Raw genomic sequence first — 56046 nt, forward strand, 5'->3', positions numbered from 1 at the left:
CGTCGCAATTTGCGATATCAATGAAGAACGCGCAAAAGAAATGGCTAAAAAATTCGGTGCTGCGCAAACGTTTACAGACTATAAGGACCTTGTGAAGCAGGACCTTGATGCAGTCAGCGTCTGCACGCCGAACTACCTTCATGCACCAGTATCAATTGCTGCACTTGAAGCCGGCAAACACGTATTATGCGAAAAGCCGATGGCAACAAGCGAGCAGGAAGCAGATGATATGATCGCGGCTGCCAAAAAAGCTGGCAAGCTTCTGATGATCGGTCATAACCAGCGTTTCGTTGCATCCCACCAGAAGGCACAAGAGTGGATTGCTTCAGGTGAACTTGGTAAAGTCTACAGCTTCCGCACTGCATTTGGACATCCTGGCCCTGAAGGCTGGAGTGCTGACGGAAAAGACAGCTGGTTCTTTAACAAGGATGAAGCATTTATCGGCGCAATGGGTGACCTTGGCGTACACAAAACTGACTTAATCCGCTACATACTAGGCGAAGAAATGACAGAAGTAGCGGCGATGGTCGAAACGAGTGCAAAAGAAAACACTGATGTGGATGACAACGCCGTACTCGTATTGAAAACAGAAAGTGGTATTATCGGCACGCTTGCTGCAAGCTGGTCTTATGTTGCAGAAGATAATGCAACGGTCATTTATGCAGAAAAAGGTGTCCTTCGCCTTGAAGACGATCCTGAATATTCAGTTGTCCTTCAAAAAGCGGACGGCACTAAAGAAGAACTTTCACTTGGAAAGATTCAGTCAAATGATGAAGGCGGTCAGGTTTCTACTGGTGTGATCGATCATTTCGTAGACTCAATTCTTTCAAACAAGCAGCCATTGATCGATGGCGAAGAAGGTAAACGTTCTCTGAAAGTCATCTTAGGAGCACTTGAATCTAACAAATCCAAACAGATTGTAAAGCTGTAGGTGATCAATATGGATAAATTAAGAATTGGCATCATTGGAGTCGGAGGCATCGCGGTATCGCGGCACCTCCCCTCCTTTCTTGCGTTAGGAAACGATGTAGATGTAACGGCAGTGTGTGATGTAAATGCTGAGCGCGCGAAAACCGTGGCGAGAGATTACCAGATTCCTTATCATACTGATGACTATCATAAAATCTTTGATAAGGTGGATGCAGTAACAATCTGTACGCCAAATAAATTTCATGCTGAGATTGCAATTGCTGCACTTGAAGCAGGTAAACATGTGCTATGCGAAAAGCCTATGGCGATGACAACTGCAGAATGTAAGGCAATGATTGAAGCATCTGAAAAAGCAGATAAAGTACTGATGATCGCTTATCATTACCGTCATACAAAAGAAGCTGTGGCAGCTAAACGCTTTATTAACGCTGGTGAAATTGGCCGTCCGCTTGTGTCACGCGCACAGGCAATCAGACGACGTAAGGTACCTGGCTGGGGCGTATTTACAAACAAAGACCTGCAGGGTGGCGGAAGCCTGATTGACTTTGGCTGTCACTTCCTTGATCTTGCGCTTCATCTGATGGACTTCCCTGAAATTGCGGAAGTATCCGGCGCAACTTACAATGAGCTAAGCCGTCAGGATGATGTTGTAAACCAGTGGGGCAAATTTGACCCGACAACATTTGAAGTCGACGACCATGCAACTGCTTATATTAAATTCAAGGATGGCGCGACCCTGTTATTTGAAACGTCATGGGCAGCCAACCTGGCAGATGATCAGGAAACGGTCACTGTATCCGGTACAAAAGGCGGTCTGGATGTCTATCCGCTTAAGCTTTATCAGGCTAAATACGGTATGCTGCTTGATCAGGAAGCCTACTGGATTTCAGATGATGAAAACCCTGGACTCCCTCAAGCCTACAACTTCCTTGAAAGCTGCCGCGGCAACCAGCAGCCGCTTGTGAAGCCTGAAGAAGCAATGATCGTATCCAAGGTGATTGAAGCGATTTATGAAAGCAGCGAGACTGGGAAATCGATTAGGTTTTAATCTTTCTTAAATTGGCTGATGAGTTCCGCTTCAGGGGGACGCTTTCCGTGGCCGGGCGGTGAGCCAGCAGGCTGCGCCATGCTCTGTCTCACCTGTCCCTTCCTGCCACAGGAGTCGCCCCCTTTCGCTTCACTCATCAGCAGTGCAGGTACATGAATCGATATTCACAAATCAAAACTCTAAATATATTTGTATACGGAGGTAAATTAATATGAAGTTAGGTGTATTTGCAGTATTATTTGCACAAAAACCATTTGAAGAAATGCTTGATTATGTAAAAGACTCAGGTCTGGATTCAGTTGAAATCGGCACAGGCGGATACCCTGGGAATGACCACTGCCCGATCGATGAGCTGCTTGATGACGAAGGAAAGCGTGAAGAATACCTTGAAAAAGTAACATCACGCGGCCTGACAATCAGCGCATTCAGCTGCCACGGTAACCCTGTGAGCCCTGATGCAGCTTTCGCAAAAGAGAGTGACGAAGCACTTCGCAAAACGATCAAGCTTGCAAAACTGTGCGGCGTTCCTGTCGTGAACACATTCTCAGGTACACCAGGTGCCGACGCTGACGCGAAGCATCCAAACTGGCCCGTTGCACCATGGCCAAATGAATATGGTGATATTCTGAAATGGCAGTGGGAAGAAAAACTAATCCCATACTGGAAGGAAATCGCTGAAATCGCAAAAGAAGCTGACGTAAAAATCGGTCTTGAACTGCACGGCGGATTCTCAGTCCACACACCATACACAATGTTGAAACTACGCGCGGCAACAAACGAATATATCGGCGCAAACCTTGATCCGAGTCACTTATGGTGGCAGGGGATTGACCCGGTTGGTGCGATCAAAATTCTTGGAAAAGAAAATGCAATCCATCACTTCCATGCAAAAGACACGTATATCGATCAGGACAATGCAAACATGTATGGCCTAACTGACATGCAGACATATGACAACATTCAGACGCGTGCATGGAGCTTCCGTTCAGTTGGCATGGGTCACTCTGCAGACGAATGGGGCCGCATCATCAGCGCACTGCGCACATACGGCTACGACCACGTTGTCAGCATCGAGCACGAAGATCCAATCATGAGCATCGAAGAAGGCTTCCAGCGCGCAGTACAGACGCTGAAGTCAGTGAACATTAAAGAACAGCCGGCTGATATGTGGTGGCTGTAAGAAAAGCGGAAGCAGGCGTTTAGGTCCGACAAGCATAAGACGCAAAGTGAAAAAGGGCGAACTTTCCCTTTATCACTTTGTGGCTTATGACTCGAGGACCTGCCTGCTGGAGCTGGACACCAAGAAAAGCGGAAGGCGCTTGTTCAGCTCCGACAGGCATAAGACGCGGAGCGGAAAACGGGTGAACTTCCCGTTTACCGATGCGTGGCTTATGTCCCGAGGAGCTAGCGCCTGGAGCTGGACAATGTAGAAAAGCGGAGACGAGCGGTTAGACCCGACAAGCATAAGACGCACTGAGAGAAATGGGTGACTTTTCCCATTTTCTCAGTGTGGCTTATGACTCGAGGGGCTGCGAGTCGGAGCTGGATCTCGAAAAACCTTTCTCAGACATCGTCTGCAGGAAGGTTTTTTATAAAAACGATATAGGTCAAATTACACTAAGTGGCGAACATCATCCGTTAAGTGTCGAACATGCCTGGTTTAGTAGCGAACAGACCATGTTTAGTTTCGAATATCACCCTTCATGCAGCGAACAAGACAGGCTGAACACCGAACCACCCGAATCCCCTCCCCCCATATAGCCAAAAACCGCTCAATACAGTAAAATAAAATCAAAAAAAGGTGTGAAATGCTTTGCCTCATCTTATAAAGTTTGCAGAATACGTAAATAGTCATAAAACTGAGATGGCTGTAGAGATTGTGGATGCAGTCATTGAAAGAGCTGGCCTTAAGATTTCGGCTGACGAACGTGATAATGCGATAGGAATGTATAAAGACTTCCTGACCTTTTTGGGTGACATTGCTGAACAGCACAGAACAAGTGCGCCTGTTGCTTTGATTAACTGGAGCAAGGAAAATGCAGCAATGCAGGTAGCAGCAGGCGGTAAAATTTCTGAGATCATTGTCCGCTATCAGCCAACCCGTGAAGTGTTTATCGAGGTGGTCAATGAGATTGGAGAACAGTTAAAGCTTTGTATTAAAGAACAATCTGAAATCATTAAAAAGGTTGACCTTTTACTGGATACAAGTCTGAATGAAACAGTATTTGCTTATGAAGCCATGACAGAGCGGATGGAAGAGCGTTATCAGGAAGAGGCGGCCCGTCTTTCTGCGCCGATTGTACCGGTAAAAGAAGGTGTCGTTGTGCTGCCATTGATCGGTGAAATGACAGCTTTTCGCGCAAAGTATATTTTAGAGAATGTACTTCCTGAGCTCTCAGGATCAGACATTACGCATGCGATTATTGACTTTTCAGGTATTACTCCGGTAGAAATTGAAGTCGCACAATATTTAAATCAGATGAAGGGAATGCTGCAGCTGCTTGGCGTACAGGTGCTTGCGACAGGCTTCAGGCCTGACACGGTCAAGTCTATTGTAAATAGCGGGCTTGTAGATTTTAAGAGCATGAGAGCATTTACGACAGTAAAACAGGCGCTTGATAGTCTGGAAAAAGTAAGTGTATAAGAAAACAGAGCACCCATAACCGGGTGCTCTGTTTCTATTTTGAAGTGCCTGAAGAGATTTTACCAAGGAAAAATCCATCTACTTCATCAAGCTTTCCACGCCAGAGAATTTTCCCTTTTGATGGTGTGGCTTTGCTGTCACCATTATAGATTTTCGTATCCTTCAGATGAATAAAGTTAGCCTCTGATCCGGCATTGGACTCAGCATTTTCACCTGTTTCAGATAGCTGTTCTGCCAGCTTTTCAGCTACTTCATTGCCTTCAGCAAATTCTTCACTTAACGTTTTGAAGTATTCTCCCGCAGATATCATCGTTCCCGTTACGACAGCTCCATTTACATTCAGACTTACATCAAGTGTGAATTCATACTTATTTGCTGCCTGTACAAACGATTCCAGTACATTATCCTTCATCTTCACTGCCCCTCCCCGACTATGATTTCGTATCGTCGTTACTTGAAACGGTTGTACCGCCTGTTTTCTTTGTTGTACTCTTCTTTGCTGGTGCACGTTTCTTTCTTGGCTTACTTTTAGTGCTTGTGCTTTTAGCTGGTGTTTTCTTAGCTGTTGATTTTTTTGCTGGTGTTTTCTTTTTGTCGTCTTTTTTATCTTCTTTTTCGTCTTCGTTTTCTTCGTCTTTCTTATCTTTCTTTGTTTTCTTATCTTCTTTCTGGTCGTCTACTTCCTCGTCTTCACCGCTATCTTCTTTTTTGTCTTCGTCATCATCTTCACTTTCTTCTTCATCTTGCTCATCTTTCTTTGCTTTCTTATCTTCTTCCTCTTCTACTTCCTCATCTTCATCGCTGTCGTCCTTATCTTCTTCATCCTGCTCTTCGTCTTCTTCGTCTTCTTCGTCTTCTTCATCTTCTTCATCTTCATCGTCTTGATCGTCGTCATCGTTATCTTCAGTATCATCGCCATCGCCATCGCCATCGCCATCGTAATCTTCATCATCTTCAGCATCATCGTAGCTGTCTTCATCATCTGAAGTTTCTTTTTCATCCTTCTCGTCTTCGCTCACTTCGTTGTCATTCTCAAACTCATTGTCTTCTTCATCGTCCTCGTCTTCATCTTCGTCATCACTCTGACTTTCAGCGAGCTGAGCAATCATTTTCTCCAGGCTGTCGAGTCTCTTTTGTACATCATCATTTGCGTCTTTACCTTTTTTCTTTCTCTTTCTCTTTTTCTTTTCTTTTTTTACTTCTTTGTCATCCATGTTTTCAAGCTTGTCTTTATTTTTTTCTTTATCCTGATCCTCATCATCCTCGTCGTCTTCTACGTCTGGTTCGTCACCCTCAGCAATCTGAGAAATCATTTTTTCAAGTCGATCGAGTCTCTTATTTACATCGTCATTCGCGTCTTTACCTTTTTTCTTTCTCTTTCTCTTTTTCTTCTCTCTTTTTACTTCTTTGTCATCCATATTTTCAAGCTTGTCGTCATTATCATTGTCATCGTCTTCACCGTCAACATCTTCCTCATAATCATCGTCTTCATCTTTTTCTCTGCCAAATAGATTTTTCGCAGAATTTTTAATAGAATCAGTGGTTTTTTTAGATTTTTCTTTAGCTGCCTGAGTAATATCAGAGCTTTTTGATTTTAACTTGTCAGCATCCAGACCGCTGATGATTCTCTTGCCGTTTTGGGGTGTCGCAAGGTAACCAATTGAAGCACCAAGTAATCCGCCTGCGATTGAGCGGCCGATTGTACTTTTGCTCTTCCCTGAAGATGCTTCGTCATTGTTTTCCTGACCGTTTACTTTTGTCTCATCTGCCATATCCGTTTCCTCCTGTTATGCTAATGTTATTTAGCTTCTAATTTATTTTCGAGCGCCTGTAATCGTTCTCTCAATTCTTTATTTTCCTGTTCAATTGCTTTAGTGTTTTGATCAATTGCTTTAGAGCTTAAGTAAGGATCAGATTCCCACCAGTCAAGACCTATTTCCTTTGCCTTATCCACTGATGCAACGATGAGTCTGATTTTAATTGTGATCAGTTCAATATCAGCGATCCCAACTGTAATATCTCCAGCAATCACGACCCCTTTATCAAGCACTTTCTCAAGGACATCCACAATCGTACTTGATTGCATATTATGTTCAACTGCCATTAGGTAACCTCCTGTTTAAAGCAGACTTCCGAGCGGACCGAGATCGATATTCAGATCTTCCGCTTCTAACCCGAACACTTCTCTTAGCTCTTCCATTTTTTCTTCAAGATTCATGAGTGCTTCTCCAAGTCTCTCGATTTCTTCATCAGACAATGTACCGCCTTCCACACGACGGATCGCGTGGCGTTCTATGATTTGTCTGAGCAGCTCGACGACTGTGAGAACGAGCTGGGCAAGCCCGTGCTCTGCTTTATCCGGATCGAGATTAATCTTTCCGCTTGTAGGATTGACCTGTTGCATCTATAAGCGCCTCCTTTTGCATATCGAATTGCGCTGATGTAACTGTTTTACCTTCAGCCTGGGCCTGAACGAGTGATTCTACTGATGCAACGAGCAGTCTCAGATCAAGGTAAACAAGATCAATTCCTGCAATGGAAATAATGAGATCTGCTTTAATTGCTACACCTTTATCAAGAATGACATCGAGAATATCGATCAGTGCAATTTCTTTATTTTCTATATCATCTCTCAGTGACATTGTATGTCATCCTCACGTTTGGAAACTTGAAAAATGGTAAGCAGGCCATGGACCGGATGCTTCGAGCTGCCATCCTGCTTCCTTCATTTCCTGATCATAGGACTGCACTTCTTCAAGAAATCTTTCCACATCTTCTTTTGAAATTAAGTACACGCTGTTCCAGGTCATTTTTTTATCAGCACCGGTGACTTCACTGCTCCAGGTACGCTTCACATTCCCTTTTAGTACGAGCTTTTTCAATGCCTCATGTACTTGTTCGCTCACCCGGTTCTTTTCTTCTTCAAGCTCAGTTTCCACCAGCTTATCGAGTTTTTTCAGTTCAAAAAACTGCTTGCCTTTTGAAAGCTGGCTGATTTCCCCGCGCTTTTCCTCTATAACCGGATTACTTTTACTGACCTGTTCTTTTAGCGTTTGATCATCACAATAGATTTTAAGATTCCATTCTTCATTGCCTTCTAGCAGGTCAAAGATGTCATTCATTTTTGACTCATTTTCAATAAGTGTCTGCTTCAAGCTGTCCTCACTTTTATAGATTGTGCTGAATTTTAATGGAATGACTGTATACAGCTTTGAAAGCGCGAGCACCGTTTCATGATGGTGAAACGCTTTCTCCTGAAGCCATTGCATATCATTTTCAACTTTATCCTTCAGCACATCCTCGTTATAGCTCTCTGCATTGAGCGCGCAAATGACAGCAGTAATGGATCCCGCCTGAATCGTGTGCAGCTTCCCTTCACCGTCAAATCCTGTCAGGTCAGGCAGTGTATTCATTTCTTTCGATGGAACACACGCATATAAATAAAGCAATTCCCCCATAATCACCCTTCTTTCTTTTCAGTCATCCGCTCCCACTGTTCGATTTCACGCTGTTTTGCGATTTCGTAACGGATGAGGAGCTCTTCTTCTTTTTCCTGATAGACTTCTTCAGGAATTTCTTCAAGCTCATACATCATTTGAAGCTGGATCAGCTTTTGCTGAATTGTATTTAAATCATACAGTTCCTTATCTGCTTCTTCTTTTACTTTTTCACCGATTTTGATCACCATGTTAATCGGTGCCGATACCAGTTTATGAATCACGGTTATCAGCCGTCCTCCACTGTTAATTTGATGTTAACAAAGTTATAAGCCGCCCACGGCCCGCTGTAGCTGAAGTCAAGCCTGTCCTGCCACTTATCATGGATTTCATTAACCTTTTGATCAAATGCCTCTTCTTTGTCACGGTCGATTAAAAATGCTGCATTCAACAGCATCTTTTCACTGATCGGATCATTCTTTTTTGATGCAACTGCAATGTCATTCAGCGGCTCAAACATCTCTCTTTCTATTTCCTTTTGCAGAGATTTAAAGAGATTCTGAGCAGCACCGCCAAGCTTAATCCGGTCATAATACGCAGCAGCTTCAGACTTTCCTGCAGTTGATTTCTGCGCCTTACTGATTTCAGGATTTTCCCTCGCCTGCCGCTCAAGCCATTCCTGCTTGCCGATCGCTTTTAAACCGACTTCGATTTTTCCTTTAATCTCGGGGAAAAGCTTGGCAAATTGCGGATACAGGTTCTCAAGCAGTACAGCTACATCATCATCTGTTTTAAAAACGTTTCCAAAGCTGACCGGGATGACTGTATCATTTTGCTCCATCACCTGTGATACGACCTTCTGATGCATCATCAGGTTGTCTTTTTTCGGATGATAAATCTTCATTGGCGCTTTAGCAGCTACCATGGCTGCATCTTTATAATGAATTGTATATAATTCGCGTTTTTCACCCTCAAGCTCTATTGAAAGGCCTTCGATCGGCTTTTCTGACTGAATCCCGCAAAATATATAAGTACCTGTCTCACTCATGACCCCGGCTCCTTTTCACACATTACTGTTCGATATTTACAGCACTTCTGTAGCGGATCTCCCGCCTGACGAATGAAATGATTTCAGCGTTTTTATTCAGGTAAACATCATATACGCCAACCATCTCATCCTTTGCATAGCGCTTCATATATTCCTTTTCCTCAATGACTTCAACAATGAGCTTCCAGCCTTCATTTTCTGTCTGTTCAACTGCTGTAATCTTGTGAACAGGCGCTACATGCTCTTCGAAGAAGTCTGAAGTATTATTCATAATCTTTTTGATATCCATATCCATCTCCGCCTAACGTTCAAGAATTATAGACTGAATCCTGCTTCGTTCCGGTCCCTGCTGCCAGAAAGGAATCTGCCTTCCTCCTGCACATCGTCACGCAGTAATCCAACTGCTTCTGCATATCTTAACCACGTGTCCACACTCGCAATGACGATACGGGCTTCTACTGTCAGAATTTCAATCCCGACAACTGATACACGCACGAACGCGTCGATCACAATACCTTTATCCAAAATACGGTCAATTACCTCTGCTAAACTTGAACTGTCTGTACTTTTTTGAATGGCCATGTTAATATCCCCTTTCTAATCTTCATCTTCTTCAATATCTGAGTAGTGTTTAATATCATAAGAACTTTTAATGTCATTTGAGCTTTTTACATCACGATAGCTTTTCAGATTGCTGATCCCTTTAATGTCATTAATGCCTTTTACTTTTTTACGCTTTTTCTTACCTGATACTTTTTCCTGAAGCTCTTCGCCTTTACTGGCAGCGTCACCTAGCTTGTCTTTTACTGAGGTGAGTGCATTCTGTGCTTTTTCTTTAGCAGATTCAGCTTTGCTGTGTACTTTATCCGCATTTTCATTTTTCGCGTCACTCAGCTCTTCTGAAGCGTCTTCTGCTTTTTCCTGCATGTTTTCGACCATGTTGTCCTTCGCCTTCTCGACAACTTTACCTGCGATCTTGCTTTTAATAGACAAACCTTACACCTTCTTTCCTGTTAAAAAGGCGCATCAGCTCTTTTTCGAATTACTTGAGCTGCTCTTAGATTGTGTAGTAGTTTTCTTTTGAGTTGAGCTTTTTGATTCAGCTAACTGACCAAGCATTTCCTCGATCCGGTCAAGGCGATCATTTAATTGCTTGTTTTCACTTTTAATTTCTTCAATCTCATCACTCGACTCTTCTTTTGCTGAGCTGACTGATTCTGAAGTGCCTTTAGCTACATCTTTAAAGCTGCTTAATGCCTGTTCTCTTAATAAATCAGTTGCAGTCTTTTTAAATTCAGCACCTGCAAGTCTGATCATTTCTGATTCTCCAACACGCTTCATTAAGCGCTTGTTCGCTTCAGAATTAGACAGAAGTCCGATTCCTGCTCCGACAATCCCACCTAATACTGCAAGATTTACTGATGAATGCTCCGATGATTCCTTGCTTTCTTCCTCTGTTTTTTTCACTTCATTATCTTTATCCTTTTCAGCCATTGTTCTCACCTTTCTGTCCCTTGATTAGTAACTGTATTGAGTCTGACCATCTCTTGAAGTCAGTCCTGTTTCCTGAACATCATCACGCAACAGTCCTACCGCTTCTGCGTACCGCAGCCATGTATCAACACTTGCGATCACGATTCGTGCTTCAACGGTTAAAATTTCAATTCCGACGAGTGATACTCTGACAAATGCATCAATGACAATCCCCTTATCAAGAATCCGGTCAATTACTTCAGCCAGACTGGAACTGTCCGTACTTTTTTGAATCGCCATGCAAACCCTCCTTTTTTCTGTATCTGTCCCCAAGCTGGTCAACATAAATTTTTATGCATATTATTAGGTGTATACCCAGCACATTGTAAGGTTTAAAACTAAAAACCATAATATTTCAATTTAATTCAAAAATAATACATAACCGTATTGTGATCGAAACAAACTGTCACATAAATCTTCTTAAATATTTCTCCCGGAAGTGCTGGACCAGCTGAGTTGAAAGGGTTTTAATACTGAGGTACCATAAAGGATATAAATTACAGCAGAGGAGGATAAGAATGGAGGTATTAGCTTTTATTTTCAGCGCAGTCATATCTTTCACTGTTTTATACTTTGTAATCCGTGAAGCAGTCACTGAAGGAATTAACCGCTCATTGCTCGGGGAACGATTCGTCCGGGAAGAAACACCTTCATCCAAACAGGCACAGCAACACTTTTCAATGATGAAAGGCGGCAGGGTCATTACTTATCAAAAAGCGACAGAAGCTGCCTACACTGAGATTCTTACCTTACTCAAGCACTGTGCCGGGAAGTTAAAAAGTGACGGTATTCAGCAATGGGACTACCTGTTATCCGGCGGAGAAGATGCTGAGATTAAAGACGATTTATTAAAAGGAAATACATACGCTGTTTATGAAAACGATGAACTGATGGGAACGTTCACTTTGCGAAAAGGGCCCGATTCATGGGATGAGCATATATGGAGAGACCGTGTGGACCCTGATGCACGATACCTTCACAGGCTCGCTGTGGATCCCGGGGTAAGAAAAGAAGGCATTGGCAGTGCCTGTCTTTCATGGATTGAAGAACAGTTTGCGGGAGAAATACTCATGCTTGATTGTGTGGAACAAAATGAAAAGCTGAACCACTTTTATCGTTCGCGTGGATTCGAGTCTGCAGGGGTTTATGATGGGCATCACCGCTATTGGAAAAAGCTCAAATCATAACAAAGAGGATGGCCTGTTAAAATAACGGCCATCCTCTTTACATTTATAGTTTTTCAACACAAGCTTCAAGGAGCGCCTCTGCTGACATCAGCTTGTCACCGCCGCCCTGGGCAAAGTCCGGCTTGCCGCCGCCCCGTCCGTTGATCAGTGGTAAAACTGATTTGATCAGCTGATTCATATCGCTTTCTATCTGTGCACTTCGGCCGCAGATCAGCTGGAGCTTTTCATCCGTTTCATTTACAAAAAGAACGGTTTTTTCTGCATCACCGGCAATGATCATTTTAGCAAGCTTCTGCAGCTCGGCAACCGGCCGGTCAGTAAATACTTCTTTCACCAGACTGTCTTTAAGTCAAAGTTATTTTCAAAAGCCGCTGACAGGATATGCTGCCCTGCATGCTGCTGCATATGATCAAAGCGGCGGTTCCAGTTCACTTCACCATGGACGATTTCAAGGAGTGGATCAGTTCCTTCTATATAATGTCTGACTGCCCCGTCTACTTCTTCCACATCATAGACATGCGCCTGATTCAGGAGACCCGTGTCATGAGGCTGCCCTCCGCCTGTCGGGTAAAAAGCAGTCTGATCGAGTACAACGTAGCGCCGCCCCTGTTTGTCTGTTCCTTCTCCTGTTTTCTTCGCCTGAAAAGTTTGCAGGTTAACATCTTCGTAGAATAATTTCATGGTGTACTGTTTCCTTTCTCTTTGGTTTCCATGACGTCCCATGGCGTTATAATACCCAGGATCGGTTTATTGCTCGCTCCGTTTTCAGTAATGATGAGCGTGACCAGCTTCTCACCGCGTTCAGCTGCCTGTGAAAAGCGGTCCTGCGCTTCGTACATACTCGCATCTTTCCTGATAAAACGATAGCTCTTCTTCTTTTTATCGTAAGGCTGCAGGTCTTTCACCTGAACATTTTTAATCGACACGTGATCCTGATCCAGATGAGCAGCAAGCCAGTTGGCAATTCCACTGTCCGTTACGAGTGAAGTAACCAGATTATTTTTATCTACGAGCGGGAACTGTGAATACGCCTTTTCGTTCATATTGTGCAGCACCTGCTGCAGCGACGAATCCTCATGCAGCGTTACGACTTCTTTTACAAAACGCTCCACAGTCGGCGGCACAACCAGTTTGCTTCTGATTTCCTCAATCAGATTCACAATATAAGGCGTCGGCTCGGCCAGCACTTCATTCGTATATGTATGTACAATTGCATTCCTCAGCTCGGCAATCTCCTTCAGATCACTGATATACCGCTTCACAATCCGGTCATTCCGCTGCGCAGCCTTATCTAGCAGCGCATGAAAGCTCATATAATCACCTTTGTTATGCTTGGTCTTAAGGTAACTCTCAATTTCATTAAAATCACGCAGAAAAGCGCGGGAATTAGCAGAATCCATGGTCTGAGTCCCCTTTTTGATTTATGATACAGGTTTTGGTGTGGGAGGTCACTTAATTGGGGTAAGGTGGTGAGGCTGGTTCATGAAATTATGGGTGTGGTTCAGGAGATTGTGATAATAGACTTATCTCATTTTACGTCTTCTTCCCATACTCCTTACTATCCCACGCCCATTCGAAAAACCATACCAGCGGAATCGCAATCTGTTTTGACCATACAATTTCCTGATCGTTGACAATAGCAACCAACGTCATACCAGCGAAAATCGTAAGTCCAAAGCCAACCCAATATTTATACCCTTTTTTCTTACTGTTTGATTCCTTCAATCCATTACCCCGTCAAAAACGCGACGCCGATGAAAAAGAACCATGCGAGAATCGTAAACAGCTGTATGATCAGGCCGACGATACTGCAGATCATTCCTGAAATGGCGAGGCCTTTTCCACCTTCATCACTGATTGCAATCTGCTTCATCGAAATGTTTGCGGTAATAATCCCTGCGATCCCAAGAAAAATGCCGAGAAACGGGACCATCAGCGATAAGATTCCAAGCGTGAGTGAAACGATTGATTGTGTATTAGTCTGTTCCATACGATCAGCTCCTAACCATATTTACGATTGGGTCTGGAAAAAGATTCATCCTTCTCCTAAATTTCGTCAGCTTTGCGTAAGAACTGCATCCAATCTATGCTATGCTTTTAGATACGAAGATTGAAAGGGGCACCTTATGAAAGCTGTAAAATGGCAGGATCTATTTGATGAACATGACAAGCATTCCATCACCGGAGACGTCAGGATTGTAAAGGATATGAAGGTTCCTCAGCTGGAAACAACTAAAAGTATCTGGATTTACCTTCCCCCAGGCTATGAAAATAGCGACAGGCGCTACCCCGTCCTTTATATGCACGATGCACAAAACGTATTTGACCAGGCGACTTCCACCGGGGAGGAATGGGGCGTGGATGAATCACTCGAAACGCTGAGCGGTCAGCATGAGTCCTATGAGGCAATTGTCGTGGCGATTGATCATGGAGAAGATGAGCGCAGCAATGAATATAACGTTTATACAAATGCCAAACACCACTTCGGAGGAAAAGGTGAACAGTATATTGCCTTCTTAACAAACACGCTGAAGCCATGGATCGACAGTGAGTTCAGGACGCTTACCGGCCCTGAACATACGATGATTGGCGGAAGTTCATTTGGCGCTTACATCTCACTTTATGCAGGTGTTACATACCCTGAAGTTTTTGGCAAAGTGATGGCTTTTTCGCTAATGGTCTGGCAGGATCACGATTCACTAAGAAAATTGATTCAAAACGGTCATCATTTCCCGCTTCACAAAGTAATCATCAATATTGGAGATACTGAAGACAAAAGCCGTCGCGGGTCAAAGCTTTTATTAAAGGATGCACAAAAAATAGCTGATGCCTTTGCTGAAAGTGGATTCCCGGAAGAAAGGCTCCGGTTTGACATTGTAAAAGATGGCAGGCATCATGAGTCTACGTGGAGAAAAGAATTTCCTGACGCTTTTAAATGGCTGATTACGCCTTAAAAAGGAGGTCAACGATGTCTTTTTTACATCCTGAATTAAAAAGTATTTTATTTTTAATACTGACAGCAGCAATCACCGGGCTTGTCGTACTGATCGGACTGGCACCTGCTTCATTTTCCACACCGCTCGCTATTGCGGCAGCAGTGCTGTTTGCAGGTTCACTTATCATGGGATATTTCCAGCTGATTGTGTCACTCCGTCTCAATATTTATATGATTTTAGGATTGGTTTTTTCAATGATCAATATTGTTTCACTTGCATCATTTGTGATGCTGTTAAATGCTAAAACAGTTTAGGTAGGGGATTTGATGAAGACAGAGAATATAAAAGAATGTACGTCAAAGGAAGAATGCTTGGCAGCTTTTCCGGTGATGCGCCAGCTGCGAACACATTTAGATGAAACTGCCTATCTGGCGCTCATTGAAGAAGCGCGGCAAAAGGACAGCTACAGACTTTTTGCACTGTATGAGAACGATGAAATCGTCGCACTCGCAGGTTTTAAGCCGATGATCACATTATATTATGGACGATTTGTCTGGATATGTGACCTTGTAACAGATCAGGCAAAACGGTCCAATGGATACGGCGAAAAACTGCTTGAATTTGTGCATGACTGGGCGTCAAAAGAAGGATACGAACGTATTGCCTTATCTTCAGGGCTACAGCGTACTGATGCACATCGCTTTTACGAAGAAAAAATGGAATATGATAAAGTGAGTTATGTATTCAAAAAAGAGCTTTAAATGATAAAAGGTGAGAGGAGGCATCATCCGCCCGCTTTCACCTTTTTTCTAAGCCGTTCATTCTCATTGAAATCGTACAATCCCTGCAAGAAGGTTCATACATCCCTTTATAGAGATTATTCTCAGATGGACGCTCTGCTTTCAGATAAACATCCTCGTAAAGCTCCATCCATTTATTACACTTGCTGCATTTCAACCTTCTGGAAATACGACTCATCCTTTCGACTCTGCAATGTCCACTAATAACACACAATTTATATTTTCCCTAATGACACTCCTTTATAACACATTTGAATAGTTTTTTAAAAAACAGGAAAAATAATGACGAATGGAGGGATGACGATGGAGGAGATTTCTAAAAACGACTCTGTTGAACAACGTCTGAAAAAACAGCGCGGTCAGGATATCGAGCCACAGCGCGACCCTGAAAAGCCTGCTCATACGAAAAGCGCAAAAGATAACCGGTGACAGAAGAGAGCCTGAATAAGGGCTCTTTTTTACATCAAGCTATGTTAAAGATTATTTTTTGTTTCTGTACAGCTGAAGTGAAACCATCAGCTGACTTTAACAAAACATTACATAAAAAATCATTTCCTATATTAAATAGGTATTCACGGTGTCCAAACCTGTGCTTATTTGCTAAAATTAGACATTATTAGTGTGCATGCAACCTCAGCATGTCGAATTCGGGAAAGGAAGACCCTTCCATGGCATTCTTTTTATTAATGGCATTAGCAAGTATACCGCTGTTTTTAGCAATTTCTTTACTTTTATATTCAAGATCAACAAATACAAAAATATTTTCTTTGTTTCTTTTACTTATTTCATTTTGGCAAATGGGTATCGCATTTTTATATAGTCAGGATGTTTTTTCAATTGCAGTGATTGACTCGTTTTTCAGGATTTTCAGAGCAGGTCCTATTTTTCTGATGCCCGTTATGTATGCATTTGGAATTATAATGGTAAAACAAAGCCCTGAACTGACTCGTTTCAAAAAGATATTCAAAATAAGGGGACTGCTGACACTCACAGGGATTAGTGCGGCTATTTACCTCATTAATTTTACTCATGCAGGGATTACAGGATATATATTTGTTCAGGATGGCATGTTCTCACCTGAACACCTGATGCCGCAGTACGGAAATCTTAACTTTACCTTTATGATGAATACACTGTTGGTGATCTCGAATACAACATTGTTTGCCTTTGCTGCAAACCGTATTTTGAACCGCTCACTCAGATTTTTTTACATGCAGATCAGTATTGGTGCTATCTTTATATTTCTAAATGGCGTGGTAAGTGCATTCACCCCCCTTCCATTATATTTTTCAAGCTTTAACTCTATAGTCATTTCACTACTGCTGTTTTTAGGTTACGTTCGTATTCAGTCCATGATGCTGCTCCAGGCTAACGATCATCTGGCCAGACAACGCACACTGCTTGAAAAGATTATGGATATTAACCCGAACTACCTTGCTGTGATCGATCAGAACAACCAGATTATCCGACTGAACGATTCAATCTGCAGGCTGCTGTCCGTGTCAAAAGAAGAGCTGTCACAGCAGGATCTGTCAGCATTACTTGCAATACGAGAGCTGAACCCTGAACAGGACAGAATGCTGACCCGCTCCGGTGAAATCCGTTACGTGAAGTGGAGTTTCGAAACAATCGAACTGGACAGCCGCGAAGTGTACACCCTTTTTATCGGGGTAGACTTCACTGAGCAAAAGCAGAATGAACAGCTGCTGCTCGACTCTGAAAAATCTAAAGTAGTCGGCGAACTTGCAGCAAGTATTGCCCATGAAATCAGAAATCCGCTGACAACTGTAAGAGGGCTGATCCAGCTGTCAAAAGAAAAGACAGATAACCCGAAACTTGAGAATATCATTTTAGATGAAATCGATCGGATCGTAGAAGTCCTAAAAGAGCTTCTGTTGCTCGCACGTCCTGAGGCAAAAAATGAGGATGAAGGTCATAGCGAAATCATCAATGTGGCGGAGGAGCTTGAGAACATCCACTTCCTCTACCAGTCTGTCGCGATCAGAGAAAACAAGTTTATTTCGATTGAAAATCTATTAACATCGAACGGACTGCTCGATATCCAGAAGTCACATTTCAAACAGATTATGATCAATTTCCTGAAAAACAGCCTTGAAGCAACCGTACCTGAAAACAAAATCAAAATTAAAGTCGACAGTACAGATGGAAAAATCCGCATCCGCATCATCGATAACGGGAAAGGCATAGCCAAGTCCCGGCTCTCAAGAATCGGTGAACCGTATTATACGACTAAAGAAAAAGGCACCGGAATTGGTATGGCTGTATGCTTTAAATTAATAAAGGACCATCACGGTGACATTGAAGTAAACAGTAAGATTAACTGGGGAACAACCATTACCGTGACATTCCCTCAAGCTGCGGTGGGTAACCATATCACTGAAGCAATTTAAAAAGGGCGAGACATCAGTCTCCCCCTTTTTTGTTCCTAAAAAAAGTGCCCCCCAATGGACAATGGGGAGCCAAACTAGCATAAAGGTAATGTCGTCATGGTTCACAAACCGTTAGCTGGTTTTTCTATACCCGGATTTTTGTGTTGGGAAACTAATTTTTATGGGGTTTGAGCACACTGGGGACGGAGTTGAGTGAGTCGAAAATAGAATGATTCTAAAAATGAAACACACAACTCCGTCCCTAGCGAGTCATTTTTGTAATCACTATAAACTACTCCCCAAAAACCCTCACAAACTTCGTAAACCCATCAATAAATTTATCAATCTGCTTTTCTGTCGCTTCATCTGTCAGGCGGCCTGATTCCGAATCAATTTTGGTTTGGTAGCGGCTTGCGATGATTTTAGGGTTGGTCATGATGTTCGCGTTCATATTGGTGAGAATCTGACGAACCTGCATTTGTGAAAGTGCGGTTCCGACGTTCCCATTTGAAGCACCTGCGATGGCGACAGGCAGGTTTTTAATTGAAAATTCCTTCGGTGATCGTGATGCCCAGTCCAGTGCGTTTTTTAATCCACCCGGTATACCTGCGTTGTATTCAGGTGTGACGATCAAAACGCCATCTGCCTCATTCAGCTTTTTGCGGAAGGACCGTACAGATTCAGGGTCCCCTTCCGCTTCAATATCCTCATTAAACAGTGGCAGCTTCCCTATTTCCGCTTCCTTTACATGCCATTTACCTTCCGACTGCAGGATGATTTCATTCATCAGCTTGCGGTTCAGCGAATCTTTTCTCAGACTGCCGCATAAGGCGACAATGAGCGGAAATGATTGCATAAGCTCATCCCTTTCCAAAGACCTGTTTTCTTTATTGTAAAAGAGCGATCGTCATTTTACATGTTTGAATGTTATTCGTTATGTAGTTGAACGGGTTCTTCATCGGCAGATTTCCGGTTCATCAGATAATTAAGTCCTGTTAGTATGGCACCTGAGATACCCATGGCAATCGCAAGCCACAGCGATTCAATATAGAGATAACAGGCAAGACCAATACAACCGAAAACTGCGATCGGCAGGCTCTGCTCTTCTTCCTTTGTTAAAATATTTCCCCATAATGTAATCAAGCCGCCAAGTAGAAAGAGTTCCAAAATACTATGTAAACTAACCTCTATAAAGATACTGATAAACGGCACAACTGCACTGATAAAAATGGTACCAGCCCGCTGAATCCACTTCCCTGCTTTCTCCATATCGCTACCCCCTGTAAACCAAGTTCCCTGTACAGGTAAATCATACCATTATAAGGTGTTTTTTCAATAATCAGTTTCTATCTCCCCCAGATCGGGTAAATCTGAAAATAGACGTTCATTTAACAGAGCCACGGCCATTCTATTCTATCTGGAGGTTTTAATATGAAGGCAGTCACATTTCAAGGCACAAAAAAGATGAAGGTCAAAGAAGTTCCGGATGCGAAACTTCAGGAGCGGGATGATATTCTGGTACGGATTACTTCAACAGCCATTTGCGGATCTGATCTACATATTTACCAAGGGGCTCTTCCTGCTCATAAAGATTACGTCATCGGGCATGAGCCAATGGGGATTGTAGAAGAAGTCGGACCTGAAGTAACGAGTGTTAAAAAAGGCGACCGCGTTGTCATTCCATTTAACATTTCATGCGGCGAATGCTACTTCTGTCAAAATGACTTTGAAAGTCAGTGTGATAACTCCAATCCGAATCCATCACTTGATACAGGGGGCTACTTTGGATTTACTGAGCGCTACGGTAATCACCCGGGCGGACAGGCTGAATACCTGCGCGTGCCGTACGGAAACTTTATGCCGCTTAAGATTCCTGAATCTGTGGAGCTTGAGGATGAAGCCCTGCTCTTTATGTCAGATGTTCTGCCGACAGCGCTTTGGAGTGTTGAAAATGCCGGCGTTAAAAAAGGCAGTACAGTCGCTGTTCTCGGCTGCGGTCCGATTGGTCTGATGGCTCAGAAATTTGCCTGGATGAAAGGCGCAAGCCGCGTCATTGCAGTCGATAACCTCTCCTATCGTCTATTCAAAGCGCAGAAAATGAATCATGTTGAAGTTGTAAACTTCGATAACTTTGAAGACGCGGGGGAACATATCAGAGAAATGACCCAGGGTGGTGTGGATATCGTTATTGACTGTGTTGGTATGGATGGTAAAAAGTCAGCAGTCGAAGAAATCGGACAAAAGCTGAGTCTGACTGGCGGTACAATCAGTGCGATTGAAATCGGCATGAAAGCCATCCGCAAATTTGGAACGATGCAATTGACCGGCGTTTACGGTTCTATGTACCACGGCTTCCCGCTTGGCAACATGTTCGAACGCAACATCGAAATTAAAATGGGCCAGGCACCAGTCGTCCACTACATGCCGCGGCTATTCGATATGATTCAAAATGGCGAATTCGATCCAACCGAAATCGTCACGCACAGAATGAAAATGGATCAGGCTGAAGAAGCCTACCAGATCTTTAATGACCATGAAGATGAATGTATTAAGGTTGTGTTAAAGCCTTAAGGTTTTGAGCCTGTGTGGTTGCACAGGCTTTTTTGTGCAGTGGCACGGCGGGGACGGAGTTGAGTGAGTCGAAAATAGAATGATTCTAAAAGTGGCGCACTCAACTCCGTCCCGGGTGAGCCGCTTCTATACATAATATTCCATTCTGATACATAAACCTCCGTCCCCCCTGTATCAAACCATTTATTAGCCACAGCAACCTTTATTACACTCTCACAAAAAAGTTGCACTAAACAAACTTTTATCATATAGTATCAGTAGAATGATTTTAATCTAAAGGAGAATGCAGGATGGATGGAGCAGTATTATATGCGTTTTTGTTAACGCTGTTTGCCGGGTTGGCGACTGGCGTGGGCAGTATGTTTGCGTTTTTTGCGAAGCGGACGAATACGGCTTTTCTGTCGATTGCACTTGGCTTTTCAGCAGGTGTGATGATTTATGTTTCATTCATTGAGATTTTTCCGAAGGCATTGGATGAACTGACTGCGGGTCATGGTGAACAGACCGGTACGCTGTTTACGGTAATTGCGTTTTTTGCGGGGATGCTTTTTATTGGTCTGATTGATAAATTAATTCCTACTGTTGGAAACCCACATGAATCTAAGTTTGTTGAGTCCGCGCAGGATCCTGAAGGCGGAGAAACAGTTGCTGCGAAGGCAACAAAGAAGGCAACGCTTAATAAGGATGCTGCTATGCGCCTGAGAAAAATGGGTGTATTTATGGCGCTTGCGATTGCCATTCACAACTTTCCTGAAGGACTTGCGACGTTTATTTCGGCGCTGGATGATCCGGCTGTGGGTCTTGCCATTGCGATTGCGATCGCATTGCACAATATTCCTGAGGGGATTGCAGTTTCTGTCCCGATCTATTATGCAACTGGCTCGCGTCGAAAAGCGTTTAAGCTTTCTTTCTTGTCAGGACTTGCGGAGCCTGCCGGTGCATTGATCGGATTCCTGATCTTAATGCCGTTTTTAACGGATACAATGTTCGGGCTTGTGTTTGCAGGTGTCGGCGGGATCATGGTATTTATTTCGCTGGATGGCCTGCTTCCTGCAGCGCGTGAATACGGAAAAGCGCACCATGCGATGTATGGCATGGTAGCCGGTATGATTGTAATGGCTTCAAGTTTAATTTTACTTATGTAATAACAACCCCGGACTTCCGGGGTTTTTCTTTGATCCTGATTGTAAAAGAATGACTTCTTGACCTGTTTATTGAAAAGGTGTTGTGCTACACTGAATTTATCAGATTTTGCTAACTATATTCTTCGGAGGACCCATGATGGTTGTTTTAAAGGTTATCAGACTGGTACTTGCCGTGGCTGCAAGTGTGATTGCGCTATACACAGCTTTTACAGGTCATGTTTTATTTCCAATCTATTATTTAATTTTAGTGATCAGTTTGATCTTTATATTAACCGGTTTTGAAAGGCTGCGCTCTGAAGCGACCAAAGCCGGCGCTTATACTGACTTTACTTTGGCAGGCGCTTTTATTCTGGCAGTCGTATTTGTCGACTGGTGGTAATACATATCTTTGAACCGGTGCAGATAACCGGTTCTTTTTTATTGATCCTTTCCTACATATTTTGCAATTTCAAACATTAATATATGTTCATTTGTTTATTTATGAAAATGCGACTATTTATTAAAGGGATTGCCTCACATTTTGCGAAAGATAGTGTTGCCTGAGGGTAATCTATTTTAGAGGAGTGTCAGAATGAAAAAGGCAATTCTATTAATGGTCACGCTTGTATTGCTGATTGCAGTGCCGGTTGTGTCAGGTTCAACGTTGCTGTCTGTGGATGAAGCAATGAATGAACCAAACGGGGCAGATGTGACAGTCGGCGGTTATATTGTGGGGGTGCCGGTATCAACTTCGACTGTGCAGCAATCTGATTTCACGAGTGATTATGCGCTCGCACTGGCGGATGATCCGGGTGAAACCCAGATGTCAGAGATGATTTTTGTAAAGCTTGATGCGGGATACCGCAGTGAGTACGGTTTAATGAGCAACCCTTCAAATTTAGGGGACTACATCGTTGTAGACGGCACGCGTGACGATTATTTCGCTCATGAAGGGGTAGAGTCAGTTACATCGATCAGCCGTGAATCAGGCGGCGATCCAGGTACACCGGGAACAGGTTATTATGCTGATGCTGAAGGCTTAACTGGCGTGGCTTTAAAGCAGGCACTACATCATATTATTGATGATCATCAGGAGGTTTCCTACGCAAATGCATGGGAAGCGCTGCGCAATACAGATGAGGATCCGAACAATCCAAATAACGTACTGCTTTTATATACAGGGAAATCCATTTCAAAATATGATAATGGCGGCCTTGTGGATGAATGGAACCGTGAGCATGTCTGGCCTCAGTCTAAAGGAGACTTCGGAACAACAATGGGCACAGGCACTGATCTGCATGCACTCAGACCAACTGATGTAACAGTGAATTCATCAAGACAAAATCTGGACTTTGATAATGGCGGCAGCGTTCACCCTGAAGCACCCGACACTTTTTATGACAGCGATTCATGGGAGCCGCGAGATGATGTAAAAGGTGATATTGCACGTATGGTGTTCTATATGGCAGTACGCTATGAAGGCGACGCCGGTGAAGTGGACCTAGAAGTGCTCGATCAGGTTGACGTCTCAGGTCCTTATCTTGGTAAAGTCTCTACTTTAAAAGAATGGCATGAACAGGATCCGGTTGATGGATTTGAACGCAACCGGAATGAAGTCATTTTTGAATCGTATCAGGGAAATCGCAATCCGTTTATTGATAATCCTGAGTACGTTGAAGCAATTTGGTAATCACATGAAAAAAGCAGGCCCTTTTTAAAAAGAAGGCCTGCTTCTATCTTTGTTTTATTTCATATCCTCTATCCTTCATAATATGCTGAAGCGCACTGCGAAACGTTGAAAAAGAATGAATCCGCCCGTCCCTTACAACGCCTGACAGCACCATCTCTCTTGCAAACAGAGGCGAAAAACCGACAAAAATCGTACGTGCACCCATCAGCTTGACCGCCCCGATCAGATCTTTCATCCTCGCAGCCATAAGCTGATAATCAGATTTATCGACATCATTGATATTCGTCCCTGATAAATCAATTAGCACATTCTCCACTTCCCCATACTGCAGATGTTGAAGAACCGCCTCAAGAATATGTGTCAGCCTTTCCTCAGTGATCCCGCCCGTTAAAGGCACCAGAATCGTATGCGGCACAATCGATGGAATAATCGGTGCAGAAAGCTCTTTAATATATGATTCATAACGTTCCAGCTTTTGATTCAGCCTATTAATTTCCTGTTTTAAGCTCTCTATTGACTCAGTCATGGCTCTCCCTCTTTTCCCCAGCAGGATGCTTTTCATATACCCATGAAAATAGGATATGTAACCAGTAATACAGCGGGGACGGAGGTGAGTGTGTCGAAATTAGAATCATTCTCAAAACGAATCACTCAACTCCGTCCCCACTTACTTCCATATTCATTTGAAATGAAGATAAATGGCTGGAGCAATAACAGTTCATTTTTTGGTCAAAATTCTTCCTTTACACATGATCTTTTATAAAATACTGATTGGGATGATAAGTCTAGTTTAAGGAAATTTTCCAGAGGTATGGAGAAAGTATAGAAGTTAAAAAGGTGTTGTTCATACCTTCAGCATGCCTACAAGACGTAAATCTGGCTATAGTTTTTAATTGAATAGAAACTGGGCATTCACTCCTCTTTTTTACTCATTTACCAAATATAGTTTTATATTGTGTTAACCGGGAAAATGCTGAGTGTATGACAAAACTTTCAAGGAGGATTTTTATATGTTCAGACATCAAAAAGAACTCCAGTATGAAGTCAAGGTAGAAAAGTCAGATCCAATGCTGGCGAAACATATCCAGGAGGTCCTGGGTGGGCAGTTTGGTGAAATGACCGTTATGATGCAGTACTTATTTCAGGGATTTAATTGCAGAGGCGAGGAAAAATATAGAGATTTATTAATGGATATTGGCACTGAAGAAATCGGACATGTTGAGATGCTCTGCTCACTCATCAGTCAGCTACTTGATAACGCATCTCCTGAAGATCAGGAAAAAGCTGCACAGGATCCGGAAATGGCTGCGATTATGGGTGGCGTGAACCCTCAGCATCTGATTATGAGCGGTCTTGGTGCAGCGCCAACAAACTCTAACGGTGTTCCGTGGAACGGTGCTTATATTGTGGCAAGTGGCAATCTCCTTGCTGACATGCGTTCTAATCTGCACGCTGAAAGTCAGGGGCGCCTGCAGGTTTCAAGACTTTATCACATGACACAGGATGAAGGTGTACGCTCAGTCTTCCGAAATATGCTTGCCCGCGACCGCTATCATCAGTATCAATGGCTTGCAGCAATTGAAGAGCTCGAAACGCAAAACGGGATCATCGTGCCATCAAGCTTTCCGGGCGAAGATGAAAAAGAAGCACAATCAGAAGCCTATAAACTCTTTAACCTATCAGAAGGTGAAGAATCAAGTAAAGGTCCATGGGCTACGGGCACTGCACAGGATGGGTCAGGTGAATTCGAGTATATCTCAGACCCTGTTCCAAAAGGTCAGCAGCCTAAGCACAAGATACCGTCTCCAAAGCTTCATCATGACCTGCCAGTTTTGAAGTAATGAATCAGGAGGGATCATTATGAGCAAAGAAGAAAAGAAAAATGACTCAGTTGAGCAAAAGAAAAAGAAAAAAGAGGGTCAGGATATAGATCCTCAGCGTGACCCTGACAAACCCGCACACTCAAAAAATGAAAAATCCAATAAATAAGATCGGAGCGCGTTTCTGATCACATGAGTATTTCCCTCCTGTACGGATACACTATCTGTTCAGGAGGGTTTTCCATTATTTCCAGGCTGCTTTATTTGAAAGGAGGATAAATAATGAGTAAAAAAATACCCGTTACATCTATTAAATCCGGACACCTGACTGAGGCCGCACCAGGAATATATCAGTACACCAACCAGGTCGTAAATTTATTTTTTGTGTGTGCGAATGCCGAGAAGAAAAGCTGGGTATTGATTGATGCCGGTATGCCTGAATCTGCTGAACAGATCATTGAACAGGCAGAAAAACTATTTGGAAAAGGCGTTCGCCCGGAAGCGATTTACCTGACACACGGTCACTTTGACCATGTGGGCGGACTTGAAACACTTATTAAAGCATGGGACGTGCCTGTTTATGCTCATCCGGAGGAATTCCCTTACCTGACCGGACAGCTTAATTACCCTGAGCCTGATGCTAAAGCAGGCAGAGGACTTGTCGTAAAGCTGTCCCCCCTCCTGTTTCCTCATGAGGGAATTGACATCACCGGAGCGCTTCAGCACCTGAATAAGGATCATGAAGTCCCGCATCTGCCGGGCTGGTTCTGGATTCACACACCTGGTCATACCCCGGGTCATATTTCATTTTTTCACCATGCCAGTAAAACAATGATTGCAGGTGATGCTTTAATTACGGTCAAACAGGAATCACTATACAATGTTTTAATGCAGAAAAAGGAACTGGATAGTCCTCCTGATTATTTGACGCAGGATAAAGAGCTCGCCATGCAGTCTGTCAATATTATAAAAGATATGAAGCCGAAGCTTCTCTTAACAGGACATGGTATGCCAATGAAGGACTTTGAGTTCGATGATCAGCTCACTAACATGGTTTCTGATCATGACCGCTCCAGCTGAAACACTATGTAAAAACCGATCCTTTTAAGCGAAAGAGGATCGGTTTTATAAAAGACCAGCTGCTAGTTGTTCATACTGAGCTGATCAATTTTATTCGTTAGAGATCTTGCTGCTTCTTCAGGACAATGAAAAATTTCTGGATGATCGGCTCCGATCACTTCTACTACGTATTCATTCTTTTCCTGATCAACAACGATGATAAGCACTAGTTGGCCTTCATGAAAAATTCGATGGCTGATTGCGGTATTTTCGTACTGTTTGGAAGTTTCTAGCATGCTCTGAATCAATTTGTTCATCTGCATCCCCTTCCTCCACGTCTTAACGATCCCGTTTATTTATGTTCCTGAGCACTGGGGGTAACTATACATAACTACCTTTTTATCTGACTAAATTTAACTTTAACATTTTTCACCTGATATCACAAATTAAATTTAACAATTTAAGGGATTAATTGAAAAATAGTTCCATCTAATCATATTGGAACCAACTCGGGGACGGAGTTAACCGCTCCACTTTTATAATCATTTTAATTTCGACTCACTTAACTCCGTCCCCCCAGTGCCGCTTAAAACAAAACCATTGCCAACCATCACGTTACACTGTATACTTTTCTTAATTTGCATGATGAGAGGACGTTGAACATATTGGGAAGGCGCTAATACGAATTGGAACGGTTGCGAAGCGCAGCGGTCTTTCAACCCGGACGATTGATTACTATACCCAGATTGGACTTTTGCCTTTTGAGCGCTCTGCTTCGAATTACCGGTTATATCCGGAGTCTGTGCTGGAAACACTGAAGGAGATTCAGTTGTTAAAGGACCAGCGGATGACGCTGGATGAGATTAAGGTATTGATGGAAGTGAAGCCTGTGTCGAGTCCTGCGCTGCAGGAAGTAAACGAGGAAATCGCTCATTTGGAAGAGAAGATTTTATCGCTGAAAGAGGAGCTTTCGGAAGCAGCTCCTGAGGAAAGACATATGATTAAAGAAGAGATTCAGCTGAAAATGATTCCACTGATTCAGCTGATGACGACACTACTTAGTTAAAAAATTTCGGAGGTGAATCCCCTTTTTCAGGGGAATTTATTGGACAGTATATTGATTTTAAATCTTGGGCTTGTCGCTGTATTAATCGGTTTGACAGCCTTCTTCGTAGGATCTGAGTTTGCGGTTGTGAAGGTTAGGATGTCGCGTGTGGACCAGCTGATTGCTGAGGGGAATAAGACGGCACCGATTGTGAAAAAGCTTGTGACGGATCTGGACTATTATTTATCGGCGTGTCAGCTGGGAATTACAGTGACAGCCCTTGGCCTTGGGTGGCTTGGTGAGCCGACAGTTGAGAAGATTCTGCACCCTGTATTTGACGGCTTTGGTGTGCCTGCGGCGATTTCTACGATCGTTTCATTTGCTGTGGCGTTTGCGCTTGTGACTTTTTTACACGTTGTCATCGGAGAACTTGCACCGAAGACGCTTGCGATTCAGTTTGCTGAGAAAATGACGCTTATTCTTGCCCGTCCGCTATACTGGTTTGGTAAGATTATGTTTCCGGCAATCTGGACACTGAATGGTTCTGCACGTCTGTTACTTCGCGCGTTTGGCGTTCAGCCGGCCGGTCATGAGCAGGCGCACTCTGAAGAAGAGCTGAAAATCATTATGGCGCAGAGCTTTAAGAGCGGTGAGATCAATCAGACTGAACTTTCATTTATGGAAAATATCTTTGCCTTTGATGAAAGTGTTGCCAAGGATATCATGGTCCCCCGTGTACAGATGGAGACGCTTGATATCAGCATGACAACAGAAGAGATTCTCAGCATCATTGATGAACACCAGTATACGCGTTTCCCTGTGACAACAGACAATGATAAAGACCATATTATCGGCTTTATTAATGTAAAGGAAATGCTGACAAATATTGTACGTGACCGTTCGTATAAAATTGCAGATACGCTTCATGAAATCGTGCTGCTTCCTGAGCATACACCGCTTCAGGATGCGATGCTGAAAATGCAGCTTGAACGTGTGCACATGGCACTCATTATTGATGATCACGGCGGTACTTCAGGACTGCTGACGCTTGAGGATATTCTTGAGGAGATTGTCGGTGAGATCCGCGATGAGTTTGATGAAGACGAGCGTAATGACATTGAGGAAATCGACGAGCTTGTTTATTGTGTAAATGGACGTGTGCTGCTAGATGAACTTGAAGAGAGATTTGGCGCCCAGTTTGAAGGCGCTGAAGACGTTGATACGATTGCCGGCTGGGTGCTTCATAAGAAAAACGAAGTTGCTGAAGGCGACCGGATTCCAAGTGATGAAAAGCATATGTGGACAGTTGAAGAGATGGATAATCATCAAATTTTAAGGGTGCGTCTGGATATTCAGATGGCCCAGTCTTAATGTGAGACCATGACCCCATACGGCATGCTGTGCGGGGTTTTGTGTACATCTTTCTATTAATCTATATGTTAGATTTGATTAAAGAAATAGAATTGAAAGATTGATTATTATAATTATGGAGGAATCACTGTTGACGATTGCGCTCGTTACGTTAGGTGTATTGATTTTGATTAATGCTTTTTTTGCTGCCTCAGAGCTTGCTCTGGTGAATTTAAATGATAATAAAGTAAAGCGGGATGCAGATCATGGAGATGCGAAAGCGAAAAAAATATATGACCTGATATCCAAACCCAGCCTGTTTTTAAGTACGATTCAAATCGGAATTACGCTTGCCGGGTTCCTGTCCAGTGCTTTTGCTGCAGATTTCTTTGCAGGTCCGCTGGCTGATACGCTTGTTGCATGGGGCGCCCCATTGTCATTTGGTGTATTAAATACACTATCAGTCATTACAATTACCATTGTTTTATCTTACTTTACACTTGTATTTGGTGAACTTGTACCAAAACAACTGGCACTTCAAAAGGCTGATGCAATTTCAAGAGTAGCTGCTACACCTCTTACAGTTCTGGCGAAAATCAGTGCCCCGATTGTATTTATTCTGACTGTATCAACAAACGCAGTAGTCCGCCTGTTTGGTGTTGACCCAAATGCGCGTAATGAAGAAGCAACTGAGGAAGATATTAGAATGCTTGTGGATGTCGGGCGGGAACGCGGGACGATTAATCCAGAAGAAAAGGTTCTGATCAACAACATCTTTGAGTTTAACGATAAAATCGCAACAGATATCATCACGCACCGAAGAGATATCTCCGCACTGCCGATTAGTGCGTCTTTTGAAGACGTGTTATCACTGGTAAAAGAAAAACGTTTCACGCGATTTCCTGTTTATGAAGAGTCGATTGATAACATAATAGGAGTCTTGCATGCTAAGGACCTTTTCCAGTATATTGGTAACGACGAACCTTTTCATTTAAAAAATCTGATCAGAAGGCCGTTTTTCGTGCTTGAATCCCAGCCGATCGACGTGCTGTTCGCTTCTATGCAAAAGAGTAATACACATATTGCAATTGTGATTGATGAGTACGGCGGTACGGAGGGCATTATTACGATTGAAGACGTGATTGAGGAAATCGTCGGTGAGATCTCAAGTGAAAGTCTCGAGCAGGGTTCGTCTGATGAAGAGATGATTGAACAGGAACCAGGTGTTTATGTTACTGAGGGCACGTTCCGATTATGGGAGCTTGAGGAAGTCATAAAAGTCAGCCTTCCTTCAGAGGAGCTCGATACAATCAGCGGCTTTATTATTCATGAGCTCGGCTATATTCCACGGAAAAATGAGAGACCTTCAGTCCAATATAAAAACGTTGTGTTTGATGTACTCGAACTGTCTGAAAACCGGATCGAACGTGTGAAAATCACTGTAATGAGAGCTGATGATCCTGAACCTGGAGAAGAGGCATAACAGGGCTGCTGCTTGGGCAGCCTTTCTTATATATTGCTTAACCAATAATATTCAGAGGTGAATACATATGGCATTTGTCTGGTTTGTTCTGGCTGCAATCGTCACCGTATATGCAGCAATGAAGCTGTCAACTTACGCTGATGTGATCAGCACGAAAACGGCGATGGGCGGCCTGCTTGTCGGCACGCTCTTACTCGCAGGCGCTACCTCCCTTCCCGAGGTGACAACGAGTCTGTCAGCTGTGCTGATTGGAAATAATGATATTGCGATTGGAAACGTACTTGGATCAAACTTATTTAACGTATTTATCCTTGCCTGTTTTGACCTGTATTACAGAAAGAAAAAGCTCTTTTTACAGGCAAGTAATGACCACTTATACACAGCAGGGCTTGGCTTACTACTGACACTGCTTGTCATGGTTGCGTTAACCCTCCGGATTGACTATACAATCCTTGGAATGGGGATCGACTCCATCCTGATTGTCGTAATTTATATTGCCGGGATTTCTATTATCGGCAGATTATCGAAATCAGATCAGAGCTTACCACAAGCTGAAGAACACGTCACCGCCACCCCTGCAAAAGAGTCGTCAGAATTTACGATGTCAGTGAAGCATGCTGTCATCGGCTTTATCATTGCGGCGATCGTGATTATGGGTGCAGGAACAGTGCTGTCGATCATGGGTGACCAGATCGCAGTTATTACCGGCCTTGGTTCAAGCTTTGTGGGAAGCTTTCTCGTCGCTGCAACGACTTCACTGCCTGAAGCTGTTTCGGTCTTGGTCGCACTGCGGCTGAAAAATATTAACCTTGCGATGGGATCGATTCTTGGAAGTAACATTTTCAATATGCTGATCCTTGCAGGTTCGGACCTGATCTACCGTGAAGGTGCAATCATCACAAGCGTCTCAGATTCCCATTTAACCACTGCAATCGGTGTCACGATCCTGTCAGTGATTGCGATCTGGGCTGTATTGATGAAAAAGGCGACTTCTACTTTTAAATATGTGCTGCCTTCTCTGCTGGTTGTGATTGTTTATTTTGTATCGTCTTATCTGATTTTTGTTAATAGTTGATGAGCTGAACCCTGGTTTAAACACCAGGGTTTTTTGTATATTCCGGGGATATAACTTTTGTAAATGTGGGAAAGCTAGCAGATAGGATCTTAGTCTCCATAAGGAAGTGATGTCACATGGCGTTTGTCTGGTTTATACTCGCTGCAGTCGTTACCATTTATGCCGCGATGAAACTTTCTACATACGCAGACGTGATTAGTACAAAGACAGGATTGGGTGGACTGCTAGTCGGCACCCTTTTGCTCGCAGGTGCAACGTCTTTACCCGAAGTGACGACCAGTTTTTCAGCAGTATGGATCGGAAACAATGATATCGCAATCGGTAATCTGCTCGGCTCAAATTTATTTAACGTGTTTATTATTGCCTGCTTTGACCTTTACTTCAGAAAGAAACAGCTCTTTTTACAGGCCAGTAACGATCATTTATTCACTGCAGGAATCGGCATGATGCTGACATTGCTGATCATGCTGTCGCTCATTATACGTAACGACTATACAATTCTCGGATTAGGAATTGATTCACTGCTGATTGCAGCCATTTACTTAGCAAAAGTACTGATTCTCGGACGTTTATCAAAAAATAAACAGACGATTAAACAACCTGGGGATTCGCTACTGGCTAAAGTCGATTCATCAGATATGGCGATGTCTCTTAGATATGCCGTCGCTGGATTCATCATCGCAGCGATTGTCATTATGGGTGCAGGGACTATGTTATCCATTATGGGTGATCAGATCGCTGTGATTACAGGACTCGGTTCAAGCTTTATCGGAAGCTTTCTTGTGGCTGCTGCGACTTCCTTTCCTGAAGCAGTGTCTGTATTAGTGGCATTGCGTCTTAATAACGTTAACCTTGCAATCGGATCGATTCTTGGAAGCAACATTTTTAATATCTTTATCATTGCAGGTGCTGATGTGATTTATAGAGAGGGTTCGATCGTTACTTCCGTTTCAAGTTCTCACTTAACAACCGCGATCGGTATTTTTATTCTTTCAGGCATTTTGACGTATGCGATTTTGAGGAAAAAAGCAAACTCCGGCTTTAAGTACATGTTACCTTCTATGATGGCTGTAGTCGTCTATTTCGTTTCATCTTATCTCATTTTTATCAATAGCTGATTTGTGAACATGAAAAAAGCTCCTGCACACAGGAGCTTTTTCATGTTCATTATTTATTTGCGTTATTTAAATAAATTGTATACAAAACTTTATGCTGGGTAGACTGTTTAAAAACTTTTATAAGAATTACTTTACAGACTCTCTTTCAATAAGCTCAGTAGCAACCTTATAATATGAATTTACTTCTCCCCCACCAAGCTTTTGCAGAATCAGGTGCATAGCAAGGGCCCCTGCTTCATATTTCGGCTGTTTGATGGTGGTCAGTGGTGGTGTTGTGAATTCTGCGAGCTCTATATCATCAAAGCCCACAACTGAGATGTCTTCCGGAATGCGGATTCCTTTTTCTTTAAACGCCTGCATACCACCTATTGCCATTTCGTCATTGCCATAAAATACTGCACTCGGAAGCGTTCCCTGAAGAATCAGCATTTTTGTTGCACGGTAGCCGCCTTCACGTGTGAAATCTCCATGCAGCACCCACCTTTGAGCAGACTTCAAACCCGCTTCCTTCATAGCAGTGATGTATCCTTTTAGGCGTAAATCGCTATCATGGGAGTTGGCTGGTCCACTGATGAAGGCAACCTCTTTATGACCTTTTTTGATTAGATAATCAGTGGCTTCAAAGCCTCCCTGAAAGTTATCAACTTCAATTTGAATGACGTGATCGTTTTCAACGTGGCGATCTAGTACAATGATCGGAAACCCTTCACGCGCTGAATCTGTGATCACTTCGTTTGAAATATTGTGAGCAAGAATTATTGCGGCGTCCACTCTTTTTTCACGGAGAAATTTTACTGCTGTAGACTGTGGACCTCCCTGTGCACTACAGGCAATTAAGTCATAGCCGTAAGCAGTGGTGATTTCCTGTACACCTGTTGTTAATTCTGAATAGTATGGTCCTGCCAAATCACTTAGAATTAAGGCAATCGTATTGGTTTTGGTTCTTTTCAGATCAGAAGCAAAGCCATTTTTTTTATAATTTAATTCTTTTGCTGCCCGGAGGACCTTCATGCGAGTGTTTTCACTAATTTTTTCGCTACCATTTAAAGCATAGGATACTGTTGAAATCGCAACACCCGCACGCTTGGCTACATCTTTAATTGTGGCCACCTAATCCCCCCTTTTCATCTGATCATCTTCTATTATAACTATAATACTTATTTGATACCTGATGTTGTAAAACCTTCCACAATATACTTTTGAAAGAAAGAAAAAATAATCATAATTGGAATAACCATGAATGCAGCTCCAGCCATTTGAAGAGCGAAGTTACTAGCATATTGGCCTTTTAATAATGATAATCCGACAGATAACGTATATAGTGATTCATCGTTTGCGATAATGAGTGGCCAGAGGAAGCTATTCCATGCTGCGATAAATGTTAATATTCCCTGTACAGCAAAAATCGGTTTTGATACAGGCATAATCAAACGGAAGAAGATGTAAAATTCTCCAGCTCCATCTAATCGTGCAGCTTCAATCAGGTCAGTTGGAATGGTTTGCATAAACATCCTGAACAGAAAGATACTGAATGCTGCAGCAAGACCGGGAAGTACGATCCCCGCCATTGTATTAATTAACCCCATCTCATTTAGTAGCAGATAGACAGGAATCATCGTTACCTGACCCGGGATCATCATTGTGGCAAGAACGAGAATGAATAGCTTTTCTTTTCCTTTAAAATTATACTTCGCAAAGCCGTAGCCTGCCATTGCATTGAACAGTAAACCAACAAATGACAATAGTACAATGATCAATGTGTTTCTTAAGTAGACACCAAAGTTCATCGTAGTGAACAGGTTAATATAGTTCTGTATCGTCGGGTTTTCCGGAAATAAGGTTGGCGGCATTTGAAGAATTTCACTTTCCGGTTTAAAAGAACTTGTAATCATCCAGATAAACGGAAGAGAGACAACCAGCCCTCCAACAATAAGCAACAAAGTAACTAGTATTCTTTCCGTTTTATTTTTAGACGTTTGTGAAGCCATGAGATCTCACCTCGAGTCTTTTAATATTCATCATCTGCTTTTCGCATCTTAAATTGCACTAATGTCACAACAATAATAAAGATAAATAAAATAAAGGAACCTGCTGCTGCATATCCGAATTCACTGAACTGGAAACCTCTCTGATAAATGAATAAAGCCATAGAGACGGTACCGTCAAGTGGACCACCCTGCGTCATAATGAAAGGTTCTTCGAAGAATTGCAGCCAGCCAATTAAGGTTGTAACTGTAACGAAGAAGATTGCATATCTTAAAAGCGGAATTGTGATCTTGAATAAGATTTGCCAGCGCTTTGCTCCGTCAATTCTTGCTGCTTCATAGTAAGAGTTCGGAATTCCCTGTAATGCAGCAAGGAAGATAATCATATTGATTCCGATTCCTTTCCATACAGCGAGTAATATTAAAGACAGTTTTGCAATCGTCGGCTCTTCAAGCCATGGAATTTTATCAACGCTCATTAATGAAAGTAAGTAGTTGAATAATCCATATTCTGTATTATATAAAAATCCCCATACGACAGCGATGGCAATGATGTTTGTAATGGCTGGCATGAAATATACACCCCGGAACACCGTATAAATCTTACTTTTACCGTAGTTCAGCAGCAAAGCGATGCCAAGAGAACAAACAATCACCAGCGGAACGCCAATCACCACATAAAAAATGGTATTGAGTACCGCTTTATGAAACACTTTGTCTGATAATAGTTCAGTGTAGTTGGATAAGCCGATAAAACTAATATTTGACCAGTTAGCCAGCCCTTTCAGATCCATATCCGTGAAACTGATTACAAATGCGATTGTAATTGGAATTAGACTAAAAAGGATAAGGATCAACAGCGCCGGCGCAATGAAAATATAAGGATGACGATCTCTCGCCATACTTTTTACTAGATTAGTCAAGTACATCCACCTGCCTTTAAGAAATGAAGGTAAGCGACATTTAGCCGCTTACCTTACAGGATTTATTCAATAATACCGTCTACTTTTGTATTAAATGCTTCCAGCTCTTCATCAATGTCTGCTCCGCCAATGTTGATTCTTTCGATAGAAGAAAGCAGCTCCTGGGCAACTCTTTCCCATTCTTTAATTTGTGGGGCTGCCTGCGTGTTTTCAAGCTGTTCACCAAATACCGAATACATTTCTGAATCAGCTAGTGCAGGGTCCTCCCATGATTCTGTTCTTGAAGGAAGCGTATTCGACTTCTCCATCCATTCAAGCTGAGTTTCGGTTTCTGTCATATAGCTGATGAAATCCAATGCGCCTTCAACATTTTCTGAAGTATGGAAAACAGAGAAATTCGCTCCACCAATACTAGAAACGTTCTCTTCATTTGCCGGCATTGTTGCAACTGCCCAGTCCCCTTCAAGTTCAGGCGCCTGATCATTAATGATGTTAATCATCCACGGACCGCTGAAGAAAATTGGTTTTTGTCCATCTTTGAATGCCTGAATGATATCAATTCCCTCAGTAGTTGTACTGATTCCTTCTTCAAAGTAGCTTGTATAGTATTCGATTGCACCTTTAAATTCAGGAGACGTAAAGTTCGGATTCTCTGTGTCAAACTCAAATCCGTTTTGCCATGCAAAAATAAATGGTGTGATTTGATCATTTAAGTCAATATCAAGTCCATATACATTGTCTCCAGTTTCAGAAAGCTTCGTCGCTGCATCCTTAAGCTCGTCCCATGTTGCAGGCGGCTCACTGTAACCAACTTCTTCTAAGAGATCCGTTCTATAATACATGGTGCGGGTTTCAACGTACCAAGGAATACCAACTGTCGCACCGTCGTATTCCATAGATGCCTGTGCACCTTCGAAGTAGTTATCAGGATTAAAGTTTGGATAGTCTTCCATGTATTCTGAAAGGTCAAGTAATGCACCCGCATCCGCAAATTCAGTCACCCATGTTGTCCCCAGCTGAAGGACGTCAGGGCCGTTGCCTGATGCTACTGCTGTTAAAAGTTTGTCATATGCCTGATCCCATGGAATTGCCTGAACATTAACTGTTACATCCGGATTTTCTTCTTCATAAGCTGCTGTCATTTCATCAAGAAGCTTTCCTTCTTCCCCCATTGCCCAGACTGACAGCGTGTCTCCATCGCTTCCAGAGCTTGAATCAGAGCCGCCACATCCCACGAGTGCACCTGATACTCCAAGCGTCAAAACGGCTGGTACTAACAATTTCTTATTCATATTCATTCCATCCCTTCTACTGTTGCTGGTTTATTTGGTATCGCAAAAATCAATTTGATTGATTTGAAAAACTTTATTGAAACGTTTCGATAAATTGATTATAATCAAATGTGAATCCGCTTTCAATAGTTTTTTAAAATTTATTTTTCACCACAATGAAATACACTAGTTATCTAATACTTTTTAATAAATACCTTTATAACATGGGATTCAAAATGATTTTTCTATAAAACCTTGCAACAGCCAGTTCTTTTATTCATAATCAATTTAATAGAAACGTTTCAACAAAAGGAGGTTTCCTATGGACATTCAACATCTGATTGAACAAATGACTATAGAAGAAAAAGTTGCACAACTATCTCAGCTGGCAGGTCCATTCTTTAAAGGTTCTTCTAATAGCGGACACATAACAGGACCGATGGCTTCTCTGCAAGTAACGGAGAAACAGATTCAAAACGCAGGATCCGTGCTTGGTGTATCAGGGGCAAGTGAAGTGAGGTCCATTCAACAAAAACATATAGAAGAAAACCGTCTTGGCATCCCTCTTATCTTTATGGCAGACATTGTACATGGATTCAGAACCATATTTCCGATACCCCTGGCACTTGGCTGCAGCTGGGACCCGGGTCTTGCAAAGAAGAGTGCTGAAGCAGCAGGACGAGAAGCAGCCGCTTCAGGCGTTCATGTAACTTTTGCTCCGATGGTTGATCTGGTGCGTGACCCGAGATGGGGGCGTGTCATGGAATCTACAGGAGAAGACCCTTACATCAATGGTCTCTTTGCCAAAGCGTTTGTAGAAGGATTTCAACGGGAGAGCCTGACAGACAACCATGAAGCTGTAGCAGCATGTGTGAAACATTTTGCAGCATATGGTGCCGCTGAAGCAGGCCGTGACTATAACACAGTCGATATGTCAGAGCGCCAACTAAGAGAAAGTTATTTACCCGCTTATAAAGCTGCTCTCGATGCCGGGTGTGAGATGGTCATGACTGCTTTTAATATCGTAGACGGGATTCCTGCTACTGCCAATCGGAAGCTGATGCGTGATTTATTACGCGATGAATGGGGATTTAATGGCGTGTTGATCTCAGACTGGGGTGCTGTAAAAGAACTGATCCCCCACGGTGTAGCAGAAAATGAAAAAGAAGCGGCATTAAAGGCAATGACAGCAGGACTGGATATCGAAATGATGACTGCCTGCTACGCACAACACGCTGAAGATTTGATAAAGGAAGGTCAGCTTGATGAATCCCTTCTTAACGAAGCAGTCACACGTGTACTTGAACTGAAAGAAAAAATGGGACTCTTTGATGACCCTTACAGAGGAATCAGTTCTGAAAGAGAATCAGAGATCGTTGGATGCAGTGAGCACAGGGAATTGAGCCGTGAAATCGCTGCGAAATCAATCGTTCTCTTAAAAAATCATCATTACACACTTCCAATAAAACCGGAACAGCGCATCGCTTTGGTCGGGCCTTTTGCTAAAAGCCAGGACCTGCTTGGCCCCTGGTCAGCTGAAGGGAAAATAGAGGAAGTGACTTCTATTGAACATGCTTTTGAGGAACAAAACCTGACGTTTACAGCTGCTGAGGGCTGCGGGATTCACCAGCATGATGACTCATTAACCGCGCAGGCAATCGACATTGCCGATCAGTCTGACGTTGTCGTCCTTACACTCGGCGAAAGCAGTTTGATGAGCGGAGAGGCAAACAGCCGTACAGATATTCAACTACCTGAAGCTCAGCTGAACCTTTTGAGAGAAATAAAAAAGACCGGAAAACCTGTTGTAACAGTTGTTTTCAGCGGCAGACCGCTGGATATAAAAGAAGTTCATGAATTGAGCGACGCTGTGATGTTTGCCTGGTTCCCTGGAAGCGAAGGCGGGCATGCAGTTACTGATTGCCTGACAGGAAGTGTGAACCCTTCTGCAAAACTGACGATGTCATTCCCGCATAACGTCGGGCAAATACCCGTTTATTATAATCACTTTAATACTGGCCGTCCTAAAGGGGCACCAGATGCTCAGGAACATTATGTATCAGATTATATGGATGCACCTAACGATCCGTTTTATCCTTTTGGCTACGGATTGAGCTATACAACATTTGATTACAGTGAATTGAAGCTGTCTGGTGATACTCTACATGCAGCTGATCAGATCACTGCATCTGTCACAGTCAAAAATACCGGAACTGTATCCGGTGATGAAATTGTTCAGCTGTATATTAGAGATGTCTCGGGTGAAACCGTTCGTCCGTTAAAAGAGCTGAAAGGGTTCGAACGCATCACCCTTGAACCCGGGGCATCCGAGAGTGTGACTTTCAGCATTACAGAAAACATGCTGCGCTATCATCACTCTGACCTGTCATTTTGCAGTGATCCCGGAACATTCGAAGTTTTTATCGGTCCACATTCTCTTAAAACATTAAAAACATCATTTACACTTGTATAAATAGAAAGGCGGTATCTTTTTATGACAACTCACAGTCAGGTTCACCCACTTACACTTGAGCGCAATCAGCTCAGATTCGATTATTTACAGACTGGTGATATTTTTCAGATTACACATCAGCAGACGATGATTAACCAACTGATCGGCAATATTTATGATGGTTCGCTTAATCAAATTTATTTGCGTATCCACGAAAACGATCAGATCAGATACTATCCTTTAACAGGTAAAGAAGCAGACAGTACATTTTCCACCTCTTCATCAAAAGCTAAATGGACAGGACGTGTTGAAGGCATTCAATATGACATTACTTTTCATTTATCAGACCAGCTGATCTGGTTTTGGGAGATTTCTCTCAGCGGAGCAGATAAAACAGTGGATGTTGTGCACGGGCAGGATATTGGGATTGCAGACAGGAATGCAGTCAGAACGAATGAAGCTTACACATCCCAATATATTGATCATGCGGTATTTGAAGATGAAGAAAGCGGCTACTTGATCTGTTCAAGACAGAATCAGCCTCAACAGAACAAATTTCCTGCCCTGCAGATCGGTTCGCTCGGGAAAAGTACAGGTTACAGCACTGATGGCTTTCAGTTTTTCGGGTTATCATTTAAAGAAACAGACACACCCGAAGTACTGACGAAGCCATCGCTTGAAAATAAAGTGTACCAATATGAATTTGCTTATGCTGCACTCCAAAGCGAAACAGTATTATTAGACGGTGCGGCTGATTTTGTTTTTTATGGTGCATTTACAGAAGATCATCCTGAAGCAGTCCAAAGACCAATTTTTAATGATGAAATCTCAGATGTCTGGTACTCAGTTCAAGCAGAAGAAGCTGATTTTTCAATTGCAGAACGCGCTCAATCCGAAACAGCCACTGCTACGCTTACTTCAGAAAACATCTCAATTGATGAGATCAATGAGTGGTACCCTGAAAGGCTTGAGGAAGAGTGGAAAGATGGTCAGCTGTTGTCATTTTTCACTCTGGATTATGAACATATCGTATTAAAACAAAAGGAACTTCTGACAGAGCGTTCACACGGTCACATCCTGATGAGCGGAAATAATCACCAACTTAAAGGACAGCCTGTCATGGCATCAACAGCCTATATGCCTGGTGTATTCAACGCGCAAACTGTTCTTGGCAATACTAACATGAACAAACTGTTATCCAATGTCAGAAATCCTTTAAATATATTTAAATCATCCGGACAAAGAATCCGAATCAAGGTGGATAATGAATTCAGATTACTGACAATGCCGGCAGTGTTTGAAATGGGCTTCAATTATGCAAAGTGGATCTATAAATACAATGGAGATATCATTGACATCCGTTCATTCAGCCACAAAGATGACAAGACAATTACGCTCGAAGTCACATCTAGAAACAAAGTTTCATATGAATGGATTGTTTCCAATCAGCTGTCGATGAATACGCAGGAATATGATGTTCCCTATCACCTTGAAAAGCACGATCATTCATTTATTGTCACAGCTGATCAGGCATCTGACAGCGCAAACACCCACCCGAATCTTGCATACAAATTATCGCTAAATGGAACCAGCTGCTCACTAAAGGAACGCGCGGCTTCCATCATTGAATTGTCACTTTCAAAAACAGATAAATGGTCCATGCAGATTGCGGGCTCCTTGGATAAAAAGTTTCACGTCAATGATCATCAGCACTTTACTGAAACAAAACTAGCTTATTATGAGTATTACAAACAATTGTTAAAAGGCTTTTCATTATCACATAAAGAGCAGAACGTTGAAAAAGTGAATATTCTCAGCTGGTGGTATACCCACAATATGCTGGTGCACTACTCTTCTCCTCATGGCCTTGAGCAATATGGCGGGGCAGCCTGGGGGACTAGAGATGTGTGTCAGGGACCGACAGAATATTTTATGGCTACACGAGAGTACGCCAGCGTAAAGGAAATTATTAAGACTGTGTATGAACACCAGTACGATGAAACAGGAGATTGGCCGCAGTGGTTTATGTTCGATGAGTACAGCCGTATTCAGCAGGATCACAGCCATGGCGACGTCATCGTCTGGCCGCTGAAAGTTGTAGCTGATTACATAACAGCAACTGGTGATGATGACATTCTTGATATGAAAATTCCATATACTTCACGTATAAACTTCTCATTTACTGATGAACAATATACGCTGAAGCATCATATCGAAAAACAAATTACGACCATTAAACAAAACTTCCTGCACGGTACTCACCTCTCCTCCTACGGAGACGGTGACTGGGATGATACTCTCCAGCCTGCAAATGAACAGCTCCGCCAGTACATGGTCAGCAGCTGGACCGTTGCATTAACGTATCAGACAGTCAGGACACTGGGCAGCGCACTGTCAAAAAATCATCCTGCTGAGTCATCGGAGCTTGCTTCCTTAGCCGAAAGCATTAAGGCAGATTTTATGACTTATATGCTCAAGACAGAAGTAATCCCGGGATTCCTGTACTTTGAAGATCCTGCTAACCCTGAAAATATGGTGCATCCTGATGACAAAACAACCGGTATCAACTACCGCCTGCTGCCAATGACCAGAAGTATGATCAGCGAATTACTGTCAGCAGAAGATATGGAGCGTCATTATGCGCTGATCAGGGAGAAGTTTTACTGTCCGGATGGTGTCAGGCTGATGAATAAGCCTGCTCAATATGAAGGCGGCGTCAGTAAAAACTTTAAGCGGGCAGAACAGGCATCCAACTTCGGACGAGAAATCGGCCTTCAATACGTTCATGCCCATATCCGTTTTGTTGAAGCAATGGCTAAAATCGGTGAAAAGAATGAAGTATGGAAGGGTCTGGAGACGATTAACCCGGTCGGTATAACAAGTGTTGTCCCAAACGCTGAAATCCGCCAGAGCAACGCCTACTTCAGCAGCTCTGATGGTAAATTCAATACGCGATACGAAGCTCAGGAACACTTTGACAAGCTCCGGTCAGGAGACGTATCTGTTAAAGGCGGCTGGAGAATCTACTCAAGCGGACCAGGAATCTATATGAATCAGCTGATCTCTAATGCACTCGGTCTAAGAGAAGAAGACGGTGCAACTATATTTGATCCAATCCTGCCAGATGAATTAAATGGACTTACGCTGACATTTGACATTCTCGGAAAACCAGCACTAATCCGTTATCACCTTGGAGAAGAAAACCAGAAGCTCATAATCAACGGTACACAAGCTAAAACTGAGGAGCTAATTAATCCGTACCGTAAAGGCGGACTTAGAGTAGATAGCCATGAAGCAGAAAAACTGCTAAAAGCGTCTGATAATGTAATTGATGTGTATAAGTAAGGATACATTTAACACTTACTATCAACTTTTAAGATGATTACAGACATGAAAAAGCTCCTGCACACAGGAGCTTTTTCATGTTCATTATTTATTTGCGTTATTTTTAAAATTTCCTACGCCATCCTGAATGTCGCCTTTTGTCTTGTCTTTCTTACCTTCAGCCTGCATGTTCGGATCATTCTTTGCGTTCCCTACCTGATCCTTCGTTTCACCTTTTACCTTATTCACAGCACCTTTTACCTTGTCGCTCATTCCTTTATCAGCCACGTAAATCACTCCTCAAAGGTTAATAGTGATTACTTTCCCTCTTTAGAAAATTGCAAACAATTCCTTTTTTAGGAGATAGATTCTGTTAGATATGTGCTGATTTCTTTTTATGTTTAAAACGAGGGTACCCCTTATAGTCCCAAATCTTTGGTTTGAGTGTCGGGTTTAGTTTCAAACGCATCAAGAAATCTTTTTTCAATTCCTTACCTTTTGTGCCACGAAAGCGATCCAATCCGCTAAAGAGATGTTCAATGGAAGCTTGAAGGGCAATCGAATCAATCTCACACAAAAATGGATGATCGACTTTCCACTTTGGAAGGCACTTCATGACCTGAAATTTCGTAGGAAATGTGTGGGTTTTCTCCCATACACCGTTGATATAACCTAAGGCTTTGTTATACACAAAACGGGTACAACCAAAGGATTGTGCAAAAAACGATTGAAGACCTTGATGATCATAGACTTTGAATTTAAATGCCTTCTTTGGTAGATCATTTGAGCGTTTTGCCATCTGATTGCGCCCCCTCCGAAAAGGAACATATGTTCTATTCCCATTATAGGGGATTTGCAAAAAGAAAGCCACTTTTTTCATTCAAGAAAAGAAGAGCAAAACACCTCAAGGTCAAGACCTGGCGATTCATCCCCCCACTTATCGAAAAAAACCGTCGCTTGAAGTGGAGGTCTTCTCGCCACTTGTTGATAAAGTAATAGCTACAAACTTTTCAAATGATAAAACCTTCTCCGCTTTTCCCATTGATTTAAAATAAACGGTCCAGCAGCTGGCTGATGAACCCATAAAAGACAATCGTTCCGAAGATTGTCCCTCCAAAGAAAATAAAAAACTTTCTGCTTGTCATCACAATCAGATCTTCCTTCTGCCCGCTCATCCTTCTCATCCCTTCCAAGTTAATTTCTTCAGTCATAGTATCAGTTTATTTCATATATTGGAAATGTTATATTATAGGAAATGGGTTTCTCAACCAGTCAGGAGCGGTACATATGGAATTTAACTTAATCGAACTCATCACACTGGCCGTCGTTGTTTATCTGCTTTCAACGATATTCAGGCTTGAACAGCGCGTCAAAACGTTGAATTATAAGGTGGACCAGTTATCTTCACATTCGGATGTGACAGAAGAAGAGCTTTATCAGGAACTGCATCAGGAGCTGAAAGGGCTAATTCATCAGGGGAAGGATGTTCAGGCTGTCAAAAGAGTTCGTGAAACGAAGGGGCTGTCTCTTGTTGAGGCGAAGCAGTATGTCGACACGTTCAAATTGAATGAACAATAAGTCCGCACGATTTAGTTTTCAATCAAATCAGTGAAATGATCGCTGAGAATTGAGGGCCTTTACACCAGGTCCTCAATCTATAATCCCAGTACCCATTACTTTTATATCAACATCCGCCTGAATCTGAAGCGCCTGGTAAGTTTCATCCCATGTATCAGGGTTCCACCGCTCAGCATTAAAAGCCGCGACACGGTTTGCAAGACCAAAAGCATCTGATTGAGAGGACTGCAACTTTGTCATTACATGTTTGATATCCTCTGTGAGAATGTCTTTTAATCGCTTTTGCAGCTCCTCCTCTTTTTCCTTTGTGATTTTATTCTGACCATATTCAGTAATAACGATCTCCAGTTCAACTTTAGCTTCCCAGCTTTTCAGATCCCTGCTGATTTTCATACGGGTTTTTGACTCTTTGATTTCCGCTGTTAACCAATTCTCCACCTCAAGTTCCCTGTCATGATGGACGCGACGGGTGACCCTGACCAATTCCTCTGTGTTGTTATTTAAAATGTTAAAGATCACACTTTCCTCAGGGTCCAAATGCTCTCCTGTAAAACGGTTTTTGTGAAATAGTGCAATACCGCCGACCTTTGCACGCTGTTCTTCTTCTTCATAAGTAATATAAGGCAGATACAGGTCTTTTTTCGGATTAAAAATAATGGTGCATGCATCCTGTAATGAAACGTAGGGTGTCACACTAGTGATTTCAGAGCTTTCGAGCAGTCCCTTAAAGTATTCTGATTTATTTTTCTGCGTATCGATCTGTTGAGATAACAATTCACTTGCTGCACCATCTGCTACTGCAACTCTTGCATGCAGGTTGTGCTTCGGGTTTCTATACATCTCATCAAGAAATGAATAAATCTCTTCTGTAACCAGATCTTCTCCCAGAATGATGGTCTGCAGCTTTGAGAAATCTGCATACTCGGAGATCATCAGATCCATCTCAAGCATTGAGTCCTTCACTGTGTGACCAGTCACAGTAATTTCACTTACCTGGTCTGTATCATCAATCGGCGGGGCAAGGGTTGTCGCCATTACTTCACCACTGTCTGTCTGGTCATATCCGGCTGTATAGATCAGCTGTACATCTTTTAAGAGATTTTGATCCCAGCAGCCCGAGAGTAAAAGGCAGCTGATCATGATTGATAGTACCGGTATTTTTCTCATGTCGCATGGCCCTTTCTAAATAGCAGATAAATACATAAAGTAGCAAGCGGAAGGATAACTGTAAAAATAACTGCCGCATATGGCACCAGACTTTGCAGCTTAATAATGGACTGCTTTTCGTTAATGAACAAAGAAAGAACAAACACACTTGTAACGATAAACATGATCACACGCTGATGACTTTTCAGATTGAACAGCAATTTTGTTTCTTCTGCAGCCACAAACAAATAGTTAATAAAAGATGTAAGAGCAACGACGATCCAGAGTGTAAGGAAGATCAGGTCAATTCGCTCCATAATCACAAAGCTCAGCGACTTTAAAATATATAAAACCGCGTATGGCACTACCAAAATTTCCTTCACGTGAAAATAAAGCTGTGTTGAGATGATCATAAACAAATAAAATAACAGAACAAACGAAGTTGACCAAGCTGCTTTTTTCAACTCTTTCTCCCTGTTGCTTTTCACATACTTACTAAAGTATAAAAAAGCTTCAAAACCTATATAGGACAGCATAGATGCCTTCATCCCCCCAATGATTGCAGGCAGTCCTTCAGATCCTATCGGAAGCAGGTGAATGAATTCAGGCGAACTGTACACAGGAATTAAAAGCAAGATCAGCAACGGCAGCAGGCAGGATACGATCATAGAAAACCTTGCGACATGAATGATTTTACTCCCTGCACAATATGCAGCCGGAAGTAAAAACAAGATCACCAGCAATTCTTTGGGTGTATCCACGTAGATCCAATCTGATAAAACCTTTGTAAAAGAAAGGTTTGATACAGTCAGAATGTATAGAATATAGACCAGATAGCAAAAAACCAGAATGTTACCAGCCAATTTTCCAAATGACTTTATGATCATGTCAAAATAACTGATTTCTCCTGCTCTTAACAGTAACCAGAGAAAGATCAGGAGGAGCAATTGAATTATTATTCCGCCGAGTATTAAAGAGATCCAGGCATCATGTCCTGCTTCTGCCGAAATATCTTTTGGCAGCGAGAGGATACCCACTCCAATCTGCGTCTGGACGATCAGAAAAAACAACTGCCAGCCGGTTATCTCATTATTTTTTTGCATGCTGCCACCTCTTTGAGAAACCCTGTCTGACTTTATTCAGCGTCAGTGTTCCTGCAGGTCTGGTGCTCTGAAGCCACGACGGCATGCGGAGCAGAGAATCTCTCAGACCTGACTTATGAAACGGTGCAATTGGGGTGAGATAAGGTACACCTAAAGACTCCAGCCGGATCAGATGAATCAGCAAGATCGAAAGCCCAACAGCGATCCCGTAAAATCCAAATAATGTAGCCATGATCATAAAAGGGAATCTTAGAATCCTGACTGTTGCATTCATTTCAACCGAGGGTACGACGAATGAAGAAATAGCGGTCAGCGCGACAACAATGATCATAATATTTGATACAAAGCCTGCATTTACAACGGCATCACCAATGACGAGACCACCTACAACCCCGATCGTTTGTCCAATGGGAAATGGCAGCCTGACCGTTGCTTCTCTGATCAGTTCAATCGTAATTTCCATAATGAATGCTTCCACGAGCGGAGGATAAGGAATGTCTTCTATGGCCCTCTTTGCCGGGAGTGTGAGCGCTTCCGGGATCACCTCAAAATGATAGCTGACAATGGCGATATAAAACGCCGGCAGCAGCAATGCCACAATAAAACTGACCAAGCGCAGCAGCCTGTAAAATGTACCAATAATGAATCGTCCATTATAATCATCCGGAGACTGATAAAACGAAAAAAAAGAAGCCGGTCCAATTAATGCGTTTGGTGAACCGTCCATCATGAAGGCGATCCGCCCCTCAGCAAGATTATCTGTTACGCGGTCAGGTCTTTCTGTCGCCAGAAACTGTGGAAAAGGAGAGAAACAGTGATCCTCAAGTATCTCTTCAAGAAAACCAACACTGTGTGCGACATCGATATCAATGCTCTCAATCCTTCTGATAAATTCTTCAACGATCATCTGGTTTGCTGCATTTTCCACATAAATCAGCGCACTCTTTGTATTAGACTCCCTGCCAATCTGATAATACCTGACGACTAAATGAGGGGTCTTCAGCCGTTGCCTTAAGAGATAAATATTAGTGCTGAGCGATTCATTCATCCCATAATGAGGTCCGCTGATCACCTTTTCATTTTTCGGCTCTTCAATCGTTCTGGCAATCTCCCTTGGTATGGTAACCCCTTTAATCTGCCAGTCTTTTTCTTCTGGCGTCATCACAAACGCTTCACCGTCCAGCAGTTTTTGCGTAAGCTGCTGAAATGGGAACGCACCATCGTATAATTGAATTTTACTGCTCATTACCTGATCCCTTGTCAGCCAGTTCATCTCTCCCGACCACTCAAGGATCTCTTCAAGCCTGAACTGATCGATCAGCGACTCAATATAGACGATCAACGACTGATGTCCTGCTTTCTGATCATAGACAGACAGCATCACCAAGTCCTCCGTGTTCCCTAAGTGAAACTGCAGCTGCTCCTTAAATTCAGGAATACGCTTGCACTGCTGCACATCATCTTTCCGGTGAAATGATTTCCCTTCCACACCCTCACCCCCTTTTATATTAATCCTGAACACTTCTGAAAAAATATATACATGACTGTCAGACTTTTAATTTAACGATCAATACGAAAAAACACCTGACGGCTTATGGTCAGGTGTTAAGTCATTAGGCTATATAAATATGAAGCTCTTAATATCATCTATCTGTTTATGTAATAAAACTGAACGTCGCCATGGTAACAAAAATCGCTGTAATAAACCCATTCACAACCCCTTCCCTTTTCTTACCCTTTTCAAAAAGCTGCAAAGTCGTCAGGATAAAGATCGCCGGAAGCAGGTAAAAGATGCCGGGCATTGGAAATGGACCGATGAAGAAGCTTGCGATGAATAAGCCAGTGAAGAGAGTGATGAGTCTGCAGCAGTGATTTTCATCAGGACACCTCCATGCTTAAGTTTTCTTAAGCAATTCAAGCGTCATGTCCTTTTTGTAAACGCCGGTTTCAGCAAAGACAAACAGCGTCTTTCCACGCATGATGATTCTTCCATCCAGTTCTGTACCGGCAGAATCAGTCACTTCAATCATCAACACCCGTTGATCACGTGTTACAGTAATGGGAGATGCACTTCCCTTTGGAACTTTGATATCGCTCCACTTCTCTAAAGTAATGCTCCTCTTCCCATCACGCCTCGCCTTTACTTCTCAGCAGCACCTTTTACAAGTTCCATCCACCTGTCCTCCTTAGCACAGAACCCGAACTCCATTTCCATAGAAGCAAGCCATTTCATATCCTGTATCCCGAGGTTAAAAATCATCGGCGGTGCGGTCGGTGTAAATAACTGCACACTCCAGGGACCTGCAATATCGAACCGTTCATTAAAACTATGCCATTTTGCTACCATGAGTCCATGCGTCCGCACAAACTGTCTCACCTTTTTGATCAACACATGCAGCGCCTCATTATGATCCCAGTTGGTTTCTTCAATCTCCTCTTCAGTCAGCATAAACAGCTTTGTCCAGTAAGCAAATGCCGCTTTTCCATGCCCTGATAAAAGATTATCCTCACACCTGTCAAAATGCAAAGAACCCTTTACACCAAAATGCTCTTCAAGTTCAGCTACCGTAAATACACGTACGTGTTCAAAACCTTCGTCTGTCAGTAAAGACTTTGGAGCAGAAGTAATGACGAGCCCCAGTATGAATTGATCAGTCATTTGATTTCCTCCTTGTGTATTACATTAACAACCTTTATTGGTCCAAGTTTAACATTTATATCCATACAGGTGGCTATGGAACTAAAAAAACCATTTATCAAATGATCAGGAAATCGTTTGATAAATGGCTTGTCTATTATATCTTCATCTGCTCAAGATCCTTCCATCCATACACAGCTTCCTTCAAATCCTTCCCGCCAAAGTTAATCTTCACCGTATCAACCTTCTCTGCGCCAAGTACCTCATAAAAACGCTTTGAATCATTCTTCTCAAGCACACAGACAATCATGGAAGTCAGCCCTTTATCCTTTAGCTCTTCTACTAATGGAGTCATCAGCTTTTTACCAAGCCCCTGTCGCTGATAGGATTCAAGTATGTAGATCGCAAACAACTCGCCGTCATAACCGGAATACTTATTACTTCGCTCTTCCCCGCCATTTGCAAAGCCCACTATCTCACCATGATCCTCAGCCACATAGAGAACCTGGCCTTCACCAATAATCTTCCCCCACATCTCTTCCCTGCGTTCATAAGACATGTGGTCCAGATAATCATCCGGCACCATCCCTCTGTAAGTCGTCTTCCACGTATCCACCTGTACCTTCGCAATCCCTGCAGCGTCTTTGAGTGTTGCTTTTCTGATGTTCATTGGGCACCTCCGTTGATGGTATGAGTTTTGGGAGAGTATACCTATATATTCTGGATTACTTTTGGAAATCCTTTAAACCAGGTTAATTAGTTTTAGGTTTTGATGCTTTTTTCTCAAAATATTCCTCAAGCCTGTAATGACAAATCTGCTTTGTTAGCTCATACAACTCCTCCTGAAATGCTTCAGCAGGCTCCGATATATCAAACCAAAACTTGTTATCTTCAAATTTCACAATGCCACCGGAAGAACCGGACCATTTAGAAAGTGGCATATCTTTAAGCAGTTTCGCAACCTTTTTCTCATCATATTCCCATAATGACTTACCCTTCTTATCACTAAAATCAATCACTTTTCTATACTTTTTCTCAGTAAGGTAATGATGGAATGAATAAGCAATTTCTTCAGCTGTAACCGGCTTAAACCAACTTTCAGGACCTCTTTCAAGCATTGCGAGTAATACAACCATTTTATAGCTTTTTACCATCCCTGTTTTTTCAGCTTCTATAAACCAGTCTTTATATAGATCAGCAGCCCTCTCTTCAACTTCTGTCAATTTACCAGCACTCTTTAATAGATATACGTATGAGCCAAATGTTCTTTTAATGAAAATACTTGGAATGGATGCCATTCTGTGAAACTGTAAATAACTCGGTCTCTCACCAAGCTCCAGTGTCAGTTCATCAAGCTCTGTAATTAACCGGTCCCTGACCTGAAGCCTGTTTTTGCCCATTTCTTTAACAAGGTCTATAATGTTTGTTTCCAGCTCCACTTTACACCCCTCAGGCATATCAGGGATCACTGTTTTATGGTCTCTTTCAAAACCAGAAGGATCCTGATCAAACACTTTCAGCTTCACATCTGCATTGCGGTAGTTTCCAATCAGGTCAATGACTGTACAGTGACTTTTCCCTTCAAATAAACGCAGACCCCGGCCAAGCTGTTGTGTAAAGATTGTAAGTGACTCAGTCGGTCTGACAAATAAAAGTGTATCAACCGGTGGAATATCAACACCTTCATTGAATAGATCAACTGTAAAAATCACATCCAGTAATCCTTCATGAAGCTCTTTGATTGCTTGATGTCTTGAATACTTACTTCTGGAATGCAGAGCTGTTACCTGCTTTCCCTGTTCTCTGAAATAGTCTGCAAGAAATTCCGCCTGTTTAATAGATGAGCAGAATGCTATAGTTCTTGTCTGTCGGTGTCTGTTCCAGGCAGCGTAGATTTTCTCCGCCATTCCTTTTCTAAGCTGGACCTGTTCCAGTTGTTCCTGGTCATAGCCTGAACTGAGCCACCTGATCTTTGAGTAGTCTGTTTCATCGTAAACCCCGTAATAGTGAAATGGAGCAAGCCACTGATTTTGAATGGCCTTCCAGAAGTTCATGTTATAAGCTTCATTCCCGTCACAAATCGCAAAAACGTCTTTCCCATCGTTCCGGTCAGGAGTCGCCGTAATCCCCAGAAGAAATTCAGGTCTAAAGTGATTAATAATTTTCTGATAAGAAACCGCTGCAGCATGATGAAATTCATCTACTACGATTAAATCAAATATTTCAGGGTGATATTGATCCAGATAATGCTTTCTTGATAACGTGGCAACCGATGCAAAAATCACATCTTCATTCATTTGTTTTTCAGTACCTGTAAGCAGACCGGTTGTCCATTCTCCTGATACATGCTCAAAAGAAGCTTTCGCCTGCCTCAAAATTTCTTCACGGTGCGCAATGAAAAGCACTCTCTTAAATTGACGCGCAAAAAATGCCGCTAAATACGTTTTGCCAAGTCCTGTTGCCATAACAATCATTGCTTTATCATATCCGAGGTCCATCGTTTCAGTCAGCGCCTGCAAAGCTTGCTGCTGGGCTTCCCTCGGTACAATTTCACCGGCGATTGACGTTTCAAAAACTTCTACCGGAGCATCCTGGTCCTCCGGCTCTCCAAACATTACTGCTTCTTCCTCTGATTGAGTCCAGACTTTATGTATGTCTTTAGATGAATGAAAAACATCAAATAATTCTTCATAACGTTCAATTGTTTTCAAATTGACCGGAACTGTACATTCATGCTGAAAAAGATGCATGAACGATTCAGCTGAGTGTTCAAATAACTGCTCCTGATCTGAAGCAGCAGATAAACTCCATTCAATTCCCCCATCTAAAGCTGAAGCAGAGAGGTTAGATGAACCTACGACGACATGCCCGCCACTTGAAAACCTGAACAAATAAGCTTTCGGGTGAAACGACCTGCCATCATTTTGCCACAACCTTATTTCAGCTGCTGGCAGTTCATTGATAAGAGACTTTAATGCTTTTGGCTGCGTGATACATAAGTAGTCACCAGTCAACAACCTGATATCTGCCCCTCTTTCAGCAGCCTTTTTAAGTGATGGTAATATTCTCTTGACACCTGACTCCATCGCAAATGCAGTTAAAAGGTAGATTTCTTCTGCCTGATCAATAAGATGATTTAATTCATCTATCAGATGTGAAGTAATCAGTTTGACATTAGTCATCTTCCACACTCACCAGATAAATCTTCTCATTAAAGCCGCCCCGATCCCGAGCTTTCATCTCACGCTTTTCCTCCACTTCCTCAAGCGTCACACCATGTGTCTTAGCAGCAGCTGAGATCAGTTCAAGCAGGTCTGCAAGTTCCTCGATTGCGTCTTCATCATTCTGGGTGGCGTGGTATTCTGCCAGTTCTTCTTTCATCTTTTTCTTCACTTCAATCACATACTCTTCATTACTCAAAATCCGCGTCTCCATCGACTTCCCGCTTGCTGCGATGATATCCGGGATGAGGTCGCGTACGAGCTTGTTGTAGACTGGCATATGAGACACTCCCTCTATGTTTTCTTCTATTATACCCCCTATAAAAGGAAGCTTCATCCAAAACTATTTTTTTCATCTGAGGCGTTATATAATAGATTCATCAATAGAGGAGGCGAAAACAATGGAGAAAGAGATACTAGCGATTTTGCAGGATATGCAGGGAGAGTTGAAAGAGATTAAGATTGACCTGCGCGAGTTTAAGCAGCAGGTAGAAGAAAGATTTGTTGAAGTTGATACCAGATTTGATAAAGTCGACACCCAGCTCCACCGTATAGAATATGAAAACCAACATGCAATCCTTTCTATGTTAAAGATCCAGGATAAAAAACATGAAGAGCAGCATCAGAATTTCGATTACTTACTTCACAAGCACATCGAGCTCGATAAAGACTTCCACACATTTAAAAAACAATCACAGAACTAGCTCCGCGTCATTCCTCATGACACTGCTAAAACTGAATATCCAAAAGAAAACAGCAGTGTGCGTTCACTGCTGTTTTTTGATGACTATTTCTTTAGAAAATCCATTGCTGATTTTATTTCTTCAATATAACTCGCTGCTTCATCGTATTGATCAGTGACTACACATGTAAATAAAATATCAATCATATGCAGCTGCGCCAGCCTTGATGAAGTAGCGCCGCTTCTGAATGGGGCGGGAATCTCACGGGATGCTGAGATAAACAGGTTGATGTCAGCGTGTGAGGTTACCTTCGACTGGCCGTAGCGTGTCAGACTGATTGTTGTAGCCCCCTGCTTTTTGGCAAGTTCCATAATTTTTGCGGTTTCATGCGTTTCACCTGAAAATGAGATTCCCACGACGACATCATCATTTGTGGCGTTGGCTATATACATCGCCGCATTATGAATATCAGTAAATGCTGAAGTCGGCTTATTCATACGCAGAAATTTCTGCTGGGCATCTTTTGCAATAATGCCTGAAGCGCCTACCCCGTAAAAGTGGATACGGTCCGCTTTCTGAATCGCTGCGACTGCTTTTTTCAACGCTTCCACATTGACCATTTCAGTCGTTTCCTTAATTGCCTGAATGCTGTTGCTCGTTACTTTATTAATAATGGATTCAATGTCCTCACCCGGCTGAATATCGCGGTACTGTGCTTCATCAGGCTTGTGAAGATCTCCTGAAATTCTGACTTTCAGCTCCTGGTATCCTTTTAGCCCGAGTGATTTACACAGCCTGATCACTGCCGCGCTGCTTGTTCTGCTTGCTTCTCCAAGCTGGTTGGCAGTGAAATAGACGGTTTCGTGCGGGTGTTTTAAGATGTATTCTGCAATTTTACGTTCTGATGGCGGCAGTTTGTGTAAAAGCTCGTTGATGAGTACGAGACCGCCTTTGATCGATCGGTTACGCTGAGGGTCCTTCACAGCTTTCCTCCTATTGGTTAGTCTTTTATTTTCTCTGCAATGTTGGCTGTGATTTCCGCTCCAGGGGGACACTTTCCGTGGCCGGGCGGTGAGCCAGCAGGCTTCTCCAATGCCTCACCTGTCTCTTCCTGCCACAGGAGTCGCCCCCTTCCACTTCAATCACAGCTGTGCAAAAACGATAATGGACTTTTATATAACTATTAACAATGTATCATACCTGCGCCTTATCCTTTAATCGCACCTTCAGTCATTCCTTTCGCGATACGCTTCTGGAAGATGGCGTACAGGATGATGACTGGGATAATGGCGATGGTCAGACTCGCGAACAGTGTGCCCCATGCGTTGGTGTACTGGGCTTCACTTCCGATAAAATCAATTGCCAGTCCAAGCGTGTACTTTTCGCGTGAGTTCAGAAAGATCAGCGCCATAAAGTATTCATTCCAAAACTGAATGGCATTCATAATCGAGACGGTAATGATCGCAGTTGTTGAAAGTGGCGCGATGATTTTAAATAAGATCCCATACGGTGACATCCCGTCCATGGATGCTGATTCCTCAAGCTCTTTTGGAATCGTCCCCATGAAGCTTGTGAGGACGAAGATTGAAAATGGAAGCTGTGAAATCGCATAGACGATTGATAGTCCGATAATACTGTCGAGTAATCCAAAATCCATTAATAAGAAGAATAATGGAATCCAGCCGAGGACCATCGGAATCATCATCGCTGAGACATAGACTGTAAACAGAATGCTGCTTCCCCGAAAGCGCAGACGCTCCAGTGCGTACGCTGTCGGGAGTGCCAGTACGAGTGTGAGTGCCATCCCAAGCACCGTCACAATCGCACTGTTAAATACGCTTGTATCAATATTATAATTGTTCCATGCATCTGCGAAGTTCTGAACGTTAAACGTTTCAGGCAGTCCCCATGGATTTGCATAAATTTCTGCATTTGATTTAAAAGAGCCGATAAACATCCAGATAATCGGATACAGTACCGCAAGTGTCCACAGGATCAGTGGAATCCGGATACCTGTTCTGATCAGTGTCGGCTGCCATTTCTTTTTCATTCCGGTTCCCCTCCTAGTACTGTACTTTCTCTCTCTTCATAAAGAACTGCAGGATCAAGACTGTCAGCAGTGACAGAATCAGAATCATCACGCCAATCGTTGCCCCATAACCAAAGTTATACTGAACAAATGCCTGCTGATAAAGATAAGATCCCATTACGTGCGTTGAGTTATTCGGTCCGCCGCCTGTCATGATCTGTACAATAATGAATGACCCATTCAGCGTTGTGATCACGATATAAAGAATTGAAATTTTAATCTGCGGCCATACAAGCGGAAGGGTAATCTTCCAGAACTGCTGCCACTGGTTTGCCCCGTCAATTTCTGCTGCTTCGTAATAGCTTTTAGAGACGTTGGAAATACCGCCGATCAAAAGGAGCATAAAGAGTCCAATCCCCGCCCATACTGACGGCAGCACAAGACTTGGCAGTGCCCAGTCCTGATCACCAAGCCATGGACGCGTCCAGCTCTCAAGCCCCAGGAATTCGAGCCCTGAATTCACAAGACCAAGACTCGGATTATAGATAAACGTCCACAGGATCCCGATGACGACCACTGACATGATATTCGGAAAAAAGAAAACGACTCGGTAAAATGGTGCTTCTTTAATTTCCAGCTGAGTCAGTGCAACTGCAAAGAAGATCGCAAGAATCATGATGCCAAATACTTTTGTAATAACAAGGAAGTAGTCATGCCAGATCGTTCTTGGAATGATGCTGTCGCTGAATAGACGTCTATAATTATCCAAACCGATAAATTCTGTATTGGACGATGAACCCGACCAGCTGAAGAATGAATAGTATAGTCCACTAAACAAAGGATATAGGGTGAAAATGGCGAACAGAATAAAGGTTGGTACGAGGCAGAAAGCCAGAAACAGATTTTTTTGTTTTTTCGACTGTACCATTCAAATCACTCTTTCTATCTGTTTTTAACGATGTAACTTTTTTAAATACAACAGAGGCAGGTGCGCTGCCTCTGTTGTTTTAGCATTATTGTCTGTACTGACTTGCTGCCTGTTCAGCCGCTTCAACAAATTCCTCAGCAGTACTGTCACCAAGCATCAGTGATAATAATTCGTTTCCAACAGGTGTCTCAAGATCTGCACTCATCGGGTGAGGCTTCTGGTAGATGGTTACCTGTTCAGTATCATTGATCATTTCGTTTGCATCCTTCAGATACTGAGGCACATTTTCGTTTTCAGACAGATCTACGCCTGCAACGTTCATGATGGCGCCAGTATGCTCTGAGAATGATTCTGCATATTCACGAGAGAAGACAAATTCAACAAATGCTTCTGCTGCTTCTTTGTTTTCTGCGTTTTCAGCGATTGCCAGTGGACGAAGGTCCGGAACGATCGCGAAGTTTTCACCTGCATCCTGCA

General features: G+C 42.7%; 67 protein-coding genes (2 of these 67 only partly in view). 26 read left to right on the forward strand and 41 right to left on the reverse strand.

Translation table 11 applies throughout. The features are described 5' to 3' along the window. The 4 genes from LG330_RS16240 to LG330_RS16255 all read left to right on the forward strand — a co-directional run. On the forward strand, nucleotides 1–931 hold the 3' portion of the coding sequence (locus LG330_RS16240) for a Gfo/Idh/MocA family protein (RefSeq protein ID WP_404405673.1). The gene continues 92 nt to the left of window position 1, outside the view; 931 of the gene's 1023 nt are visible here — the last part of the coding sequence; its start codon lies off the left edge, out of view; the stop codon is at nucleotides 929–931. 9 nt (nucleotides 932–940) lie between these two features. Further along, a complete protein-coding gene (locus LG330_RS16245) occupies nucleotides 941–1978 on the forward strand; it encodes a Gfo/Idh/MocA family protein (RefSeq protein WP_404405675.1) in 1038 nt (345 codons plus the stop codon). 211 nt (nucleotides 1979–2189) lie between these two features. Further along, on the forward strand, nucleotides 2190–3158 hold the full coding sequence (locus LG330_RS16250) for a sugar phosphate isomerase/epimerase family protein (RefSeq protein WP_404405677.1): 969 nt from the start codon (nucleotides 2190–2192) through the stop codon (nucleotides 3156–3158). Between the two features lie 633 nt (nucleotides 3159–3791). Next, nucleotides 3792–4622: an STAS domain-containing protein gene (locus LG330_RS16255; protein ID WP_404405679.1), complete on the forward strand. Its 831-nt coding sequence runs from the start codon at nucleotides 3792–3794 to the stop codon at nucleotides 4620–4622. Nucleotides 4623–4656: 34 nt separating this feature from the next. Here the strand turns inward: LG330_RS16255 and gvpU are convergent, their stop codons facing one another. The 13 genes from gvpU to gvpJ are packed head-to-tail and all read right to left on the reverse strand — an operon-like array spanning nucleotide 4657 to nucleotide 10880. Further along, nucleotides 4657–5034: a gas vesicle accessory protein GvpU gene (gene gvpU / locus LG330_RS16260; RefSeq protein ID WP_404405681.1), complete on the reverse strand. Its 378-nt coding sequence runs from the start codon at nucleotides 5032–5034 to the stop codon at nucleotides 4657–4659. A gap of 19 nt (nucleotides 5035–5053) precedes the next feature. Then, complete coding sequence (gene gvpT / locus LG330_RS16265; RefSeq protein WP_404405683.1) at nucleotides 5054–6394, reverse strand: GvpT/GvpP family gas vesicle accessory protein; 1341 nt, start codon at nucleotides 6392–6394, stop codon at nucleotides 5054–5056. Nucleotides 6395–6420: 26 nt separating this feature from the next. Next, the gene (locus LG330_RS16270) at nucleotides 6421–6726 is read right to left on the reverse strand and encodes a gas vesicle protein (protein ID WP_404405685.1); all 306 of its coding nucleotides are present in this window, start codon (nucleotides 6724–6726) and stop codon (nucleotides 6421–6423) included. 15 nt (nucleotides 6727–6741) lie between these two features. Then, nucleotides 6742–7026, reverse strand: a complete 285-nt coding sequence (locus LG330_RS16275; RefSeq protein ID WP_404405687.1) for a gas vesicle protein K — start codon at nucleotides 7024–7026, stop codon at nucleotides 6742–6744. Next, a complete protein-coding gene (locus LG330_RS16280; RefSeq protein ID WP_404405689.1) occupies nucleotides 6992–7264 on the reverse strand; it encodes a gas vesicle protein in 273 nt (90 codons plus the stop codon). Before LG330_RS16280 ends, LG330_RS16275 begins: the two co-directional genes overlap by 35 nt. A gap of 12 nt (nucleotides 7265–7276) precedes the next feature. Then, entirely contained in the window at nucleotides 7277–8080 is an 804-nt protein-coding gene (locus tag LG330_RS16285; RefSeq protein ID WP_404405691.1) for a GvpL/GvpF family gas vesicle protein, read from the reverse strand. 2 nt (nucleotides 8081–8082) lie between these two features. Continuing rightward, nucleotides 8083–8343, reverse strand: a complete 261-nt coding sequence (locus LG330_RS16290; protein ID WP_039811970.1) for a gas vesicle protein GvpG — start codon at nucleotides 8341–8343, stop codon at nucleotides 8083–8085. Between the two features lie 5 nt (nucleotides 8344–8348). Further along, on the reverse strand, nucleotides 8349–9107 hold the full coding sequence (locus LG330_RS16295) for a GvpL/GvpF family gas vesicle protein (protein WP_404405693.1): 759 nt from the start codon (nucleotides 9105–9107) through the stop codon (nucleotides 8349–8351). Between the two features lie 22 nt (nucleotides 9108–9129). After that, nucleotides 9130–9396 carry a gas vesicle protein GvpO gene (gvpO, locus tag LG330_RS16300; protein WP_404405695.1) on the reverse strand — a complete coding sequence of 89 codons (267 nt, stop codon included), beginning with the start codon at nucleotides 9394–9396 and terminating at the stop codon, nucleotides 9130–9132. A gap of 26 nt (nucleotides 9397–9422) precedes the next feature. Further along, nucleotides 9423–9689 carry a gas vesicle structural protein GvpA gene (gvpA, locus tag LG330_RS16305; protein ID WP_404405697.1) on the reverse strand — a complete coding sequence of 89 codons (267 nt, stop codon included), beginning with the start codon at nucleotides 9687–9689 and terminating at the stop codon, nucleotides 9423–9425. A 15-nt stretch (nucleotides 9690–9704) separates the two neighbouring features. Next, a complete protein-coding gene (gene gvpQ / locus LG330_RS16310) occupies nucleotides 9705–10100 on the reverse strand; it encodes a gas vesicle protein GvpQ (protein WP_404405699.1) in 396 nt (131 codons plus the stop codon). A gap of 33 nt (nucleotides 10101–10133) precedes the next feature. Next, on the reverse strand, nucleotides 10134–10601 hold the full coding sequence (locus LG330_RS16315; protein WP_404405701.1) for a gas vesicle protein GvpP: 468 nt from the start codon (nucleotides 10599–10601) through the stop codon (nucleotides 10134–10136). Nucleotides 10602–10625: 24 nt separating this feature from the next. Beyond that, nucleotides 10626–10880: a gas vesicle protein GvpJ gene (gvpJ, locus tag LG330_RS16320; RefSeq protein ID WP_404405703.1), complete on the reverse strand. Its 255-nt coding sequence runs from the start codon at nucleotides 10878–10880 to the stop codon at nucleotides 10626–10628. Nucleotides 10881–11158: 278 nt separating this feature from the next. Between gvpJ and LG330_RS16325 the strand changes: the two genes are divergently transcribed. Next, complete coding sequence (locus tag LG330_RS16325; RefSeq protein ID WP_404405705.1) at nucleotides 11159–11827, forward strand: GNAT family N-acetyltransferase; 669 nt, start codon at nucleotides 11159–11161, stop codon at nucleotides 11825–11827. A 43-nt stretch (nucleotides 11828–11870) separates the two neighbouring features. Here LG330_RS16325 and LG330_RS16330 read toward each other — a convergent pair whose 3' ends face one another. The 5 genes from LG330_RS16330 to LG330_RS16350 all read right to left on the reverse strand — a co-directional run bounded on the left by LG330_RS16330 (nucleotide 11871) and on the right by LG330_RS16350 (nucleotide 13817). Continuing rightward, nucleotides 11871–12161: a DHHA1 domain-containing protein gene (locus tag LG330_RS16330; protein ID WP_404405707.1), complete on the reverse strand. Its 291-nt coding sequence runs from the start codon at nucleotides 12159–12161 to the stop codon at nucleotides 11871–11873. Beyond that, nucleotides 12158–12508 carry an alanine--tRNA ligase-related protein gene (locus LG330_RS16335; protein ID WP_404405709.1) on the reverse strand — a complete coding sequence of 117 codons (351 nt, stop codon included), beginning with the start codon at nucleotides 12506–12508 and terminating at the stop codon, nucleotides 12158–12160. Before LG330_RS16335 ends, LG330_RS16330 begins: the two co-directional genes overlap by 4 nt. Continuing rightward, entirely contained in the window at nucleotides 12505–13227 is a 723-nt protein-coding gene (locus LG330_RS16340) for a CBS domain-containing protein (protein WP_404405711.1), read from the reverse strand. Before LG330_RS16340 ends, LG330_RS16335 begins: the two co-directional genes overlap by 4 nt. Nucleotides 13228–13360: 133 nt before the next feature. Continuing rightward, nucleotides 13361–13552 (reverse strand): hypothetical protein, encoded by a 192-nt coding sequence (locus tag LG330_RS16345; protein WP_404405713.1) that lies wholly within the window; start codon nucleotides 13550–13552, stop codon nucleotides 13361–13363. Between the two features lie 4 nt (nucleotides 13553–13556). Continuing rightward, nucleotides 13557–13817, reverse strand: coding sequence for a DUF4190 domain-containing protein (locus LG330_RS16350; protein ID WP_404405715.1), 261 nt, complete (start codon nucleotides 13815–13817; stop codon nucleotides 13557–13559). 136 nt (nucleotides 13818–13953) lie between these two features. Here LG330_RS16350 and LG330_RS16355 point away from each other — a divergent pair, with 136 nt between their 5' ends. The 5 genes from LG330_RS16355 (at nucleotide 13954) to LG330_RS16375 (ending at nucleotide 17974) form a co-directional block, all read left to right on the forward strand. Then, on the forward strand, nucleotides 13954–14781 hold the full coding sequence (locus tag LG330_RS16355; RefSeq protein ID WP_404405717.1) for an alpha/beta hydrolase: 828 nt from the start codon (nucleotides 13954–13956) through the stop codon (nucleotides 14779–14781). Nucleotides 14782–14795: 14 nt separating this feature from the next. Continuing rightward, nucleotides 14796–15077 (forward strand): hypothetical protein, encoded by a 282-nt coding sequence (locus LG330_RS16360; RefSeq protein ID WP_404405719.1) that lies wholly within the window; start codon nucleotides 14796–14798, stop codon nucleotides 15075–15077. A 12-nt stretch (nucleotides 15078–15089) separates the two neighbouring features. After that, nucleotides 15090–15524 carry a GNAT family N-acetyltransferase gene (locus tag LG330_RS16365; RefSeq protein WP_404405721.1) on the forward strand — a complete coding sequence of 145 codons (435 nt, stop codon included), beginning with the start codon at nucleotides 15090–15092 and terminating at the stop codon, nucleotides 15522–15524. Nucleotides 15525–15866: 342 nt separating this feature from the next. After that, nucleotides 15867–15992, forward strand: coding sequence for a 3-methyladenine DNA glycosylase (locus tag LG330_RS16370; RefSeq protein ID WP_404405723.1), 126 nt, complete (start codon nucleotides 15867–15869; stop codon nucleotides 15990–15992). A 239-nt stretch (nucleotides 15993–16231) separates the two neighbouring features. Next, nucleotides 16232–17974 carry an ATP-binding protein gene (locus LG330_RS16375; protein ID WP_404405725.1) on the forward strand — a complete coding sequence of 581 codons (1743 nt, stop codon included), beginning with the start codon at nucleotides 16232–16234 and terminating at the stop codon, nucleotides 17972–17974. Nucleotides 17975–18245: 271 nt separating this feature from the next. Here the strand turns inward: LG330_RS16375 and LG330_RS16380 are convergent, their stop codons facing one another. Next, entirely contained in the window at nucleotides 18246–18809 is a 564-nt protein-coding gene (locus tag LG330_RS16380; RefSeq protein ID WP_404405727.1) for an NADPH-dependent FMN reductase, read from the reverse strand. Nucleotides 18810–18880: 71 nt separating this feature from the next. Next, nucleotides 18881–19222, reverse strand: a complete 342-nt coding sequence (locus tag LG330_RS16385; RefSeq protein ID WP_404405729.1) for a hypothetical protein — start codon at nucleotides 19220–19222, stop codon at nucleotides 18881–18883. A 162-nt stretch (nucleotides 19223–19384) separates the two neighbouring features. Here LG330_RS16385 and LG330_RS16390 point away from each other — a divergent pair, with 162 nt between their 5' ends. The 4 genes from LG330_RS16390 to LG330_RS16405 all read left to right on the forward strand — a co-directional run bounded on the left by LG330_RS16390 (nucleotide 19385) and on the right by LG330_RS16405 (nucleotide 23338). Beyond that, a complete protein-coding gene (locus LG330_RS16390; protein WP_404405731.1) occupies nucleotides 19385–20524 on the forward strand; it encodes a zinc-dependent alcohol dehydrogenase in 1140 nt (379 codons plus the stop codon). A gap of 290 nt (nucleotides 20525–20814) precedes the next feature. Further along, nucleotides 20815–21669 (forward strand): zinc transporter ZupT, encoded by an 855-nt coding sequence (gene zupT / locus LG330_RS16395; RefSeq protein WP_404405733.1) that lies wholly within the window; start codon nucleotides 20815–20817, stop codon nucleotides 21667–21669. A 136-nt stretch (nucleotides 21670–21805) separates the two neighbouring features. Beyond that, entirely contained in the window at nucleotides 21806–22048 is a 243-nt protein-coding gene (locus tag LG330_RS16400; RefSeq protein ID WP_404405735.1) for a hypothetical protein, read from the forward strand. Between the two features lie 192 nt (nucleotides 22049–22240). Further along, nucleotides 22241–23338, forward strand: a complete 1098-nt coding sequence (locus tag LG330_RS16405) for an endonuclease (RefSeq protein WP_404405737.1) — start codon at nucleotides 22241–22243, stop codon at nucleotides 23336–23338. Nucleotides 23339–23381: 43 nt separating this feature from the next. Here LG330_RS16405 and LG330_RS16410 read toward each other — a convergent pair whose 3' ends face one another. After that, entirely contained in the window at nucleotides 23382–23864 is a 483-nt protein-coding gene (locus LG330_RS16410) for an STAS domain-containing protein (protein ID WP_404405739.1), read from the reverse strand. Between the two features lie 484 nt (nucleotides 23865–24348). Here LG330_RS16410 and LG330_RS16415 point away from each other — a divergent pair, with 484 nt between their 5' ends. The 3 genes from LG330_RS16415 (at nucleotide 24349) to LG330_RS16425 (ending at nucleotide 26238) form a co-directional block, all read left to right on the forward strand. Next, a complete protein-coding gene (locus LG330_RS16415; protein WP_404405741.1) occupies nucleotides 24349–25179 on the forward strand; it encodes a manganese catalase family protein in 831 nt (276 codons plus the stop codon). Between the two features lie 19 nt (nucleotides 25180–25198). Next, a complete protein-coding gene (locus LG330_RS16420) occupies nucleotides 25199–25327 on the forward strand; it encodes a 3-methyladenine DNA glycosylase (protein ID WP_404405743.1) in 129 nt (42 codons plus the stop codon). Between the two features lie 113 nt (nucleotides 25328–25440). Further along, nucleotides 25441–26238: an MBL fold metallo-hydrolase gene (locus tag LG330_RS16425; RefSeq protein ID WP_404405745.1), complete on the forward strand. Its 798-nt coding sequence runs from the start codon at nucleotides 25441–25443 to the stop codon at nucleotides 26236–26238. A 62-nt stretch (nucleotides 26239–26300) separates the two neighbouring features. On the opposite strand, the gene LG330_RS16430 is transcribed toward LG330_RS16425, so the two are convergent. Beyond that, nucleotides 26301–26444, reverse strand: a complete 144-nt coding sequence (locus LG330_RS16430) for a hypothetical protein (protein WP_404405747.1) — start codon at nucleotides 26442–26444, stop codon at nucleotides 26301–26303. Nucleotides 26445–26902: 458 nt separating this feature from the next. Here LG330_RS16430 and LG330_RS16435 point away from each other — a divergent pair, with 458 nt between their 5' ends. The 5 genes from LG330_RS16435 to LG330_RS16455 all read left to right on the forward strand — a co-directional run bounded on the left by LG330_RS16435 (nucleotide 26903) and on the right by LG330_RS16455 (nucleotide 32288). Next, nucleotides 26903–27283 carry a MerR family transcriptional regulator gene (locus LG330_RS16435; RefSeq protein ID WP_404409644.1) on the forward strand — a complete coding sequence of 127 codons (381 nt, stop codon included), beginning with the start codon at nucleotides 26903–26905 and terminating at the stop codon, nucleotides 27281–27283. Between the two features lie 39 nt (nucleotides 27284–27322). Next, nucleotides 27323–28633 carry a hemolysin family protein gene (locus tag LG330_RS16440; protein WP_404405749.1) on the forward strand — a complete coding sequence of 437 codons (1311 nt, stop codon included), beginning with the start codon at nucleotides 27323–27325 and terminating at the stop codon, nucleotides 28631–28633. A 130-nt stretch (nucleotides 28634–28763) separates the two neighbouring features. Further along, nucleotides 28764–30095 carry a hemolysin family protein gene (locus LG330_RS16445; protein ID WP_404405751.1) on the forward strand — a complete coding sequence of 444 codons (1332 nt, stop codon included), beginning with the start codon at nucleotides 28764–28766 and terminating at the stop codon, nucleotides 30093–30095. A 67-nt stretch (nucleotides 30096–30162) separates the two neighbouring features. After that, nucleotides 30163–31170, forward strand: coding sequence for a sodium:calcium antiporter (locus LG330_RS16450; RefSeq protein WP_404405753.1), 1008 nt, complete (start codon nucleotides 30163–30165; stop codon nucleotides 31168–31170). Between the two features lie 116 nt (nucleotides 31171–31286). Next, nucleotides 31287–32288 carry a sodium:calcium antiporter gene (locus LG330_RS16455; protein ID WP_404405755.1) on the forward strand — a complete coding sequence of 334 codons (1002 nt, stop codon included), beginning with the start codon at nucleotides 31287–31289 and terminating at the stop codon, nucleotides 32286–32288. 126 nt (nucleotides 32289–32414) lie between these two features. On the opposite strand, the gene LG330_RS16460 is transcribed toward LG330_RS16455, so the two are convergent. The 4 genes from LG330_RS16460 to LG330_RS16475 all read right to left on the reverse strand — a co-directional run bounded on the left by LG330_RS16460 (nucleotide 32415) and on the right by LG330_RS16475 (nucleotide 36488). Further along, the gene (locus LG330_RS16460) at nucleotides 32415–33398 is read right to left on the reverse strand and encodes a LacI family DNA-binding transcriptional regulator (RefSeq protein WP_404405757.1); all 984 of its coding nucleotides are present in this window, start codon (nucleotides 33396–33398) and stop codon (nucleotides 32415–32417) included. Nucleotides 33399–33445: 47 nt separating this feature from the next. After that, complete coding sequence (locus LG330_RS16465; RefSeq protein ID WP_404405759.1) at nucleotides 33446–34276, reverse strand: carbohydrate ABC transporter permease; 831 nt, start codon at nucleotides 34274–34276, stop codon at nucleotides 33446–33448. 20 nt (nucleotides 34277–34296) lie between these two features. After that, nucleotides 34297–35175, reverse strand: coding sequence for a carbohydrate ABC transporter permease (locus tag LG330_RS16470; RefSeq protein ID WP_404409646.1), 879 nt, complete (start codon nucleotides 35173–35175; stop codon nucleotides 34297–34299). 83 nt (nucleotides 35176–35258) lie between these two features. Further along, nucleotides 35259–36488, reverse strand: coding sequence for a sugar ABC transporter substrate-binding protein (locus LG330_RS16475; protein ID WP_404405761.1), 1230 nt, complete (start codon nucleotides 36486–36488; stop codon nucleotides 35259–35261). Between the two features lie 301 nt (nucleotides 36489–36789). Between LG330_RS16475 and LG330_RS16480 the strand changes: the two genes are divergently transcribed. Continuing rightward, a complete protein-coding gene (locus LG330_RS16480; protein WP_404405763.1) occupies nucleotides 36790–38940 on the forward strand; it encodes a glycoside hydrolase family 3 N-terminal domain-containing protein in 2151 nt (716 codons plus the stop codon). A 21-nt stretch (nucleotides 38941–38961) separates the two neighbouring features. Next, nucleotides 38962–42264: a GH36-type glycosyl hydrolase domain-containing protein gene (locus LG330_RS16485; RefSeq protein ID WP_404405765.1), complete on the forward strand. Its 3303-nt coding sequence runs from the start codon at nucleotides 38962–38964 to the stop codon at nucleotides 42262–42264. An 84-nt stretch (nucleotides 42265–42348) separates the two neighbouring features. Here the strand turns inward: LG330_RS16485 and LG330_RS16490 are convergent, their stop codons facing one another. The 3 genes from LG330_RS16490 to LG330_RS16500 all read right to left on the reverse strand — a co-directional run bounded on the left by LG330_RS16490 (nucleotide 42349) and on the right by LG330_RS16500 (nucleotide 43418). After that, nucleotides 42349–42531 (reverse strand): CsbD family protein, encoded by a 183-nt coding sequence (locus LG330_RS16490; RefSeq protein ID WP_404405767.1) that lies wholly within the window; start codon nucleotides 42529–42531, stop codon nucleotides 42349–42351. A gap of 85 nt (nucleotides 42532–42616) precedes the next feature. Continuing rightward, on the reverse strand, nucleotides 42617–43042 hold the full coding sequence (locus tag LG330_RS16495) for a helix-turn-helix domain-containing protein (RefSeq protein WP_404405769.1): 426 nt from the start codon (nucleotides 43040–43042) through the stop codon (nucleotides 42617–42619). Nucleotides 43043–43289: 247 nt separating this feature from the next. Continuing rightward, complete coding sequence (locus tag LG330_RS16500) at nucleotides 43290–43418, reverse strand: hypothetical protein (protein WP_404405771.1); 129 nt, start codon at nucleotides 43416–43418, stop codon at nucleotides 43290–43292. A gap of 112 nt (nucleotides 43419–43530) precedes the next feature. On the opposite strand from LG330_RS16500, the gene LG330_RS16505 reads away from it, so the two are divergent. Continuing rightward, nucleotides 43531–43821, forward strand: a complete 291-nt coding sequence (locus LG330_RS16505; protein ID WP_404405773.1) for a hypothetical protein — start codon at nucleotides 43531–43533, stop codon at nucleotides 43819–43821. A 72-nt stretch (nucleotides 43822–43893) separates the two neighbouring features. Here LG330_RS16505 and LG330_RS16510 read toward each other — a convergent pair whose 3' ends face one another. The 8 genes from LG330_RS16510 to LG330_RS16545 form a co-directional block, all read right to left on the reverse strand. After that, on the reverse strand, nucleotides 43894–44988 hold the full coding sequence (locus tag LG330_RS16510) for a Ger(x)C family spore germination protein (protein ID WP_404405775.1): 1095 nt from the start codon (nucleotides 44986–44988) through the stop codon (nucleotides 43894–43896). Continuing rightward, on the reverse strand, nucleotides 44985–46070 hold the full coding sequence (locus LG330_RS16515) for a GerAB/ArcD/ProY family transporter (RefSeq protein ID WP_404405777.1): 1086 nt from the start codon (nucleotides 46068–46070) through the stop codon (nucleotides 44985–44987). The genes LG330_RS16510 and LG330_RS16515 overlap by 4 nt, the downstream gene beginning before the upstream one ends. Beyond that, nucleotides 46057–47559 carry a spore germination protein gene (locus tag LG330_RS16520; RefSeq protein WP_404405779.1) on the reverse strand — a complete coding sequence of 501 codons (1503 nt, stop codon included), beginning with the start codon at nucleotides 47557–47559 and terminating at the stop codon, nucleotides 46057–46059. Before LG330_RS16520 ends, LG330_RS16515 begins: the two co-directional genes overlap by 14 nt. Nucleotides 47560–47965: 406 nt before the next feature. Further along, the gene (locus tag LG330_RS16525; RefSeq protein ID WP_404405781.1) at nucleotides 47966–48100 is read right to left on the reverse strand and encodes a hypothetical protein; all 135 of its coding nucleotides are present in this window, start codon (nucleotides 48098–48100) and stop codon (nucleotides 47966–47968) included. A gap of 110 nt (nucleotides 48101–48210) precedes the next feature. Further along, nucleotides 48211–48729: a hypothetical protein gene (locus LG330_RS16530; RefSeq protein ID WP_404405783.1), complete on the reverse strand. Its 519-nt coding sequence runs from the start codon at nucleotides 48727–48729 to the stop codon at nucleotides 48211–48213. 136 nt (nucleotides 48730–48865) lie between these two features. Beyond that, nucleotides 48866–49378 (reverse strand): GNAT family N-acetyltransferase, encoded by a 513-nt coding sequence (locus tag LG330_RS16535; RefSeq protein WP_404405785.1) that lies wholly within the window; start codon nucleotides 49376–49378, stop codon nucleotides 48866–48868. Between the two features lie 82 nt (nucleotides 49379–49460). Then, a complete protein-coding gene (locus LG330_RS16540; RefSeq protein ID WP_404405787.1) occupies nucleotides 49461–51890 on the reverse strand; it encodes a DEAD/DEAH box helicase family protein in 2430 nt (809 codons plus the stop codon). Then, a complete protein-coding gene (locus LG330_RS16545) occupies nucleotides 51883–52209 on the reverse strand; it encodes a phosphoribosyl-ATP pyrophosphohydrolase (protein ID WP_404405789.1) in 327 nt (108 codons plus the stop codon). Before LG330_RS16545 ends, LG330_RS16540 begins: the two co-directional genes overlap by 8 nt. Nucleotides 52210–52330: 121 nt before the next feature. Between LG330_RS16545 and LG330_RS16550 the strand changes: the two genes are divergently transcribed. Beyond that, entirely contained in the window at nucleotides 52331–52633 is a 303-nt protein-coding gene (locus LG330_RS16550) for a hypothetical protein (protein WP_404405791.1), read from the forward strand. A gap of 83 nt (nucleotides 52634–52716) precedes the next feature. Here the strand turns inward: LG330_RS16550 and LG330_RS16555 are convergent, their stop codons facing one another. From LG330_RS16555 to LG330_RS16570, 4 genes are all read right to left on the reverse strand, one after another. Next, complete coding sequence (locus LG330_RS16555) at nucleotides 52717–53595, reverse strand: MurR/RpiR family transcriptional regulator (protein ID WP_404405793.1); 879 nt, start codon at nucleotides 53593–53595, stop codon at nucleotides 52717–52719. Nucleotides 53596–53819: 224 nt separating this feature from the next. Further along, entirely contained in the window at nucleotides 53820–54662 is an 843-nt protein-coding gene (locus LG330_RS16560; RefSeq protein WP_404405795.1) for a carbohydrate ABC transporter permease, read from the reverse strand. 13 nt (nucleotides 54663–54675) lie between these two features. Then, nucleotides 54676–55569: a carbohydrate ABC transporter permease gene (locus LG330_RS16565; RefSeq protein WP_404405797.1), complete on the reverse strand. Its 894-nt coding sequence runs from the start codon at nucleotides 55567–55569 to the stop codon at nucleotides 54676–54678. A gap of 85 nt (nucleotides 55570–55654) precedes the next feature. Continuing rightward, nucleotides 55655–56046: the end of an ABC transporter substrate-binding protein gene (locus LG330_RS16570; RefSeq protein WP_404405799.1), read on the reverse strand. 937 nt of this gene lie beyond the right edge of the window; the window shows 392 of its 1329 coding nt (coding positions 938–1329); its start codon lies beyond the right edge, outside the window; its stop codon occupies nucleotides 55655–55657.

The sequence above is a fragment of the Jeotgalibacillus malaysiensis genome, assembly GCF_044789845.1.
Classification (GTDB): domain Bacteria; phylum Bacillota; class Bacilli; order Bacillales; family Jeotgalibacillaceae; genus Jeotgalibacillus; species Jeotgalibacillus malaysiensis_A.

Excerpts from the sequence above, each read along its gene's own strand:
- LG330_RS16245 (WP_404405675.1), top strand. The coding sequence starts at position 941 with ATGGATAAATTAAGAATTGGCATCATTGGAGTCGGAGGCATCGCGGTA.
- LG330_RS16250 (WP_404405677.1), top strand. The coding sequence starts at position 2,190 with ATGAAGTTAGGTGTATTTGCAGTATTATTTGCACAAAAACCATTTGAA.
- gvpU (WP_404405681.1), bottom strand. The coding sequence starts at position 5,034 with ATGAAGGATAATGTACTGGAATCGTTTGTACAGGCAGCAAATAAGTAT.
- gvpT (WP_404405683.1), bottom strand. The coding sequence starts at position 6,394 with ATGGCAGATGAGACAAAAGTAAACGGTCAGGAAAACAATGACGAAGCA.
- LG330_RS16270 (WP_404405685.1), bottom strand. The coding sequence starts at position 6,726 with ATGGCAGTTGAACATAATATGCAATCAAGTACGATTGTGGATGTCCTT.
- LG330_RS16275 (WP_404405687.1), bottom strand. The coding sequence starts at position 7,026 with ATGCAACAGGTCAATCCTACAAGCGGAAAGATTAATCTCGATCCGGAT.
- LG330_RS16280 (WP_404405689.1), bottom strand. The coding sequence starts at position 7,264 with ATGTCACTGAGAGATGATATAGAAAATAAAGAAATTGCACTGATCGAT.
- LG330_RS16285 (WP_404405691.1), bottom strand. The coding sequence starts at position 8,080 with ATGGGGGAATTGCTTTATTTATATGCGTGTGTTCCATCGAAAGAAATG.
- LG330_RS16295 (WP_404405693.1), bottom strand. The coding sequence starts at position 9,107 with ATGAGTGAGACAGGTACTTATATATTTTGCGGGATTCAGTCAGAAAAG.
- gvpO (WP_404405695.1), bottom strand. The coding sequence starts at position 9,396 with ATGGATATCAAAAAGATTATGAATAATACTTCAGACTTCTTCGAAGAG.
- gvpA (WP_404405697.1), bottom strand. The coding sequence starts at position 9,689 with ATGGCCATTCAAAAAAGTACAGACAGTTCAAGTTTAGCAGAGGTAATT.
- LG330_RS16315 (WP_404405701.1), bottom strand. The coding sequence starts at position 10,601 with ATGGCTGAAAAGGATAAAGATAATGAAGTGAAAAAAACAGAGGAAGAA.
- gvpJ (WP_404405703.1), bottom strand. The coding sequence starts at position 10,880 with ATGGCGATTCAAAAAAGTACGGACAGTTCCAGTCTGGCTGAAGTAATT.
- LG330_RS16325 (WP_404405705.1), top strand. The coding sequence starts at position 11,159 with ATGGAGGTATTAGCTTTTATTTTCAGCGCAGTCATATCTTTCACTGTT.
- LG330_RS16335 (WP_404405709.1), bottom strand. The coding sequence starts at position 12,508 with ATGAAATTATTCTACGAAGATGTTAACCTGCAAACTTTTCAGGCGAAG.
- LG330_RS16340 (WP_404405711.1), bottom strand. The coding sequence starts at position 13,227 with ATGGATTCTGCTAATTCCCGCGCTTTTCTGCGTGATTTTAATGAAATT.
- LG330_RS16350 (WP_404405715.1), bottom strand. The coding sequence starts at position 13,817 with ATGGAACAGACTAATACACAATCAATCGTTTCACTCACGCTTGGAATC.
- LG330_RS16355 (WP_404405717.1), top strand. The coding sequence starts at position 13,954 with ATGAAAGCTGTAAAATGGCAGGATCTATTTGATGAACATGACAAGCAT.
- LG330_RS16360 (WP_404405719.1), top strand. The coding sequence starts at position 14,796 with ATGTCTTTTTTACATCCTGAATTAAAAAGTATTTTATTTTTAATACTG.
- LG330_RS16365 (WP_404405721.1), top strand. The coding sequence starts at position 15,090 with ATGAAGACAGAGAATATAAAAGAATGTACGTCAAAGGAAGAATGCTTG.
- LG330_RS16370 (WP_404405723.1), top strand. The coding sequence starts at position 15,867 with ATGGAGGAGATTTCTAAAAACGACTCTGTTGAACAACGTCTGAAAAAA.
- LG330_RS16375 (WP_404405725.1), top strand. The coding sequence starts at position 16,232 with ATGGCATTCTTTTTATTAATGGCATTAGCAAGTATACCGCTGTTTTTA.
- LG330_RS16380 (WP_404405727.1), bottom strand. The coding sequence starts at position 18,809 with ATGCAATCATTTCCGCTCATTGTCGCCTTATGCGGCAGTCTGAGAAAA.
- LG330_RS16385 (WP_404405729.1), bottom strand. The coding sequence starts at position 19,222 with ATGGAGAAAGCAGGGAAGTGGATTCAGCGGGCTGGTACCATTTTTATC.
- LG330_RS16390 (WP_404405731.1), top strand. The coding sequence starts at position 19,385 with ATGAAGGCAGTCACATTTCAAGGCACAAAAAAGATGAAGGTCAAAGAA.
- zupT (WP_404405733.1), top strand. The coding sequence starts at position 20,815 with ATGGATGGAGCAGTATTATATGCGTTTTTGTTAACGCTGTTTGCCGGG.
- LG330_RS16400 (WP_404405735.1), top strand. The coding sequence starts at position 21,806 with ATGGTTGTTTTAAAGGTTATCAGACTGGTACTTGCCGTGGCTGCAAGT.
- LG330_RS16405 (WP_404405737.1), top strand. The coding sequence starts at position 22,241 with ATGAAAAAGGCAATTCTATTAATGGTCACGCTTGTATTGCTGATTGCA.
- LG330_RS16410 (WP_404405739.1), bottom strand. The coding sequence starts at position 23,864 with ATGACTGAGTCAATAGAGAGCTTAAAACAGGAAATTAATAGGCTGAAT.
- LG330_RS16415 (WP_404405741.1), top strand. The coding sequence starts at position 24,349 with ATGTTCAGACATCAAAAAGAACTCCAGTATGAAGTCAAGGTAGAAAAG.
- LG330_RS16420 (WP_404405743.1), top strand. The coding sequence starts at position 25,199 with ATGAGCAAAGAAGAAAAGAAAAATGACTCAGTTGAGCAAAAGAAAAAG.
- LG330_RS16425 (WP_404405745.1), top strand. The coding sequence starts at position 25,441 with ATGAGTAAAAAAATACCCGTTACATCTATTAAATCCGGACACCTGACT.
- LG330_RS16450 (WP_404405753.1), top strand. The coding sequence starts at position 30,163 with ATGGCATTTGTCTGGTTTGTTCTGGCTGCAATCGTCACCGTATATGCA.
- LG330_RS16455 (WP_404405755.1), top strand. The coding sequence starts at position 31,287 with ATGGCGTTTGTCTGGTTTATACTCGCTGCAGTCGTTACCATTTATGCC.
- LG330_RS16465 (WP_404405759.1), bottom strand. The coding sequence starts at position 34,276 with ATGGCTTCACAAACGTCTAAAAATAAAACGGAAAGAATACTAGTTACT.
- LG330_RS16470 (WP_404409646.1), bottom strand. The coding sequence starts at position 35,175 with ATGGCGAGAGATCGTCATCCTTATATTTTCATTGCGCCGGCGCTGTTG.
- LG330_RS16475 (WP_404405761.1), bottom strand. The coding sequence starts at position 36,488 with ATGAATAAGAAATTGTTAGTACCAGCCGTTTTGACGCTTGGAGTATCA.
- LG330_RS16480 (WP_404405763.1), top strand. The coding sequence starts at position 36,790 with ATGGACATTCAACATCTGATTGAACAAATGACTATAGAAGAAAAAGTT.
- LG330_RS16485 (WP_404405765.1), top strand. The coding sequence starts at position 38,962 with ATGACAACTCACAGTCAGGTTCACCCACTTACACTTGAGCGCAATCAG.
- LG330_RS16495 (WP_404405769.1), bottom strand. The coding sequence starts at position 43,042 with ATGGCAAAACGCTCAAATGATCTACCAAAGAAGGCATTTAAATTCAAA.
- LG330_RS16500 (WP_404405771.1), bottom strand. The coding sequence starts at position 43,418 with ATGAGCGGGCAGAAGGAAGATCTGATTGTGATGACAAGCAGAAAGTTT.
- LG330_RS16505 (WP_404405773.1), top strand. The coding sequence starts at position 43,531 with ATGGAATTTAACTTAATCGAACTCATCACACTGGCCGTCGTTGTTTAT.
- LG330_RS16510 (WP_404405775.1), bottom strand. The coding sequence starts at position 44,988 with ATGAGAAAAATACCGGTACTATCAATCATGATCAGCTGCCTTTTACTC.
- LG330_RS16515 (WP_404405777.1), bottom strand. The coding sequence starts at position 46,070 with ATGCAAAAAAATAATGAGATAACCGGCTGGCAGTTGTTTTTTCTGATC.
- LG330_RS16525 (WP_404405781.1), bottom strand. The coding sequence starts at position 48,100 with ATGATTGAAGTGACTGATTCTGCCGGTACAGAACTGGATGGAAGAATC.
- LG330_RS16530 (WP_404405783.1), bottom strand. The coding sequence starts at position 48,729 with ATGACTGATCAATTCATACTGGGGCTCGTCATTACTTCTGCTCCAAAG.
- LG330_RS16535 (WP_404405785.1), bottom strand. The coding sequence starts at position 49,378 with ATGAACATCAGAAAAGCAACACTCAAAGACGCTGCAGGGATTGCGAAG.
- LG330_RS16540 (WP_404405787.1), bottom strand. The coding sequence starts at position 51,890 with ATGACTAATGTCAAACTGATTACTTCACATCTGATAGATGAATTAAAT.
- LG330_RS16545 (WP_404405789.1), bottom strand. The coding sequence starts at position 52,209 with ATGCCAGTCTACAACAAGCTCGTACGCGACCTCATCCCGGATATCATC.
- LG330_RS16550 (WP_404405791.1), top strand. The coding sequence starts at position 52,331 with ATGGAGAAAGAGATACTAGCGATTTTGCAGGATATGCAGGGAGAGTTG.
- LG330_RS16560 (WP_404405795.1), bottom strand. The coding sequence starts at position 54,662 with ATGAAAAAGAAATGGCAGCCGACACTGATCAGAACAGGTATCCGGATT.
- LG330_RS16565 (WP_404405797.1), bottom strand. The coding sequence starts at position 55,569 with ATGGTACAGTCGAAAAAACAAAAAAATCTGTTTCTGGCTTTCTGCCTC.